Genomic DNA, 57,671 nt, shown 5'->3' on the forward strand with positions numbered 1-57,671 from the left:
CGGGTGCTGATACTGGCGGCCGATCCCGGCGCTGCGGCCACGCCGGCCGCCGCCGCCGTTGCCCGTGGCGTTGAAGGATTTGTGCGCTCGCTGGCAAAGGAAATCGGCGCCAAAGGTATTACGGTCAATCTCGGCTATGTGGTGCGCGACGCGCTCGACCGCCTGGACGGCCCGCTGCGGTTCTTTTGCGGCGCCCGCACCACCTACGTGACAGGGCAGGCGTTCCACCTGGCGGCCAACGTGGCTGCGCCCGCCAGCATGTCGTCGACGCAGGCCTTGTCCGGCAAGATCGCGCTGGTGACCGGCGCCGCCAGGGGCATCGGCCTGGCCGTGGTCGAGCGGCTGGCGCAAGAGGGCGCCACCGTCGTCGCGCTCGATGTGCCGGGCGCGGCGGATGCGTTGCACCAGGCCTGCGAGCGCTTCGCCGCCGTGCCCTTCCTCGCCGATATCGCCGCGCCGGACAGCGCCGGGCGTCTTGCCGACTTTTTGCTCGAGCGCTTCGGCGGCGTCGACGTCGTGGTCCACAACGCCGGCATCACGCGCGACCGCACGCTGGCCAATATGCAGGAGCATTTCTGGGATCTGGTGGTGCAGGTCAACCTGGCCGCCGTGATCGCGATCGACCAGCGCTTGCTGGAGCGGCGCGTGCTGCGCGACGATGGCCGGATTGTCTGCCTGTCGTCGGTCAGCGGCGTGGCGGGCAATTTCGGGCAGACCAACTACGCCGCGTCCAAGGCCGCGCTGATCGGCTATGTCGCCGCCCAGGCGCCGCTGCTGGCGCCGCGCGGCATCTGCATCAACGCCGTGGCGCCCGGCTTCATCGATACGCCGATGACCGACGCCATGCCCATGGTCGTGCGGGAGATCGGCCGGCGCCTCAATGCCGTCAAGCAGAGCGGGCAGCCGCGCGACGTCGCCGAACTGATCGCGTTCCTCAGCACCCCGGCCGCGTTCGGCATCAGCGGCGCGACCCTGCGCGTGTGCGGTCAAGGCCTGATCGGGGCGTGAGGGGCGGGAGGGACGGGTCGGGGTCGCCGCAGCGTGGCTTACAGGTTTTTTTCGGCCAGCAGCGCTGCCGTGTCCTTCGCGCCCATCGTCTGCGCCAGCGAGATCGCCGTCATGCCCCGGCTGTCGACCGCATCGACGGCCGCGCCGCGCTCGATCAACAGCTTGAGGATATCGGTGCGGTTGAACATGGCCGCCATCATCAGCGGCGTCTTGCCGTCCGGGCTGGCGCCTTCGATGTCGGCGCCATGGGCCAGCAGCAGCTCGGCGATGTCCAGATAGCCTTTGTAGGCCACGCCCGCCAGCGGCGTCTGGCCCTGGTCGTTCGGCACGTTCGGGTCGGCGCCGGCTTCGAGCAGCACGCGCGCCGTGTCCAGGTGGCCGTGATAGCAGGCCAGCATGATCAGGCTGTCGCCTTTCTCATTGCGGAAACTGACGGGCAAGCCCTTGGCCACCATGCCGGCCAGACGTTCCGCGTCGCCGCCGCGCACCAGCGTGAACACGCCGCGTATGAACTCCAGGGTTTCCGCATCCATCACCGGGGCGGGCGACGCCGCCTTTTCATTCTCTGCCATGTCTCGCTTTCATCAAGTTATTTCGGGGTAACGATAAGTATGCCTAAGTTCGATTTTAAGCGATGTACGCTGTCGCACGCGCAGGGCAGGCGCGGGGCATGGCGGATCGCGGCGGGCACAACCCGGCGTGCCGATTGCCGGTGCCGTGCCGGGTCAAGCTGATGGCGGGTTGGGGCCGGGGAGGCGGACGAAGTCGATCAGTGCCCGCAGCGCTGCCGGCGTTTGCCGGCGTGACGAGAAGTACAAGTGGAATCCGGGGAAGGGCGCGCACCACTCCTCCAGCATGCGTACCAGCCGCCCGGCGGCCAGATGTTCGGCGACCGTTGTATCGATCGCGCTGGCGACACCCACGCCGGCCAGGGCGGCGTCCACCATCAGTTCCGGCGTACCGAGGATCATCGAGCCCGACGCCTGGACCGTCAGCGGCCGGCCGTCCTTTTCAAATTCCCACCGGCATATGTTACCGCTGGCGACCTCGCGGTAGCCGATGCAATTATGCGCGGTCAAATGGTGCGGCGTGAGTGGCGCCGCGTGGCGCGCCAGGTAGGCCGGCGAGGCGACGATGGCCAAGCGCAGATCCTGCGTGACGCGCACCGCGCTCATGTCCTGTTCCACGCTTTCGCCCAGGCGGATGCCGGCGTCGTAGCCGTCGCGCGCGATATCGACGAAGCCGTCGTTGATCGCCACCTCCAGCGTGATGTCGGGGTAGGCCGCCGCGAAGCCGCCCAGATGTGGCGCCAGCGCCATCTTCGCGCCCAGCAGCGAGGAATTGATGCGCACCGTGCCCTGCGGCCGGTCGCGGAAGCTGTTGACGTCCTCGATGGCGCTGGTGATGCGCGAAAACGCCGGCGCCACCTGGTCCAGCAAGGCTTGGCCGGCCTCGGTCACCGAGACGGAGCGGGTGGTGCGGTTCAGCAGGCGCACGCCCAGGCGTTGCTCCAGCGCGCGCAGCGAGTGGCTCAAGGTCGACGGTGTCAGGTTCAGGGCGGCGGCGGCCTTGCGGAAGCTGCGCGCTTCGGCAACCGCGACAAAGTTGCTCAGTTCGGCGAAATCATTGGCGCGCATATTGGTGGCCGTGGTTCATCAGATTAATGAATATAACACGGCTTATCAACAACAATGCGGCTGCCTATACTGGTTCGCATCTTCTCAACCTAAGGATGGACATGACAACAGCTCAACGATTCGCGGGACGCGCCGTGCTGGTGACCGGTGGCGGCAGCGGCATCGGCCGCGCCGCCGCGCTGGCTTACGCAGGCGAGGGCGCGATGGTGGCCGTCGCCGGCCGCAGGGTGGCCGAGCTGGACGAGACCGTGCGCATGATCGGCGCGGCAGGGGGCCGGGCGCTGGCGATCCGCTGCGATGTCGCAGTCGCCGAAGAAGTGGCGGCGATGGTGGCGCGTGTAATCGCCGAGTTCGGAAGGCTGGACGCGGCGTTCAACAATGCCGGCGTCGAAGGCAAATTCGCGCCGATCGGCGAGCTGTCGGAGAAGGATTTCGACCATGTCGTCGGCATCAACCTCAAAGGCGTCTGGCTGTCGATCAAGCACCAGGCGGCGGCGATGAAGGAGCGGGGCGGCGCCATCGTCAACACCGCGTCGTGGTTGGCCGACCGTTCGGTGGGCGGCTCGTCCGCCTATGCGGCCAGCAAGGGCGCCCTGCTGGCGATGACGCGGGCGCTGGCTGTCGAGCTGGGACCGCAAGGGATCCGCATCAATACGGTCCTGCCGGGCATCATCGCCACGCCGATGTTCGACCGGCTGGGCGGCAACGACGATCTGAGCGCGAGCTTCGCCGCCGCAACGCCGTTGCGCCGCGTCGGCGAACCGGCCGAGGTGGGCGATGTCGCGGTGTGGCTGGCGAGCGACGAGGCGCGCTTCGTCACCGGCCAGAATGTGCTGGTCGACGGCGGCTATACGATCACCGCGATGCCGTAAACGGCTGCTGCTCCGGGGCTAGGGCGTGGCCTGGGGCGGCGGCGCGGCGCCGGCGGCCGGGCGTTCGGCGCAGACGCCGTACAAGGCCGCAATTTTTCAGGTAAGCTATGCCCGTTGTGGCCAAAAGCCACCGCCGTATCGGGAGAGACTGTTCCAGCATCGTGCTGACGGACAGCGCCGAAGGAGCAACCGCCCCGGAAACTCTCAGGCAAAAGGACCGATACAGCACTTTAAACTCTGAAGAGCGGCAGGACTCGGACGTCGTCCACCCGCACCGAAGGAGCAAGCGCTGCCGCCATCGCGGCCCGGCGTGAATCTCTCAGGTCCAGAACAGAGGGGGTGTCTTTGCGCATGTGCGCCGAGACCATCCCCTTTGACGGTCTGGATTCTCCATGAAAACCATCGCAATCATCGGCGGCGGCATCACCGGCGTCACCACCGCCTACGCCCTCGCCAAACGCGGCTTCGCCGTCACCCTGCTCGAACGCCACCGCTACGCGGCGATGGAAACCTCGTTCGCCAACGGCGGCCAGCTGTCCGCCTCCAACGCGGAAGTGTGGAATCACCGGTCCACCATCGCCAAGGGCCTGAAGTGGATGCTGAGGAACGACGCGCCGCTGCTGGTCAATCCCAAGCCGGGCTGGCACAAGCTGTCGTGGTTCGCCGAATTCATCGCCGCCATCCCGCACTACCGCGACAACACGATCGCCACCGCGCAGCTGGCGCTGGCGACGCGCGAACACCTGTTCCAGTGGGCCAGGGACGAAGACATCGCCTTCGACCTCAAGCGCGAAGGCATCCTGCACATCTACCGCGACCGCGCCGGATTCGAGCACGCGGCGGGCGTGTCGAAGCTGTTGATGCAGGGCGGGCTGGCGCGCCGCGCCGTCACGCCGGAGGAGATGCGCGCCATCGAGCCGACCCTTCGCGGCGACTACTACGGCGGCCATTACACCGTCAGCGACAGCACCGGCGATATCCACAAATTCACCACCGGGCTGGCGCGGGCGGCGCAACGGCTGGGCGCCGAACTGCGCTTCGGCCAGCAGGTGACGGCCATGCGCGCTGGCGCCGACGGCGTCGACATCACCGTCGAGGAGGACGGTTTCAGCACCACCCGCCGCTACGACGCGGTGGTCGTTTGCGCCGGCACCGCCAGCCGCGCGATGGCGGCGATGCTGGGCGACCGCGTCAACGTCTATCCGGTCAAGGGCTATTCGATCACGGTGCACCTGAACGACGCCGCCAGCCAGGCCGCCGCGCCGACCGTCAGCCTGCTCGACGACGAGACCAAGCTGGTGACCAGCCGGCTGGGCGACGACCGCTTCCGCGTGGCCGGCACGGCGGAGTTCAATGGGTTCAACCGCGATATCCGGGCCGACCGCATCGCCCCGCTGGTGAAGTGGGTGCAGCAATGCTTCCCGGGGGTGAGCACGCGCAGCGTGACGCCATGGGCCGGGCTGCGGCCGATGATGCCCAATCTGATGCCGCGCGTGGGGCGCGGCAAGGCGCCGACGGTCTTCTACAACACCGGCCATGGGCACCTGGGCTGGACGCTGTCGGCGGCGACGGCGGACATCATCGCCGAGACCATCTTCGCCGCGTCGGGGCGGGAGGGCGGCCGGCAGGCGCCCGCGCGGGTCGCGCAAGTAGCCTGACGGCCTTTACATGCGCTCGCCGGGCAACCGGCTGGCTTGCCGCACCCACTCGGCGAATTGCGCTTCGTCGAGCGGGTCGTCCTCGCGCAGGTCGAGATGTCGCACGCCGGCGGTTTTGGACGCCCCCGGCGGCAGCGGATCGAGAAAACCGCCGTTGAAGAAGGTGACTTTGACATACTTGGTGAAACAATGAAAACCCAGGAACCAGCCTTGGTCGGCGATCCCGTATAGCGGCGTGTTCCATTTCACCGCCTTGTTCACGCCGGGCACGGTGTGGACGATGATTTCGTCCAGGCGGCGTCCGAGATCGCTTTTCCAGCCCGGCATCGCGGCGATGTAGGCCTGCACCGGCGCGTCGCCATAGGCCTTGGGGATTTGCGGATTGCCGCCCGATAGCAGGACCGTTTCGGCTTTGGTAACTGGTTTTGTCGCCATGGCGTGCGCTCTGCGGTAGATGTGTGAACAGTCTAGGATACGCGATTTTCGTGAGCTTCCGTGCGGCGCTGATCCGCGCTGGCCGCCTCCGGGGCCAGCGCCCGGACGACGCGGTTTCTGCCGTCACGCTTGGCCTGGTACAGCGCCTTGTCGGCCGCCTGGAACAGTGCCGCCGGCTCGGCGCCGTGTTCCGGGTATCCGGCCACGCCCAGCGACGCCGTCGTGCGCACCGTGTGGCCGCCATGCGCGACCTGGAGCGCCTCGATCAACCCGCGAAAGAGCTGCGCGCGCTCGGCCGCCAGGTCGATGTCGCAATCTGGCAGCAGAACCACCATCTCCTCGCCGCCGAAGCGGCACGCCACGTCGCACGCGCGAATATTCGTCAATAGCACCTGCGCCACCCGCTTCAGGATGGCGTCGCCGCCGTCATGGCCGTAGGTGTCGTTGGTGCGCTTGAAGTGGTCCAGATCGAGCATGATGATCGCCAGCGGCTTTGCGTTCCGCTGCGAGCGTATCAGCTCACGCCGCAGCGTCTCGTCCATGTAGCGGCGGTTGTACAACTCGGTCAGCGGATCGATGATCGATTGCAGGCGCAAGGTCTCGCGCAATTTGATGTTACTCATCGACATGGATATCTCTTCGCTCAGCGTTGCCAGCAACTCGCGCTGGCGTTCGAAGATGTCGTGCTGCTCGGGCGCCGCGTACAGGGTCAGGCATCCCAGCACGGCGTCCTGCGTCACCAGCGGCATGCAGACGCGCGGACCGGCGCCGGTGTCGCCCGCGCTGCCATGCCGGCACTGCAAATCGCCGTCACCGGCGCAGACGTGGACGGTGCCGCGCCGCACCGCCCAGCACTGTTCCGGCTCGATGCCATCGGCGTCGTCGGCAATGTCGCCCCACCTGGCCTTGCGCTCCAGCGTGTCGCGCGAGTTGCGATACAGGTAAAGGCTGCCGGATACGCCGGGCACCAGCTTTTTGCAGAACGTGGAGACGATCAGCGAGGCCTCTTCGACGGTGGATACGCATTCGAGCGCGTGCAGCATGTCGGCGCTGACCGCCAGCTGCTGGTTGCGCAGCTCCGACGCCGCAGCGGCGCGGCGCAGCGCCTCGGTGTTTTCCGCCGCCAGCCTTTCGGCGTTGGCGCGCGCGCGCAGCGAGCGCAGACCGACCAGCAACGCCACCGCCAGCAGTATCATCTCGGCGATGTTGACCGCCGCGCTGATGTACATGGCCTTGCGGGCGCCGTGCGTCAGCTGCTCGCGCAACTCGTCGCGGTGGATCGACAGCGAGGACAGCTCGCCGCCGATCAGATTGCGCAGGATGTCCATGTGCGCGCGGCCGGCGCCGGCGGCGACGACCTTTTCGGCGGCTGCGAATCCCTGCTCGCGCCGCATCGCGATCGTCTCGGCCATCAAGCCTAGCTTGAGGTCCATGGAGACCTTGACGTCGGCCAGCGCTTTGCGCTCGCGCGGGTCGGCGCTTTCCTGCCACAGCGTCGCCCGCAGCGGCTCGATCATGTTGACCGCCGCATGGTAGGGCTGCAAAAACTCCTCCTTGCCGGTCAGGATGAAGCCGCGCTGGCCGGTTTCGGCGTCCACCAGCAACCCCAGGATCGACTGGTAGTGGCGTTCCCTGGCCGAAGTGGCTTTCAACTGCGCCATGGTGTGCTGGACGCTGCGGTTGGTCAGGAAGGGCAGCGTGCCGACGCCACCCATGAAGACGAGCAGTATGAAAGCCACCCACTTCAGGCGTGTTTCGTTGGAGATCATTGTGGTTCGCAGGGTCAGTCGGTAACCGAGAATATCATGCCATAAAGAAACTATAGCTTATCCCGGACGGCGAGTCTTCGTTTCGTCGTGTGGTTGCCACAATTCGCGGTGCCGGTCGGCTGTTTTCGATAGAAAAGGGGCGCCCACCCGCCGCGATAAGTCCGCTAAGATATTGGCACTTGACCAACCTGAGGAGTTTGAATGCATCGCCACACCGTCCCCGCAGCCGCCTTGCTGCTCGTTTTTACCGCGTTCGGTTGCAGCGCCAGCGAATCGGCCAATGGCAGTTTCACCGCCACCCAAAGCTGCGAGGCTTACACATCCTTCGCCAAACAGAACAACCCGGGTGCGCAGAAAATCGTGCCGGGGACCGAGTACACGGTCCGCGAAATCAACAAGGTCGATTACGACTGGATCAGGGTCGAGGTGCCGGGCGCCCAGCCGGCATTGCGCTGGGTGCGCAAGGAATGCGGCACGCCGGAGTTGAGCGATAAGCCGACCAAGGCGCAGCGCGGGCGCGAGATCGCTGCCGCCGGAGGGGTGTGCAACATCGCCAACAAGCAGGATAGCTATCTGCTGGCGATCACTTGGCAGCCGGGTTTTTGCGAGCATGTGAAATACAACGGCAAAAAGCCGGAATGCGACGCCATGAACGGCGGCAAACTGGAGGCGAAGAACCTGAACCTGCACGGCCTGTGGCCGAACAAGAAGGAGTGCGGCACCAATTATGGCAGCTGCAAGGGCGAGCAGTTCTCACTGAAGCAGGAAACCATCGACAAGATCGCGCCATGGATGCCCAACTTCTTCTACGAGCGCACCTTCGGCGCCTACGAGTGGAACAAGCATGGCAAATGCCAATCGCTGTCGCCGGACGACTACTTCATCAAGGCCGTGTCGGCGGTGCGGGTGGTGAATGATTCGGAGGTGGGCAAGATCGTGTTGGGCAGCGTGGGCAAGTCGTTCCGCGTCAACGAGTTCTTCGAGCGGGTCAAGACCAGCTACGGCGCCCAGGTGGCCGACAGCATCACCCTGATTTGCACGCAGCGTAAGTACCTGCAGGAGATCCGCCTGTCGCTGCCGCTCGAATTCAGCACCGACGGTGAGTTGAAGCAGATGGTGGGCAACGCCGCCCCGGTACGCGTGCGCGCGGTGGGCTGCGGCGACGAGGTGTATGTGGAAGGCGCCGGCCGCGATTGACCGGCCCCTGGCCGACTTGGCCGACTTGGCCGACGCTAGTCGATCGTGAGGGCGCGCGCTTTTTTGCGCTCCGCCTTGCACTTGTACATGGCATCGTCGGCGCACGCGATCAAGTCGTCGGCGGTGCTGGCCGACTGCGGATAGATGGCCACCCCGATGCTGGCGCCGGCCAGCAGTTCGTGGCCGTCTATCTCGTAGGGCATGGCCAGACGGCGCGAAAGCTTCTCGACGACGCCGGCCGCGTCGTCGTCGCCGCTGGCGACCAGCACCACCGCGAACTCGTCGCCCCCCAGCCTTGCGGCCATGTCGGATTTCCGCAGTTCCGAGCGCAGGCGGTCGGCCGCATCTTTCAACAACACGTCGCCGGCGCCATGGCCGTAGGTGTCGTTGATGAATTTGAAGTTGTCCAGATCCAGGTACAGCACCGCCATCGGTTGCTGATTGCGCTCGCTCAGATTCAGCTGGCGGGCCAGGAACTCGGTGAACATGGCGCGGTTGGCCAGGCCGGTCAGCGGATCGTGCGTGGCCTGGTGCTTGGCCAGAGCGTGCATTCTCGACGCCTTGACCAGCGCCTGTCCCACTTCGTTCGCCTCGCGCAGGCCGTAGGTTGCCGGCTCGATGCTGTCGCCGGCGCCAAGGGCGAGCGCCGGCGCCACCAGGTCGCGGATCGAACGGCTGATGCGGTTGCCGATGTGCCAGGCGAACAGCAGCCCGCCGCCCAGCAGCAGGATGGTCGACAGCACCAGCGTCCACAGTTTGGCAAGCAGCTCTGAGTTCAACACTTCGATGGGAATGCCGATGGCCACCGTCCACTGCGAATTGGGGGCTTTGGCCAGCACGGCCAGGATGGGCTTGCCGTCGAGCGTTTTGGTGTCGAAAACGCCTTCCGGCAGTTCCTTCAGGCGTTCCAGCACCTCGGGAATCGCGTGCTGCCCGACGTAGCGCTGCATGTCGCTGGTGCGCGCGACCACCGTGCCCTTGTTATCGAGGATGGTGGCGATCCAGTGTTCGGGATATTGCTGCTGTTTGAGGATGGTGCCGAAGCGCTCCACCGTCACCACCGCGCTCAGCGCGTTGAAGCCGTTCGACTTCCTGGTGACCGGAACGGCGACGGCGACGATGTAGCGCTTCGACAGGGGACCCATGGATACCTGTGAAATGGCGGTGGTGTCGTTGTCCCGCATGTAGGTCAACAGGTGGTCGATGCTCGTGCTGGGCAGCGCGGCGCCGTAGGGCTTGAAGGTGTTGATCAGCTGCTGGCCGGCGCCGTCTTCGAGCACGATGTTGAAAATATCCTGGCTGGCGCAGATGGCGCGCGCCTGATCGTAGAACGGCTTGAGGTCCTCGCCCAGCAGGCTGGGGGAGGTGGCGAGCACCTTGAGCGTCGATTCGATGACGGCGAATTCCTTGTCGATCGCCATGGCGTTGGCGTGGGCGGTCGTCATGGCGCTGCGGATGAAAGCGGCGCGCGCGAACTCGTAGTCGGAGGCGATCATCTTCACCACCATCAGCGACGCGGGGACGACGCAAACCACCACCAGCCAGATCAGCCGGGTCCGAATAGACGGCGCATGCGCTAATTTCATGATTGATGCTACCTCGCTCTATTATTATTGGTGAGGCGCGATACCCATTTTTCGTGATATTACAACATGGAAAGTACTTTCGTCAGCCAGTCTATTCCTTTGTCCTAATTTTCTGTACGAAAATGTCTCGATGACAGGGATGGCCGTTGGAAGGCTTGAGATTTATCGTCTATCATGTTGAGCAGTCTCAATCCAAGCCTTTATTTCGGAGCCTCAATGCAACTCGTCAGCTGTACGGAAGAGCGTCACGCGCCAGCCATCCTCGCCATCTTCAACGACGCCATCGCCAACTCGACCGCGCTCTACGAATACCATCCGCGCACGATGGAAACGATGAAGAACTGGTTCGCGGCCAAGCGCGCCGGCGGCTATCCCGTCATCGGGCTGGAGGACGGCGCGGGCGAGTTGCTGGGATTCGCCAGTTACGGCGCGTTTCGGGGCTTTCCGGCCAATAAATACTCGGTCGAGCACTCGGTCTATGTGCGCGGCGACCAGCGCGGCAAAGGCTTGGGGCGCACTTTGCTAAGCGCCATCATCGACGCCGCGCGGCAGGCCGACCTGCACATCCTGGTCGGCGGCATCGACGCCGCCAACGCCGCCAGCATCGCCCTGCATGAACAGGCGGGATTCGTGCATGCAGGCACTATTCGCCATGCCGCCTTCAAGTTCGGCCGCTGGCTGGACCTGGCGTTCTATCAGCTGATGCTGGATACGCCGGCGCATCCGGTGGACGGCTGACGCCCAGGCCATTCTTCACCGGCGCGCACACGATGGCATGATCGTCTTGCAATTCCGCAGTCGCAGACCTATACTGCGCCGGTAGTCAGCTTCTGGTATCTGCAAATGATCGTTTGCAGATTTAAATGGGAAGCCGGTGCGCCGTTCCGCTGGAACGGCAATGCCGGCGCTGCCCCCGCAACGGTAAGCGAGGTTAAGGATTTGTACGATGCCACTGTGCGACAGCATGGGAAGGCGCAAATCCAGGTGTATCCACACGGATGCCCACTCGCCAGCCCGGAAACCAGCCAGTAGCGGTAAACACGTTTGTATTGCGGAGGGCGATACGGGTGGAGAACTGTCATGGTTTGATCCGCGCACCTTCGTTCCGGTTCTTCCTGGCGCCGCATTCCTCTCTCCCCTGGTCCATCTTCCGATACGAGCTTTCCGACCCCGTGGTCGCCGCTGCTTTTCGGAGAAACCGATATGTCCATCAACACCATCCACGCCGGCCAGGCCCAGGCCCCTCTGCATGCCCGTCCCGTCGCACTGAAAGACAAGCTGATTGCCGCCACGATGGCCGCCGGGCTTGGCGCGGTACTGCTGTTCGGCGCGGGATTCGCGTCGATGGAAGCGCTGCATAACGCCGCCCACGACAGCCGCCACTCGGCGGGCTTCCCGTGTCATTGAGCCGTACCGGGGCCGGTGCGGGCACCGGCATGTTCAATCGGATGGTGCGCACCGCCGCGGCGGCGGGCCTGCTGGCAGGCTTGATGCTGACCGGCGTGCAGCACTTGCAGGTGACGCGCATCATCGCGCAGGCCGAGGTGCTGGAATCGGCGGGCGAGGTGGCGCCGGTGGTGCATACGCACGCCGACGGCGCGCAGCATGCGCACGAAGCGGCGCATGAGCATGGCGGCTGGCAGCCGGAGGACGGCGTCGAGCGCACGCTGTACACCGCGCTGGCAGACGTCAGCATGGCGGTCGGTTATGGATTGCTGCTGGCGGCTGCCATCGGGCTGCGCGGACGGCCGGTCGACTGGCGATCCGGCCTGCTCTGGGGCGTCGCCGGTTACGCGGTGTTCTTCCTGGCGCCGTCGATCGGTTTGCCACCGGAGCTGCCCGGCACCGCCGCCGCGCCGGTGGCCGCGCGCCAGGGCTGGTGGATCGCAACCGCAATGTCGACCGCCACCGCGCTGGCGCTGCTGGCCTTTGGACGCCATTGGGCGCTAAAGCTGGCGGCCGTCGCGCTGCTGATGGTGCCGCATCTTGTCGGCGCGCCGCAGCCGTTGGTTCATGCCAGCGTCGCGCCGGAGCATTTGCAGCGTTCCTTCGTCTATGCCACCGCGCTCGCCAACGGCGTGTTCTGGCTGGCGCTGGGCGCGCTGACATGCTTCTTCCACAAGCGTTTCGCCGATCGATGAGAACCCACCACCGTCACATCTTCATGTGCGTCGGTCCGCGTTGCGCTCCCGCCGAGGGGCGCGCGCAGGCCGTGTTCGAGCGCATGGGCGAAATGATCGACGCCCATCCGGAACTTGCCGTCAAGCGCACGCGCACCCATTGCATGGTCGCCTGCCGCTACGAGGGGCCGGTGATGGTGGTCTATCCGGAAGGCGTGTGGTACCAGCGGGTGAACGAGGCCAATGCGGAACGCATCGTCAACGAACACCTGATCGGCGGACGCGAAGTCGGCGACCTGATATTCCATCGCCTTGGTGAAGGCGATACCTGCGCACCGGACCCCAAAGATGCTTGACACAACAACCGGCCCGGCGCACATCGCGCTGCTGACCCATGCCTCCAACGATTTGACGGTGCTGCATCAGGCGCGGGCGCAGCTGCCTTCGGGCTTCGGCGCGGTGGCGGGCGTGAATCTGCAATCGCTCGATGCGGATACCTCGATGGCCGGGCTGCTGGAGGGGGATTTGCGCGCGGCGCGTGTGATCATCGTGCGCGTGTTGGGCCGGCTTGGCGGCGTTCCCGGATTTTCGGAACTGGTGGACCACGCGCGCCGCCGTGGCCGGCATTTGATCGTCGTCAGCGGCACCGGCGAGCCGGATCCTGAACTGGCCGCGGTGTCGGCGGCGTCGGCGGACGTGCTGCAGATGACGTTGAAGTACTTCCAGGCCGGCGGCAGCGCCAATCTGGCGCAACTGCTGCGCTATCTTTCCGACCACCTGCTATTGACCGGCTTCGGTTTCGAGCCGGCCCACCCGCTGCCGGAACACGGCATCTATCATCCGGATCTGGCGCCCGGCGCCGGCCTGGCCGATTGGCTGGCGCTGCGCGATCCGGCGCGTCCCAGCGTGGGCATCGTGTTTTACCGCGCCCACTGGATGAGCGGGAATACGCGTTTCATCGACGCCATGCTGGCCGCGCTGGAAGCGCGCGGCATGAACGTGCTGCCGGTGTTTACGTCGTCGCTGCGCGCCGGTGCCGGCGATGGCGGCAGCTTGCCCAGCGCGTTGCGCCATGTCGCCGATGCCTCGGGAGCGCATGTCGATGTACTGATCAACACCACCTCGTTCGCGATGGGCGAGATCACGCCGGGCGGCCCGACGCCGGCCGGATGGTCGGTCGGCGTGCTGGAGGCGCTCGACGTGCCGGTGCTGCAAGCCATCACCAGCGGCATGACGCTTGACCAGTGGGGCCAGTCGGCGCGCGGCCTCAATCCGCTCGATACGGCGATGAACGTGGTGCTGCCGGAATTCGATGGCCGCATTATCACGGTGCCGCTGTCGTTCAAGGCGCGCGCCGCCGGTTTGCCGAACGAGGCGGTCGAGTACGACCCGTTGCCGGACCGTGTGGCGCGCATCGCCGGCATCGCCGCACGTTTCGCGCGGCTGAAGCGGCTGCCGAACGCGGAGAAGCGCGTCGCCTTCATGTTCACCAATTCCAGCAGCAAGGCTTCGCAGATCGGCAACGCGGTCGGGCTGGATGCGCCGGCGTCGCTGATGCGCATCCTGGAAGCCATGCGGGCCGACGGCTACGATGCGGGCCAACCCGGTGGTGACGGCACCGCGTTGATCCATGACCTGATAGCGCGCTGCTCATACGACAATATTTACGTGACCGCCGAGCAGTTGCGGAACGCCGCCGGCCGCGTGCCGGCGGAGCGCTACGCGCAATGGTTTGCGGAGTTGCCGGCGTCGCTGCGGGACAAGATGACCAAGCAGTGGGGCGAGGCCCCGGGCGAGGCCTATGTCCACGACGGCCATGTGTCGCTGGCCGGAATCGAGATGGGCAACGTGTTCGTGGCGTTGCAGCCGCCGCGGGGCTATGGCATGGATCCGGATGCGATCTACCATCAGCCGGACCTGCCGCCGACGCATCACTACTACGCGCTGTATCGCTGGCTGCGGGACGAGTGGCACGCCGACGCTATCGTCCATGTCGGCAAGCATGGCACGATGGAGTGGCTGCCGGGGAAGGGTGTCGGCTTGTCCGAGGAGTGCTTTCCGGATGCGCTGCTGGGCGATTTGCCGCTGTTTTACCCGTTCATCATCAACGATCCGGGCGAAGGCTCGCAGGCAAAACGGCGCGGTCACGCGGTCGTCGTCGATCACCTGACGCCGCCGATGACCACCGCAGATACCTATGGCGCGCTGGCGCAGTTGACACAGCTGGTCGACGAGTACTATCAGGTTGAGGTGCTGGATCCGGCCAAGCTGCCGCTGTTGCAGCAGCAGATTTGGGAGCTGGTCAAACAAACCAATCTGAATGCGGATTTGCAGATGCGGCTACTGCATCACGACCATGATCACGATCACGGCCATGCGCACCATCACCATGACCATGACCATGACCACCATCACGGCCATGATCATGATCATGACCATGACCATGGCGGCGGCCTGCCGGCGGCATTGGCGGCGATGGGCGGCTCCGATGTGGCCCACCTGATCGAGGACCTGGACGGCTACCTGTGCGAACTGGGTTCGGCCCAGATACGCGACGGGCTGCACATCCTGGGCCGCTGCCCGGACGACGAACAAATGTCGGACATGCTGGTATCGCTTACGCGCTTGCCCAACCTCGACATCCCCGGTCTGCAATCGGAAGTGGCGCGGCTGTTCGGCCTGACGATGGACATGCTGCTGGACCAGCAGACGCGCCGTTTGAATGTGGTGCCGGCGCTGGCGCGGCTGGCCGATCGGGCCGTCGTCTCGCGCGCCAATGCATTGGACGCGGTGGACATACTGTGCCTGCGTCTTTACCAGGAACTGGCCGCCTGCCGGTACGATCCGGCACGCATCGATGCGGCGATCGACCGCGTCCTCGGTACGCTCGAAATCGCGGAAGCCGCCGCGCCTTTGCTGCAACCGGCCCTGCGTGCGAAAGCCAACGTCCTGTCTCGGATGGGGAAACCGCGCGCCAAACCGGCGGAGGCACGTCCACAATCGCCAGTTGCCGCCGTCGCAAGCGGCCCCGCGCGCTTCGACGCCATCCGCCGCATCCTCGGTTTCGCCTGCCGCGAGCTTGTGCCGAACCTGGTCCGCGCGACCGACGAAATCGACAATTTATTGAATGGCCTGTCGGGCCGCTACGTTCCGGCCGGCCCAAGCGGATCGCCGACGCGCGGCATGGCGCAGATTCTGCCGACCGGCCGCAATTTTTATTCGGTCGATCCGCGCAGTGTGCCTTCGCAGTCGGCTTGGCGGGTCGGCCAGCAGCTCGCGCGCGAGGTGCTTGAGCGGTATCAGCGCGAGAGCGGAGACTACCCGGAGAGTGTCGCCATCAGCATCTGGGGCACCAGCGCGATGCGCACCCACGGCGACGATGTGGCGCAGATCCTCGCGCTGCTGGGTGTGCGGCCGGTATGGCGGGCGGAGAGCCGTCAGGTCAGCGGGGTGGAGATCATTCCGCTGGACGAACTGAAACGTCCGCGTATCGACGTCACGACCCGCATCAGCGGATTTTTCCGCGACGCCTTCCCGCAACTGATCGATTTGATCGACGACGCCGTCAACCAGGTCATCGCGCTGGACGAACCGCCCACGCTTAATTTCGTGCGCAAGCACTATCTGGCCGAACTGGCGGACTGGCTGGGCCAGGGCATCGAGAAGGAAGAAGCCACGCTACGCGCGAGCTATCGCATCTTCGGCGCCAAGCCGGGCGCCTATGGAGCGGGTGTGCTGCCGCTGATCCAGCACCGCAACTGGGAGGCGGACGCCGATTTCGCAGAAGCCTACGTCAACTGGGGCGGCTACGCCTATGCGCGCGGCATGCAGGGCGCCGACCAGCGCGACGCGTTCCGCATGCGTCTGGGCGGCGTGCAGATCGCGCTGCACAACCAGGACAACCGCGAGCACGATATTTTCGACAGCGACGATTACCTGCAATTCCATGGCGGGATGATCGCCACCATCCGTGCGTTGAGCGGCCAACAGCCACGCCACTATTTCGGCGATAGCCACGATCCGTCGCGCGCACAGGTGCGCGACCTGAAGGAAGAGACGCTGCGCGTGTTCCGATCGCGCGTGGTCAATCCAAAATGGCTTGCCAGCATACAGCGGCACGGCTACAAGGGAGGCCTGGAGCTGACGGCGACCGTCGATTATTTGTTCGGCTACGACGCCACTGCCCAGGTCATGGACGACTGGATGTACGAGGATGTGGCGCAGTCCTATGCTTTCGATCCGGCGATGCGGCAGTTCCTGCAGGACGCCAATCCATGGGCGCAGAACGCGATCGCCGAGCGTTTGCTGGAGGCGGCCAGCCGGGGCATGTGGGCCGAGCCGCGCCCGGAGACGCTTGACCAGTTGCGTGAACTATATCTGCGCAGCGAAGAACTACTTGAGGAGCGCGGCGAGACGCCGCGCCATGGATAGGATGCGTCATATGAATTTCCCTTTCACCGCCATCGTCGGTCAATCGACTTTGCGTACGGCCCTGATGTTGTGCGCGGTCGATCCAAGCATAGGCGGCGTGTTGATAAGGGGCGACAAAGGCACCGCCAAGAGCACCGCCGCGCGCGCGCTGGCGGACGTCCTGCCGCGCATCGAGCGGGTAGCCGGATGCGCGTTCAATTGCGCCGCCGGTGCGCCTTGCGAGCATTGCGACGTGTGTGACGGGCGGGCGCCGGAATTGTCCACCGTGCCCTTCGTGACGTTGCCATTGGGCGCGACCGAGGACAGGGTGCTGGGCAGCCTCGATATATCGCGTGCGCTGCAAGGCGGGCAAAAGGAATTTCAACCGGGCTTGCTGGCGTCCGCGCATCGCGGCCTGCTGTATATCGACGAGGTCAACCTGCTGGCCGACCACCTGGTCGATGTGCTGCTGGACGTCGCCGCCATGGGGGTCAATAGCGTGCAAAGGGACGGGCTGTCGATCCTGCACGCGGCGCGCTTCACCCTGGTCGGAACGATGAATCTGGAAGAGGGCGACTTGCGCCCGCAACTGCTCGACCGTTTCGGTCTGATGGTCGAGGTGACGGCGCCGCGCGAGAAGGCGGAAAGGTCGGAAGTCGTAAGGCGCCGCATCGCCTTCGAGGCCGATCCGGCCGGCTACGTCGAGCAATGGCGCGAACAGCAGGACGCGCTGCAAGCCAGGCTCGCGACGGCGCAGGCACTGCTGCCGACGGTCGTCCTGGACGACACCATGCTGGATTTGATCAGCCACTTGTGCTGCGAGTTCGAGGTCGCCAGCTTGCGCGCCGATATCGTCATGCACAAGGCCGCGCGCGCGCTCGCCGCGCTGGAGGGCCGCGCGGTGGTGGATCTGCGCGACATACGCGGCGCCTCGGAGCTGGTGCTGCCGCATCGGCGCCGGCGCAAGCCTTTCGAGCAGCCAGGGTTGGACCAGCAGCGCCTCGATGATTTGATGCCGCAGGCGGCCAACGAGCCGCAATCGCCGGAGCAAACGTCCGGCGAGCATGGCGACGGTGCGCCGAACGACGCGCAGCCGGGCCAGTCCGACGATGAGCAGGTCTTCGCCGCCTCCGCCGGTGGCGCCGCGCCGCGCATTACGGTGGAAGCGACGACCGACTTTGCGCAAACACAGGGGCGCCGCAGCGCGGCCACCAACACGGCGCGGGGGCAGATGCTGCGCGCGGTGCCGAATGAGCAGCCGACCAGCCTCGCCATCGGCGCGACGTTGCGCAGCGCGGCGCTACGCGACCCGGCAAACATGCGCGTGGTCCGCGCCGACCTGCATCAGCAGGTCAGGGCCGGCACCAGCGGCAATTTGATTTTGTTCGTGGTGGACGCCTCAGGTTCGATGGCGGCGCAGCGCCGCATGGAGGCGCTCAAAGGCGCGGTGCTGAATCTTCTCACCGACGCCTACCAGCAACGCGATGAGGTGGCGGTGGTCGCCTTCCGTGGCCAGGACGCGCAAGTGCTGCTGGCGCCGACCCGCAGCGTCGACCTGGCCGAGCGGAATTTGCGGGAACTGCCGACCGGCGGCCGTACGCCGCTGCCGCATGCGCTACAACTGGCGCTGGAGGTGGTGGAGAGTGCGAAGAACGGTGCCCAAAGCGGTCCGCCGTTGCTGGTGCTGATGACCGATGGTAAAGCGAACGTGCCGCTGGCCGACGCCGGCGACCCATGGCGCGAGTCGCTGGCGCTGGCGGAATTGCTGTCCGAGCGCCGCATTCCATCGCTGGTGATCGACACCGAGAGCGGGTATACGCGGTTCGGCCGCGCCGCGCGCCTGGCTGAGGCGCTGAAGGCGGAGTGCCTGACATTGGAAGAGCTTTCCGCCGACAATCTGGCGCTGACCGTGCGCGCCCGGCTGGCCGGCGCATAAAGAGATAACTTAGGAGTGGTTGCATGATTATTTGTATAGGTGCCGGGCCGGGCGACATCGGCTATCTGACGCAGCGCGGCGCGCAGCTGATACGCGAGGCCGACGTCGTCGCCGGCTTCGAGGCCGTGCTCAATGTCGTGCGCAGCCTGATACCGCAGACGGCGAAAGTGGTCAGCATGGGTTACCGGGACCAGGTCGAACAGTTGGACAAGGTGGCGCTGGAACACCATGCCGGCAAGCGCTGTGTGGTTGTTTTCATGGGCGACATCCATTTCAGCGGCTTCCAGTACCTGGAGCGGGTCGAACGCGCCTGCGGCCATCCGGTCGAATCGCTGCCCGGCATATCGTCGGCGCAGATCCTCGCGTCGCGCGCCAAGGTCTGCTTCGACGAAACCACCTTCATCACATTCCACCGCCGTGGCGATCTGGAACCGTTCAAGCGCCATCTGGTGCATGTGCTGCAGGATCAGCGCAACGCCATCGTCATTCCATGTCCATGGGACGCGGCCCGCTCTTTCATGCCTTGGCATATCGCCGCCTACCTGATCGGGCAGGGCATTCCGGCGTCGCATCCCACAGAGGTGTGGGAGAACCTGACCCGGGGCGAGGCCGAGTGGCATGGCACGCTGGCCGAATGCGCGGAGCATCACTGCTCCGACATGAGCATCATGTTGATCCGTACGCTGGCGCCGATGGACAGCCAGATCGAAGCGGCGCCGCTGAAATGACGGCGAGCGAGAAGTTCGGTATCGTGATCGCCGGCCATGGCAGCCGCGATCCGGACGCCGTGCGCGAATTCGAAGCGCTGGTCGAACTGGTGCGCGAACGCGCGCCGCAGGACGCGGTCAGTCACGGCTATCTGGAATTCGCCAGTCCGACCATCGCCCAGGCGGTGGCGGACAATCTGGCGGCCGGAGCCCGGCAGGTGGCGGTGGTGCCGGGCGTGCTGTTGGCCGCACGCCACGCCAAGAACGACATGCCGGCCGAGATGCAGGCGGTCGCGCGCGACCATCCGGAGATCGACTTCCACTTCGGCGCGCCGATGAGCCTTGATCCCAAGCTGCTGCAGCTGGCGCAGGAACGCATCGTCGCCGCCGAGGCGACGTCGCCGCAGACGATCAGGCGTTCCGATACCTGCCTGGTGGTGGTGGGACGCGGCACGACCGACCCGGACGCCAACGGCGAAGTGGCCAAGCTGGCACGCATGCTGGAGGAAGGCATGGGCTTCGGCACCGCCTTCGTCTGCTACTCCGGTACGGCGCAGCCCTTGGTCGCCGATGGACTTCGCAGCGCGGCCAGGCTGGGCTACGCGCGTATCGTCGTGCTGCCGTTCTTCCTGTTCGACGGCGTGCTGGTGAAGCGCATTTATGCGGCGGCGGACGACTTGCGCGAGCGCGAGCCCGGGCTGGAGGTACTGAAGGCGGGCTATTTCGGCGTCCATCCACTGGTCGCCGACGTGATGATCGACCGCGCGCGCGAGGCAGTCGCCGGGCGGGCTGCGATGAACTGCTCGCTGTGCAAATACCGCGTGCAGATCGTCGGCTTCGAGCAGCAGGTCGGCGAGCCGCAACGCGCACACCATCTCGCCGTGCGCGGACTGCTCGCGCAGACGGATGCCGGCGGCGTACCGGCGAGCGCGGAACCGGTCTACAAACCTTACGATCCGCATCCGATCGAGGCGGAGAGCTTTCGCATCATCGCGGCCGGGCGTGACTGGTCGGCTTTCCCGCCGGACCAACTGACGGTGCTACAACGCCTGGTGCACACGAGCGGCGATTTCGACGCCGTCAACGACATCTATTTCTCGCCCGGCGCGGTCGACAGCGGCATCCGCGCGCTGTTGCGCTGCAAGCGCGTACTGACCGACGTGACGATGGTGCAGACCGGCCTGAAACGCGCTTTGCTGGAAGAACTGGGCATCGATACCTGGTGCGGCGTGCACGACCGCGAGACGCATTTGATGTCCGAACAATACGGCATCACGCGGTCGGCGGCCGGCATCCGGCGCGGCTGGGAAAAATTCGGCAACGACGTGGTGGTGGCGATCGGCGACGCGCCCACGGCGATCTTCGAGGCGGTGCGGCTGATCCGCGATCATGGCTGGCGTCCGCAGCTTGTGATCGCGCTGCCGGTCGGATTTGTCGGCACGCGCGAGAGCAAGGATGCGCTGCGGCGCTGCCTGCAGGTGCCGCGCATCACCAACAGCGGCACGCGCGGCGGTTCGCCGTGGGCGGCCAGCGTCGTCAATGGCTTGTTGATCGATGGGCTCAACCAGCTTGCGCGCGTTAGTGCTGGAGTTGGCGCCGGAGACGACGATGGATACGGCGCTGGCTGAACGCCAGGCTTTCGATCTGAGCGTGCCGGCCATGAATGGCCTGCGGCGCGGTCGCACAACGGGAAGTTGCGCCACGGCTGCCGTCAAGTCGGCATTGAAGCTGCTGCTGCACGGCGACCGTGACACGCAGGTCGATATCAGCCTGCCAGATGGCGTGCATTTTTTGACGGTCCCGATACAGCATGTCGATTGGCTGGACGGGCAGGCGGTCAGGTCGGAGGTGCTGAAGGATGGCGGCGACGATCCGGACAACACGCATGGCGCCACCATCTTCGCAGAGGTGCGACGCAACGCCGCCGGAGAGGTGCGCTTCTTCGCCGGGCGCGGCGTCGGCATCGCCACCGCCCCGGGTTTGCGGGTGGCGGTCGGCGAGCCGGCCATCAACCCGGTGCCGCGCCAGATGATGCGCCGCGCGGTGGAGGAGGTGCTGGCCGATGCGATGGCGGAACCGGCCGATGCGGGATTCGATCTGACGATCGGCTGCGAGGGCGGCGAGATCATCGCCAAAAAGACTTTCAATCCGAGGCTGGGCATCGTCGGCGGTATCTCGATCCTCGGCACTTCCGGCATCGTCGAGCCGATGTCGCTGTCGACCTGGATAGCCTCGGTCGAAGTGTATGTGCGGGTGGCGCTGGCGGGCGGCCAGCAATGCGTGGCCTACCTTCCGGGCAAGATAGGCCGGGAGTATGCGCGCGACGTGCTGCGGTTGCCGGAGCAGCGCACCGTGCAGATCGCGAATTTTCTGGGCGATGCGCTCGACTTCACGCAATCGGTGTTGGCCGAGGATGAACGCACGCTGGACGTCCTGTGGCTGGCCGGCCACCCCGGCAAGTTGGCCAAGGTGCTGGACGGCGCCTGGGACACCCATTCCAGCAAGAGCAACATGGCCATGGGTGGCGTGGCGCGGGTGGCCGCCCGGTGGGGCTATGGCCCGGAAGTAGTGAACGATATTGAAACAGCAAATACAGTGGAAGCGGCAATGGAAAGATTAAAGCGGGAACCCGGTGCGCCGGCATTTTGGCGCGAGATTGAGCGCCGCATCGGCGAATTGGCGCATGCGCGCGTCCCGTCGGTCAAACGGCTGGAGGTGCGCCTGTTCGACCTGGCGGGCAATCTGCTCGGAGAGCGCGCATGAGCGGCGTCGGCACGCTTTGGGGCATCGGCGTCGGTCCCGGTCCGGCCGGCTACCTGCCGCTGGCGGCGCTGGAGGCCTTGCGCCAGGCGGATCTGGTGTACGCGCCGCGTGCGCGCGGCGCGGCCGATTCGGTGGCGCTGCAATGCCTTGCCGGCACAGGTTTCGAGCCCGATGCCGGCAAGCTGCGCGAAATCGAATTCAATATGGACCCGGACCGGGCGGTGCTCAGCGAGCATTACGCGCAGCTGGCGGACATGATCGCCGTCGAACTGCGGTCCGGCCGCAATGTCGCCTACCTGACCATCGGCGACACGCTAACCTACTCGACCTACGGCTACGTGCTGGCGGCGCTGCGCGAGCGCATCCCGGGGCTGCCGCACCGCACCTTCCCGGGCGTGACCAGCTACGCGGCGGCGGCATCGGCCTTGTCATGGCCGCTGGGCGAGGGCAAGGAGCGCGTGCTGATACTGCCGTGCCCCGAAACCCCGGAGGAGCTGCGGCGTGACATCGAGAGCCACGATATCGTCGTGCTGATGAAAGTCGGCACCCGTCTGGGCTGGGTGCTCGACCTGCTGCGCGAGATGGGCATCGCCCGGCATTGCGCCTTCGCCCGCCGTATCGGCTTGCCGGGCGAGCTGCTGGCCTCCGGGGTCGGCGACCTGGTGGCCGACGAGGCGATGGGGTATCTCGCCACCTTGCTGGTCCGCCGATCACCGCGAAAGGAACGTTGAGATGAAAGTTTACTTTGTCGGAGCCGGACCCGGTGCGGCCGATCTGATCACCCTGCGCGGCGCGCGCCTGCTGGGCAGCGTCAATATGGTGCTGTACGCCGGCTCGCTGGTGCCGACCGAGATGCTGAACCACTGCGTGCCAGGCACCGAGTTGATCGACACCGCCGAACTGGATCTGGAACAGCAGCAGGCCTGCTACGTGCGTGCGCAGAAGGCCGGTACCGACGTGGTGCGGCTGCATTCCGGCGATCCGGCCATCTACGGCGCCACGGCGGAGCAGATGCGCCGCCTGGAGGCGCTGGGTATCGAGTACGAGATCGTGCCCGGCGTGTCGTCGTTCACGGCGGCCGCCGCCGCGATCCAGTCGGAACTGACCAAGCCTGAAGTGTCGCAGAGCGTGATACTGACGCGGGTCTCCGGCCGGGCGTCGGCGGTGCCGGAACTCGAATCGATCGCGCGGCTGGCGGAACATCGCGCCACCATGTGCATCTTCCTCTCCGGACCGCACCTGAAGAAGATCGTGGCCGACTTGTCGCTTCACTATCCGCAGGATACGCCGGTCAGCCTGGTTTACCGCGCCAGCTGGCCGCAGCAGAAGATCTACCAAGGCACGCTGGCAACGGTGCTGCAAGACACCAAGCGCGGTGCGTGGAACCTGACCACGATGATGCTGGTCGGCGCCGCGCTGGACAAGGGTGTCGCCGCCGAATCGAGCTTGTATTCGAAGGACTTCACCCATCTGTTCCGGGTGGTGAAGAAGAAGGACGCTGCATGACCGCGACCTCGAGCCTGGGCATATGGCTGGTGCGCGCGGAAGGCGAAGCGCTGGCGGCCGCGCTGCAAAGGAGTCTGGGCGGGGAAATACACCGCCCATGGCTGTCCCCGGACACCAGCCAGAAGGCGCAATTCGCCGCCGGCTACCGGCGCCATGCCCAATGGATCATGGTGGCGGCCAGCGGCATCGCGGTGCGCTTTCTCGACGGTCTGCCGGCGGACAAGCACACCGATCCTGCGGTCGTCGTGCTGGACGAGGCGGGACGTTTCGCCATCGCGCTGCTGGCCGGCCACGAGGGTGGCGGCAATGCGCTGGCCTACCGTGTGGCCGGGTTGGTTGGCGCGGTGCCGGTGGTGACGACGGCCACCGAGGCGCTCAAGCCGCTGACGGTGGGCCTAGGCTGCCGCAGGGGCGTCGCGGCCGAGCGCATCGAGGCTGCCGTGATGCAGGCGCTCAAAGCGGGTGGCGACTACGGCATCGGTGATGTGCGCGAAATGGCGACCGTCGACCTGAAGGCGGAGGAACCCGGCCTGCTCGAATTTTGCGCCCGGTACGATTTGCCGTTGCGCGTGTTCGCCCGGGCCGATCTGGCGGCCCGGCCCTGGGTTGGCAAGCCGTCCGACTGGGTGCGACAAAACGTGGGACTGGAAGGCGTGTGCGAGCCATGCGCCCTGGTGGCCAGTGCGCGCGGCGCTCTGCTGGTGCCGAAAACGAGCCTGGACGGCGTCGCCGTCGCAGTGGTACTGGATAAATGGATGGAAATCTGATGAGTGGTGTTTTGAATTTGGTATCGGTGGGACCTGGCTTCGACGACTTGATCGTGCCGCGCGCCATTGCGGCCTTGCGCGACAGCGATGTCATCGTGGCCTATGAATTGTATCTGCGCTGGATCGCGCCCCACATCGAGGGCAAGGAGATCCACACGCCGCCGCTGACGCAGGAGCGCGAACGCGCCATGCTGGCGATCGAACATGCGCGGGCGGGCGCCAAAGTCGCGTTGATTTCCAGCGGCGACATCGGCATTTACGCGATGGCCGCGCTGGCGTTCGAGGAGATGCGCGAGGACGACACCTACGAGGTGAATGTGGTGCCGGGCATCACGTCCGCCAATGCCTGCGCGTCCTTGCTGGGTTCTCCGCTGTCGCACGATTTCGCCACGCTCAGCCTCTCCGACCTGCTTTGCCCGTGGGAGTGGATCGAGCACCGCGCCCGCCATATCGCCCAGGCGGACCTGGCCTGCGTGATGTACAACGTGCAAAGCGCCAGCCGGCAGGAGGGCGTCTACCGCGTGCTGCAGTTGATGCTGGAATCGAAAGCCCCGCACACGCTGTGCGGCGTGGTCAAGAACGCCTATCGTCCCGGCCAGGAAGTGGCGATTTACCGGCTCGACGAGCTGCCATCGCTGAAGTTCGACATGCTGACCACCATCGTGGTCGGCAACCGCTTCACGATGCGCAAGCGTGGCAGCATCTTCACGCCGCGTGGCTACAACGACTGGGCGCAGCCGGAGGCGAACGACACGTCGCTGGAACAGGAATTGCCGGACAACGCGCTGTGGGTGTTCTCCGGCACCAGCGACGGCAACGCCCTGGCCGCGCAACTGGCGCAGGGGCAGGGCAGGAAAGTGGTGGTATCGGCGGCCAGCGACCATGGCGGCGACATGGCGCGCCAGGATTGTCCCGGCGTCAGCGTCTGGTCGGGCCGGCAGGGCGTGGAGGCGCGGCGCCGCGTGCTGACGCAAAAAAACGCCCGCGTGCTGCTCGACGCCACCCATCCCTACGCCAGCGGCATGTCGGAACAGCTGATCGGATTGTCGAAGGAGCTGGGCATCCCTTACCTGCGCTTTGAGCGCCCGAGCGAGTACCAGCCGCATGACGGTGAGCTGTGCGCTTCCATGGAACAGGCGGCCGAGCGCGCCGCCGCCCTGGGACTGCGTATCTTCCTGGCGACGGGATCGAAGGATCTGGCGACGTTCATGCGCACACCCGGCGCCGCCGGCAAGCAGTGGTTCGTGCGCCAGACCGCCGAACCGGAATTGATCGAACGGGCGCTGGCGCTCGGCATTCCGCGCGAACGCATTTGCGCGATGCAGGGACCGTTTTCCGCCGAGTTCAATGCGGCGCTGTGGCGCGATTGGGGCATCGATTGCGTCGTGACCAAGGATTCCGGCGGCGCGGGCGGTTATCAGGCCAAGGTGCGCGCCGCGAAGGCGTTGGGGATTCCATTGCTGGTGGTGGCGCGTCCAACGCTGGTGTATCCGGCGATGGTGGCGGATGCCGCCGACGCGATAAGGGAATGTGCGGCGTTATGAAGCAATTGATCCCCGTGACCATCGTCACCGGCTTTCTCGGCGCCGGCAAGACGACTTTGTTGCGCGGCCTGGTCGAACGGCGGCAAACGCGCCGTCTGGCCTTGCTGATCAACGAGTTCGGCGAGATTACCGTGGACGGCGCGTTGGTGCGCGACGGCGTCGGCGAGGATCCGCAGGTATGCATCCAGGATTTCCCCCATGGGTTGATCGCTTACGGCGACGATGTGCTGTTCGTGCCGGCCATGCGGGCAATCGCCGGGCGGCGCGCGCAGATCGACCATGTGCTGATCGAAACCTCCGGCCTCGCGCTGCCGACGGCGGTGATGGAACTGCTGCAAAGCGCGGAGCTGGCCGACGATTTCATCCTCGACGCGACGCTGGCGGTGGTGGACACGCCGTTGCTGCTGTCCGACCGCTTCGAGCACGGCCCGCAAGCGGGTGAGAACGCCGCCGCGACGATGTTCGACCAGCAGCTGGAATACGCCGACGTGGTCGTGCTGAACAAGATCGATGAGCTGGACGAGGCGGCATTGCTGCTGGCCGAGACGCGCGTGCGCCGGCGCGCGCCCAAAGTGCGCTTCCTGGAGCTGGCGTACCGCGCGCAGCTCGATATCCGCCTGGCGTTGGGCCTGCGGCTGCACCAGCCCACCCGCACCGAACATACCCACGTCTTCACCCCGCTGGCGACGATGCCCGGCGCGCAGGCAACGCCATTGGCGAGCCAGAACCGCCTGAACGGCCACGCGCATTCGGGCCTGGGCGCGCACAGCCACGGACTGGCCACCCACAAGCATTTTCACGAACAGGACCCGGGCTGGTTGTCTTTCGTGCTGCGCAGCGACGCGCCGCAGGACGGGGAACAGCTCACATCCGCGCTGCTCGAAGCTGCCCGCGCCGAACCTATCCTGCGCAGCAAAGGCTACATCCGCCTGCGCGACACGGACAACGCGGTGCTGGTCCAGGGCGTGCGGACGCGCCTGACCTTGCAGGCCGATGCCGCCAGGGTGGCGGCGCCGCGTTCGCAGCTGGTCTTCATCGGCTATCACATCGACCGCGTCAAGGTCGCCGCGCTGCTGACGGAGCGCACCGGCACCGCGTGGCGCTGAACCCAAAATTTTATTTTCTACCTGAAGGAGTACCTATGAAATCCAGATTGATCCCGACGTTGCTGGCGCTGACCTATGGCGGCGCCGCGCTGGCCCATCCCGGCCATTCCGATGGCGCGATGGCTGGCCTGATGCATCCTCTGACGGGTATCGACCACATTCTGGCGATGCTGGCCGTCGGCCTGTGGGGCGCGCAACTGGGCGGCCGCGCGCAATGGCTGCTGCCGGCCAGTTTCGTGGCCTTCCTTGCCGCCGGCGGCGCGCTGGGCATGGGCGGTGCGGCGCTGCCGCTGGTCGAAGCGGGTATCGTCACTTCGGTGCTGCTGCTTGGTTTGCTGATCGGCTTCGCTGTCAAGTTGAAGACCCTGCCGGCGGCGCTGATCGTCGGCGGCTTCGCCATTTTCCACGGTTACGCCCACGGCACCGAGATGCCGGCCATGGGCAACGCCTGGTTGTATGGCGTGGGCTTCGTCGCCGCCAGCGCCGCGCTGCACATCGCGGGGCTCGGACTGGGACGCGCGGTACGCCGTCACAGCGGCTGGTTGCGCACCGGCGGCGGATTGATTGCGCTGGCCGGCATGTGGCTCGGCATGGCCGTTTGACTGCTCGAACCCGGGCCAAGTAGCGTAAAATCTTAGTTATAAATTATTTTTTACGTGCGCTGCATCCAAAAGCAGCGGCCATGGGTAGTGTGTGGGTGCGCTCCTCGTCATCACGGCCTGGCGGCACGCCCACTCACTTTAAAAGAAGAGACCAACCATGCCACTGCCATTCAGCAAACTGTTATTGGTTTCCGCCATCGCCGCCTCGCTGGCGGCCTGCGGGTTCACCGAGGATATCGACAAGGACGACGACAAACCGCCCCAGGCCAGCGAGACGGGCGATGTGTTTGTCTTGACCGTCAGCAATAAGCTGTTGTCCTTCGACCGCGCCACCCCGGCCACCATCCGCACCACCGCCACCGTCACCGGCTTGCAGGCCGGCGAAAACCTGCTCGGTATCGACTATCGTCCCGCCGACGGCCAGCTGTATGGCGTCGGCAGCACCGGCCGGATTTACACGCTGAATGGCGCCACCGGCGCGGCCACGCTCAAATCGACGCTGGCCGCCGACAGCGGCGACACCAGCGCGCCGTTCACGGCGCTCGCCGGCACAGAATTCGGCGTCGATTTCAATCCGGCCGCCGACCGTTTGCGCATCGTCGGCAACACGGGCCAGAGCCTGCGCGTGAATGTGGACACGGGCGCCACCACCACCGACGGCTCGATCAACGGCGGCGCGGCCAACACTGCGGTCAACGCCGCGGCCTACACCAACAGTTTTGCGGGCACCGCCGGCACCACGCTGTTCGTCCTCGACGCCGTCAACGGCACGCTGTACACGCAGAACCCTCCCAACAACGGCACCCTGGCCAACCCGGTGCCGCTGGGCGTGGCCGCCACCAGCGTGGCAGGCTTCGACATCGATGCGCGCACCAACACCGGTTACGCCGTCATGACAGTCGGCGGCGCGCGCAATCTGTACACCATCAATTTGAGCGCGACAGCCAATCCCGCCACGCTGGTCGCCGCCGTTGGCGTCAGCGAGGATTTGCGCGGCGTGGCCGTCCGCACTCCCGCCGCGCCGGTCGCCTACGGCCTGACATCCGACGGCCGTATCGTCTCGTTCAAGACTGCCACGCCGAACACGCTGGACACCAATGTGACGATCACCGGCCTGACCGGCAGCGAACGTCTGCTGGGCTTCGATATTCGTCCCAAGGATGGCCTGCTGTATGGCTTGTCCTCGACCGGGCGTATCGTGACCATCGATCCGGTGACGGGCGCCGTCACCGCCAAGGCGACGCTGGCCGCGGACACCGCCGACAGCTCGTCGCCATTCTCGAATCTGATCGGCACCGGCTTCGCGGTCGACTTCAATCCGGTCGCCGACCGCCTGCGGGTGATCAGCGATTCCGGACAAAACCTGCGCATCAACGTCGACAGCGGCGCCACCACGACCGACGGCCCGGTCAACAGCACCGGCGTGACGGCGGCGGCGTACACCAACAGCTACGCCGGCGCCACGACCACCGTGCTTTACGATATCAACACCAGCGGCGGCAACCTGGTGACGCAGAATCCACCCAACGACGGCATTCTGGTCAACGTGGGATCGCTGGGCGCGAATGCGGTGGGCGACGTGGCGATGGATATCGCCGGCGGCGCCAATGGACTGGCGCTGGCGGCTTTGCGTAGCTCCATCAACGGTGCCAGCGTGCTGTATCGGCTGGATCTGGCCACCGGCGCGGCGGTGCCGGTCAACGGCACCGGGACGATCGCGAATTCCGCGATCGGCAACGGCCAGGTGGGCTTGATCGACCTGGCGATCGCGCTGAAGTAAGGCTAGCTTCTACCCGCGATGTAGAGCAAGGTCTTGACGTCGTTTTCGCTCGCGATGGTCCTTCGCAGGATGTCCTGCCGATAGATCGCCGCGAGCGGATCCTCGCGGTAGTAGGTCATCAGTTCTATTTCTCCGGCTTGCGGATACGGCGGTGCGGCGGAAGCGATCCGTCCGAAGATTGAGGAGGTTCCCCCATGCCCCCAGGACCAGTGGATGCCGAATGCGCTGGTGAGGAAGGCGTGGCCGATTTCGTGCGCCGCCGTCATTGCGAACATGGCGTCGGCGTCGCCCTCGTGACGGGGTTCGTAATACAGATTTCCGCTCAAAAGAGGGTAGGGATTGCTGGAGCGGCTGCTCAATGGCCCCAGCAGCGGGCTGCCGGTGTGTGCCAGGATCAGCGGCAGGCCGTCCCGCGATTGTCGTGGCGAGACGGTCACCGCGTAGCCGACGCCATTCAAGGTGATGGTTCGGCTCCAGTATCTGCCCAAGCCGAGGTCCGCCAGTTGCGCGTAATAGGAGAAGCGGTCTTGCGGGACGCGCCTTGATTGGCCCAGAACCCGCGCCGCCAGCGGCGGCATACGGTAATGCATCGCCACTTCAATGACGATGGTGCGGTGATGATCATCGATGGAGGCGGTCGCGTAGCGGACCGGTCTGGCGCGGCCGGACAACAGCAGCGAGCAATCGAGCGAGGTAATCGGATGAAACGGCATTCGGACATGCAGTGGGGATGAGTTCAGCCCGAGGGCGGGAGTGCCGCCTTCGGGCCGGTGCTACATCATACTACGCCACAACGCGCGACAAGGGTGCCGCGCGGTGGTCGATTAGCGAGCCGGAGGAGTCGACTCCGGCGTGGTCGTTGCCGGTGGAGTGGCGGAGTCCGTTGGGGTCGTGCCGCCGGCGGCTGGTGGCGTGGTCGCGTCCGGTGCCGGGGTCGGCGTCGAAGGCGTTGCGCTAGGGGCCGGGGCCGGGGCGGTCGTGGCTTCTGGTGTCACTGGATCGGCTTCTTGCTTTTTGCAACCGGTAACAGCTGCGGCAGTCAGGATCAACGCAAAGGCGAACTTGGCGGGTACATTCAGATGTTTCATGGTGACCTCCTTGGTGTAGTGTTGAAACGTATCTTAGCTACACCTGAGGTCGCGCGGTATAGGCGTTCTCGCGGCCTGTTTGTAGGACTAGTCTTAAATCGTGTCGTGAAATCAAAACCTGGTTCACAGTGGGGCGCGCCGCTCGCGCCGACTCATGATAGGCTGGAGGAAATCATTTTTTTTCACACCCATGAGCATTCCCTCCAATCAAGTTGAAATTGCCGACACGTTCCTCGCTGCGGAAAGCGGGAGCGAGATGGCGCGCCTGATCGGCTCGCTCGACTGGTCGAGCACACCGCTGGGGCCCATCGCCGAATGGCCGCACAGCCTGCGCACAACAGTGAGTCTGTGTCTTGCATCTAACTTTCCAATCAATATCATCTGGGGGCCCGGGCACGTCCAGATCTACAACGACGGCTATCGAATCGTGTGTGGGGACAAGCATCCGTTCTCGCTCGGCATGGACTACCGCGAGTGCTGGAAGTCGGCGTGGCCGGCGATCGGCCAGCCGTTCGAGCGCGCCGTGGCGGGCGAAACCTCGTTTCTCGAGAATCAACGGATGTTTTTGCAGCGCAACGGCTACCTGGAAGAGACGTTTTTCACGTTCTCGCTGAGCCCGATTCGGGCGGACGGCGAGGTCTGCGGGCTGTTTCATCCGGTGACCGAAACCACGCGCACCATGCTCAGCGAGCGGCGCACGCGGGCGCTGCGCGATCTGACATCCGGCCTGGGGAGCGCCGAATCGGACGACGACGTCGTGCGCATGACCGTCGCCGCGCTGGCGCAGTTCGAGTTCGATATTCCATTCGTGCTGCTGTACGCGTTCGACAAGGCGTTCGGCGGCTATGTGCTGACGGGACACCATGGCGTGGCGCCGGCGAGCGCCATCAGTCCGGCGCTGCTGTCGGCCGGCGCCGAGGCCTGCTGGCAGGTCGACAAGCTGTCGCAGTCGCAGGCGGCGGTGCAGATATCGGGCTTGCGCGCGCTGATGGCCGGAGACCGGTGCGGTCCTTACGACGAAGCGCCCGATTACGCGCTTGCTCGTCCGACGCGCCAACAGCAGGACGGGCATCCGCGCATGCTGATGATGCTGGGCGCCAGCGCCAGGCTGCCGTGGGACGAGACGTACCAGGAATTCCAGCAGTTGCTGTTTGCCGCCATCGACGCCGCGATGGACCGCATCGCGACGCAGGAGCAGGAAAAAGCCAGGATCGAGGCGCTGGCCGCCGCCGACCGCGCCAAGACGCTGTTCTTTTCGAATGTCAGCCACGAGTTCCGCACGCCGCTGACATTGATGCTGGGGCCTTTGAGCGACGCGCTGGCGGAACCCATGCGCGACGGCCAGCGCGAACGCCTGCAGATCGCCGAGCGCAATGCGCACCGCCTGCTACGGCTGGTCAACTCGCTGCTCGATTTCTCGCGCATCGAGGCAGGGCGCACCCAGGCCACCTTCAGCGCCACCGACCTGACGTCGTTGACCGCGGAACTGGCGAGCCACTTCCAGTCGGCCTGCGCGCAAGCGGGGCTTGAGCTGATGGTCGACTGCGAACCGCTACCGGAGCCGGTGTATGTGGACCGGGCGATGTGGGAAAAGATCGTCCTCAACCTGTTGTCGAACGCCTTCAAGTTTACGCTGGAGGGCGGCATCAAGGTCACGCTGAAGGTGCGCGGGGACGGTGTCGAGTTGAAGGTAGCCGACAGCGGCGTCGGTATTCCGCAAGCCGATGCGGCGCTGGTGTTCGACCGCTTCCACCGGGTCGAGGGACAGCGTGGCCGATCGATGGAGGGCAGCGGCATCGGCCTGTCGCTGGTCAAGGAGATGGTCGCGCTGCATGGCGGCGCGGTGCGGGTGCGTAGCGCCGACGGCCGGGGTTCGGTTTTCAGCGTCCGGCTCAAATTCGGCTTCGCTCACCTGCCGCCGGGCCAGATCGTCGAGCAGCCGGCGCAAGCCGGGCGCTGGGCCGGCACCGCCAGCTATCTGGAAGAGGCGGTGGGGTGGCTCGACCGCAAGGGCGCGTCGTCCGAACCTGCGCCGGATCCAGCGCCGGCCGGCGCCATCAGCGCGCGTATTCTGCTGGCGGACGACAACGCCGACATGCGTTCCTATATCCAGCGTATTCTCGAGAAGAACGGCCACCAGGTCACGCTGGTCAAGAACGGCCGGGAGGCGCTCGAGGCCATCGCCGCCGGGCCGCTGCCAGATCTGGTGCTGACCGACGTGATGATGCCCGATACCGACGGCTTTACCTTGCTCAGGACGCTGCGCGCCGGCGAGGCCACGCGCGATATGGTGGTGATCCTGCTGTCGGCGCGCGCCGGTCCGGAAGCGCGGGTCGAGGGCCTGGCCGCCGGCGCCGACGACTACATGGTCAAGCCCTTCGATGCGCGCGAGCTGGTGGCGCGCATCGACGGCGCCATCAACTTGTCGCATCAGCGGCGCACTTCGGCCGCGCGCGAGGCGGCGCTGCAGGCGGAGGTGAAGGCCGAGGAGCGGGTGCGCGAACTCGATATCATCGCCCACAAACAGGCGGAGGAGGAACTGCGCGAGGCGAGCCGGCGCAAGGACGAATTCCTGGCCATGCTGGCGCACGAATTGCGCAATCCATTGGCGCCGATCAGCGCCGCCGCCCAGTTGATCGGCATGACGAAGCTGTCGGACGAGCGGCTGCGCCACACCAGCGGCGTGATCGCGCGCCAGGTCAGCCACATGACGGCGCTGGTCGACGATTTGCTGGACGTGTCGCGCGTGACGCGGGGACTGGTCGATATCGAACGCACGCCGCAGGATGTGCGCAACGTGGTGTTCCACGCGATCGAACAGGTGCGGCCGCTGATCGAGAGCAAGCGCCACCGGCTGGTCACCGACCTGGCGCCGGATGTCGGGTCGGTGTTGGGCGACCAGAAGCGGCTGGTGCAAATCATCAGCAACCTGCTGAACAACTCGGCCAAGTACACGCCCGACGGCGGCCGCATCACCGTGCGCACCGAGCTGGTAGGCGAGGACGTCGAACTGGTGGTGGAGGACAACGGCGCCGGTATCGCGCCGGCCTTGCAGTCGGCCGTGTTCGAGCTGTTCTCGCAGGCCGAGCGCACGCCGGACCGCACGCAGGGCGGGCTCGGTTTGGGCCTGGCGCTGGTGAAAAACCTGGTGGAGCTGCACGGCGGGACGGTGGGTTGTCACAGTGACGGTGTCGGCATGGGCAGCCGCTTCACGGTCACGCTGCCGCGCACCACCGCGCGCGTGGAAGCGGCCGCGCCGCTGCCGTCACGGCCGTCGGACGCGAAGGAGGGCGGCTTGAAGATCATGGTGGTCGACGACAATGTCGATGCGGCGGAGATGCTGGAGATTATGCTCGACGCGGTCGGACACCATGTCATCGCCGTGCACAATGCGGCCAATGCCCTGCTGCGCGCGCACGAGGGCGGAGGACTCGACGTCGCCATCCTCGACATCGGCCTGCCGGATCTGGATGGTTACGAACTGGCCAGGAGGCTGCGCGCCGACAGCCGCAGCGCCGGCATGGTGCTGGTGGCGCTGACCGGGTACGGGCAGGCGTCGGACCGCGACAAGGGCATCGCGGCGGGATTCGACCATTACCTGGTCAAGCCGGTGTCGCCGTCGACATTGATCAATTTGATGAGCGAAATCACGTAGAAGGTGGAACGCGTTAGCGCGCGTTGCGCTTGACGATCCTGGCCGGTGGGCGCATGCGCGGCGCGGCATCCGACTGGCGCCGTATCAGCGCGTAGTCCATCAGCGCATGCTCCGGCGCCTGCGGCGCGCCGCTGTGGCGGGCGCGGACCTGCTGCACCAGCGAGCGCAGCGCCGCTTCCGCCATGCCGGTGATGGGTTGCCGCACGGTGGTGAGCTCGGGCCAGATGGTCGTGGCCAGGGCGGTATCGTCGAAGCCGGCCACGGTCAGGTCGCCCGGCACGTCGAGGCCCAGCCTGTGCGCGATCGCCACCACGGCGGCGGCCATGTCGTCGTTGCTGGCGAAGATGGCGGTCGGACGCGGCTCCTGGGCGAGCAGGATCTCCGCCGCGTCCAATCCCGAACGATAGGTGAACATGCCCGGCACGATCAGCTCCGGGTCGGCCTGCGCGTGATGCTCGGCGATGGCGGCCTTGAAGCCGGCCAGCCGGCGCGCGCTCGCGCTCTGGTTCGGATGGCCGGCGACGAAGCCGATGCGCTGGTGGCCCAGCGCGATCAGATGGCAGGCCATCGCGTGGGCGGCAGCGTAGTCGTCGATGCTCACGCCGCTGACGCGCAGGTCCGGCTGGCCGCAGGCCACGGTCACGGTCGGGGTGCCGGCGTCGGTGATCAAGTCGATCAGCTGTTTGGAGTCGCACAGCGGCGGCGGCAGGATGATGCCGTCGACGCCATTGGCGATCAGGCGGCGCGCCTGCTCGACGCCGTGTTCATCGGCCTCGCATTTTTCCACCACCAGCTGGACGTTGTTCGGGCCGGCCTGGTTGAGCAGGCCGACCAGGAACTCGCTCAGGTAGCCGGCGCTCGGATTACTGTACAAGAAGCCGATGCGGATCGAGCGCGAACCGGCTAGGCGGCGCGCGGCCTGGTTGGGCACATAGCTCAGGGCGGCGACGGCGTCGGCCACGCGGTTGCGGGTCTTCTCGCTCACTTTGGCGTCGCCGTTCATCACGCGCGACACCGTCATCGGCGACACGCCGGCCAGCTTGGCGACATCGGTCATCGTCGGTGCTTGCGCCGGCGGATCCAGGGGGGCTTGCTCTCTACTTCTCATCTTCACTCCAGGGTCAGGTCCACCAATGCTACACGAGCTGGGCTACAGATGCGATTTTAGCAAAGGATTTACCTGTTATCCCCGGCCCGGCGCGTAAGGGAAGTGGATGGCCTTGTAGTAGTCCAGCGGTTTTGGCGGCGGCTGCACGCCCGGCGGCAGCGGCAAGACGTTCACCGACTGGAAGTAGGCGATGCAGGCATTGCGCCACAACTCGGCGTTGGCGACCTGGCGCTGCAGACGCTGCGCCACTTCCGCGTGGCGCCTTGCGTCGATCAGCGGCCGCAGCGCCATCCAGCGCGATTGCAGCTCGCGCGCGCCGCGCACGCCGGTGTCGTAGTGGTGTATCAGTTCGGCCCACAGCGTGCGGCCCGACGGCATCGCGTAATCCCACGGCAGATGGTGGAACCACAGCAGGAATTGCGGTGGCGTGGTGCGCGGATCGGCGTACTGGCGCGCGATCTCCGGCGCATACTGGGCCAGCGCGTTGGTGCCGCTGGCGGTGCGGTCGAAACCGATGCCGTCGCGGGCGGCGCGATGGTAGTAGACCGGATTCCAGTCCGGGCGTTCCAGATTGTCGATCCACGGCGCCGGGCCGTGGTGGTGCGAGGTGCCCATCATGTGGTGCAGGCCCAGTGGCGTCATGTAATCGACCACGGTTTCGCGCGACATCATCATGATGTCGACCACCGGGGCGGTCACGCGGACGTCGGGACCGAAGGTTTGGGCGGCCCATTCGACGGCGATATCGCGCGCGGACGCCTGCGGATTCCACGCCAGGCGGCCGTACGCGTACCAATTGGCCTGGTCGAAGTGGTGGCCGGTCCAGTTTCGGTCCGTGCCGATATTGGCCACGCCGGCCATGCCCGTAAGGCTTGGGCGCCCGGCCGAAGGCGCCGGCAGCGCCTTGCCCTCGACCACCTGCGCCACCGTCAGGCCTTGCGGTGCACGTTTGGTGTCGGCGTGCAGCGTCTCTTCGAACATCGTGCCCAGGTAGGCCAGGTCGGTGGAAAAGCCGAGATACTCCTTGGTGATCTGGAACTCCATCATCAGCGGCGTCTTCGGCATGCCGCCGAACAGCGGGTGGAACGGCTCGCGCGGCTGGAAGTCGATGGCGCCGTTCTTCACCTGAACGATGACGTTGGATGCGAACTTGCCGTCAAGCGGCGTGAACTCGTCGTAAGCCTGCTTGGCGCGGTCGGTGGCCTTGTCCGCGCCGTGCGCGTAGACGAAGGCGCGCCACATGACGATGCCCTTGTGGGGCGCCAAAGCGGCGGCCAGCATGTTGGCGCCGTCCACGTGGGTGCGGTTGTAGTCCTGCGGGCCTGGCTGGCCCTCCGAATTGGCCTTCACCAGGAAGCCGCCGAAGTCCGGGATCGCGCGATAGATCTCGTCGGCCTTCTTGCGCCACCATGCCTGCACCGCCGGCGAGAGCGGATCGGCGGTGTCGGTTTCCTTCAGTTCCAGCGGCGTGGAGAAGCGTGCCGACAGATATACCTTGATGCCATACGGGCGCAGGATGTCGGCGACGGCTGCGGCCTTGGCGATGAAGGCCGCGGTCAGCACTTCCGGCTTGGAGTTGACGTTGTTAAGCACCGTGCCGTTGATGCCCAGCGAGGCGTTGGCGCGCGCGTAGTCGGTGTAGCGGCGGTCGGCGATGTCCGGCAGCGCCCACCAGTCCCAGATCGAGAAGCCGGAGTAGCCGCGTTCCACCGTGCGGTCCAGGTTATCCCAGTGGTTCAGCAGGCGCAGTTGCAGCTTGGGCGCCGAACTTGCTTCCGGCGCCGCGCCGATTGCGGCGGCGCGCAGCCAGGCGAAAGACCCGTACAGCAGGCCGATGTCGCTGTTGGCGGCGATCAGCGTCACGTTGTGGCCTTGCAGGCGGGTTTTACGCAGCAGGTAGCCTTCCTGGCCCAGCGCCGCCAGCTCGGCGCGCAGCGGGGAGGAGGACGCGGCCAGTTCCGGCAGCCCCGCCGGCGTTGCCAGCACCAGCGAACCATCGCGTATCGCGGTCGATGTCGCCGGCGCGCCTCCCAGCATGCCTTGCAGTCCCTTTTGCAGTTCGCTCAGCGCCGCCTGCGTGGTTGGCGAGGGCTTGCCCGACAGGACCAGGGTGCGGGCCTGCGGCTGCAGTTTGGCCTGCGCCGCGCGCTCAAGTGGTTGGTAGCGCAGCCACAGGTCGTAGCCGTCTTCGTCGGCGGCGCATGCCGGCGCCGCGGCGGCCAACGACAACAGCACGGTCGCCATCAGCCTGATAAATATGTTTGCCATCTTGTCTCCGTTTATATTTTTTTAATCAGCGCGCGCGCGGGCTTTCCGGCGGCCCGAGATAGCTGTCGCGTTGGCCGCCGGTGTCGACCACCAGTTTTTGCAGCACCAGGGCGGGATCGATCACCCAGAATTTCAAGGTATGTTTGCCTTCGGTGTCGATCACGTGCCGGGACGTCATCGCCGTGGCGCCGTCCGAGACGCTGCGCTCCCATGCTTTTTCGGAGCCGTCCGCGTGCAGGTTGACGATCTGCGGCGCCTCGTCGTCGAATGAAATCGCGTAGCGCAGGCCGGGGCCCGGCTGGATCTTCTGGGTCGGCGCCAGGGTCGCGTGAACGTTGACCTTGCCTTTGGTGGTCAGCAGCATCTGGTACTCGAGCCGCATTTGCGGCACGCCGTCCGGTGGCGCGTCGACCGGCAGCGTCGTCATGCCCGACAGCGTGCGGCCATGGTCGGGAATGCGCAGCCACTCGCGTTTTTCGGGCGCCACCGCCCGGGTGTAGTGCTCCGCTTCCATCGACACGACACCGGCGGTTTCGATAAAGTCGCCCTTGGCGGCTTTCGGCAGTCCGGTGGAGCGGCGCAGCGGCACGGCCACCGTCGTCTTGGCGCCGTTTGGACCGGCAATGGTCAATGTCGCGCGATCAACGCCAGCCGGAACATCTTCCCAGCGCACGTCGACCATGACGCGCTGCTCGCGTTCCACCCGGCCCGCAGGTTTATCGAGCAAGACCCACGGCGCGCTGGCGCTTACCTTGTAGTCGAACGGCTGCTGGCCGCGATTGAAGATTTCGATGTGGCGCTGGCGTCCCTCGAACGGATCGAGGACTGGCAGCGCCAGCGTGTCGCCGGCGGGGCCGGGCCATACGTTGGCGCTGCCTTCGACGGCCACGCCCATGTCGCCTTCCTTCGGAACCTGTACCTCGGTCACCGGCGGCATCACGTTGCGGGGCGGCTGGTTCCAGTAGGTGTAGCCCAGGTGGGTCTGCGACATCATGTGGTTCCATTTGCCGCCGCTGATATCCTCATGATAGCGGCGTACCAGCTCCGCATCCTGCTGGAACAGCTGGCGGGTGCGCGCCGCCAGATCGTTGGTGGAGGTGCGGCCCTGCAGTCCGTAAAGGCGGTTCATGCCGGCTGTGACATACAGCTCGTTGACCACGGCGCTGGCCTGCACTGGGTATAGCACCAGCTGGAAGAAAGCGTCGCGCTTTGCTGCCGGCAGCGCGGCCGAAATGCGTTCGGCGCGCGCGGCGATGTCGCGGTACTCCTCGACGATGCGCGCCGCTTCGCCATAGTTGACCAGGCTGTAGGTGGTCGGCTCCAGCTGTTCCGGCTTGCGGCGGCCGTTGTACTTCGCATACCTGGCGACGATGTCGGCGATGTCGTCCGCATGTTCGGGTCCGAATTCGCGCGTGGCCCACAGCTTCAGGTAGTCCGGCAGGCGCTGCGCCGGCCATGCGGCAGGGTTCCACGCATAGGTCAGGAAGAATTCGATCGGCACTTCCATCGGTTTGAGGTCGCCCACGTTGACGATCCACATGCGGTTGGCCTGGTACTGCCATGCCAGATGCATCTGTTCCCATATTTTGGGCAGCGGTGTGACGTTGATCCACTTATAGGAGCGCGGCCCGCCGACATAGTCGAAATGGTAGTAGACACCGGCGCCGCCGGCGCGCTTGCGCTCCTCCTGCGTCGGAAGGCGGCGGATATTACCCCAGTTATCGTCACACCAAAGCAGCATCACGTCGTCGGGAACGCGCATGCCCCGCTCGTAGTATTCCTGGACCTCCTTGTACAGCGCCCAGGTTTGCGGCACCTTGGTCACGTCCGGGTTGATCTGCCTGGCGATGGCCTCGCGCTGGCGGCTGACGATGCGCTCCAGCAGCGAGACGTTGGATTCCTCCGACATCGGTTCGTCGCCGTCGCCGCGCATGCCGATGGTGATCATCTTTTCGTAGTCGCGCGTGTTGCGCAGGCCTTTGCTCCAGAAGTCGTCCAGCACGCCCTGGTTCTTGTTGTAGTCCCACGGGCCTTTGCCCTGGCGCTTCCATTCCTGCTGCGCGCGCATCATCGGCTCGTGGTGGGAGGTGCCCATGACGATGCCGTATTCGTCGGCCAGCTTGCCGTTCAATTTGTCGTCGTCGTAAAAGGCCGAATTCCACATCGCCGGCCACAGGTAGTTGGCGCGCAGGCGCAGCAGCAGCTCGAACACCTTGGTGTAGAACTCGTGGTTGTAGCCGCCGTAGCGCTGCTTCACCCAGCCGGTCAGCGCCGGTTGTTCATCGTTGAGGAAGATGCCGCGATATTGCACCACCGGGGCGTCGTTGACTGCGACGGGGGCGGAGGCGTAGATGCTGGCATGGCTTTGCGCCGGCACGTCGGCCCACCACTGCCACGGCGATACGCCGATCTGCTCGGAGATCTCGTAGATGCCGTAGATGGCGCCGCGCTTGTCGCTGCCGGCGATGACCAGGGCGCGCTCGACGCCGGGCAGCGGGTTGCGCAGCGTTTGCACTTGCCAGCCTTCCCATTTGCCTTTGATGGCGGTGACGTCCAGTTTGCCGGCCTTTACCAACTGGTCGATCAATGGGCTTTTGCCGATGGTGCCGATGATGACGACATCTGCGCCGGCGGGCTTGCCGCTTTGCTCCAGGGCGGGCCGCGCGGTGCTCACGCGGGCGATGTCTTCCTGCAGGTCGCGCGCGGCACGCAGCACGCCGGGGTGGTCGGCTTTGTCGACGTAGATGGTGGCGGCGCGGCCGGCGTTGGCCAGCGTGACGGCATCGGCGGCCGGTGTGTCGAATGTCGCCAGGCGTTTTTGGCCCAGCGCTTGGGCGGGGAGGGCGCAGGTTAGCAGCGCCAGGAGGGCCGCGCCTGCGAGGTAGAGTTGTCTCATTTTTTAATGGTTTTTGTGTTTATGGGTGTTGCGGGATGGTTATCTGCCGGGTGCGCATCTTTTTCGCAGCAGGTCGAGCGGGACCGCATCGGCCAGGGCGCGGTAGCCTGCCAGTGACGGGTGCAGGTGGTCGCCGGAGTCCAGCGGTTTGCTGATTTTTTTCGGGTCGGCGGGGTCGCGCAGGGCGGCGTCGAAGTCGACCACCGCGTCGAATACACCGGATTTGCGTATCCAGTCGTTCATTTCCTGGCGGTCGGCTTCGTTCTCCGGCTCCGGATGATAGTAGTCGCTGCCTGCGTACGGGGTGATGGTTGCGCCGATCATACAGATGCCGCGCGCCTTCGCCCGCTCGGCCAGTTGTCGATGCGCGAGGCGCAGATCGGCCAGCAGTTTTTTGCGGTCGGCCGGCAGGTCGGGCGTGTTGCGGTGCTGGCCGCCCAGGTCATTGACGCCGATGAACACCAGCGCGTGCGTGACGCCGGCGCGCGACAACACGTCGCGGTCGAAGCGGGACGCCAGATTTGGCCCCAGTCCGTCGCGAAGCATGCGGCCACCGCCGATGCCGGCGTTGACGATGCCCACTTGCTGGCTATCCTGGCGCAGACGCGCCGCCAGCAGGTCGGTCCAGCGGTTATTGCCGTCGGTGGTGACGCCGTAGCCGTCGGTGATCGAATCGCCGATGGCGACCAAGGCGCCGGCGCCGCGCGGGGCCTGCACGTCGACATCGCTCACCAGGAACCAGCGCCCGATGGTGCCGGCGCCGCTCCAGTCGGCGTCCATGATGCGGTTACCCTTGGTGAAAAAGCTGGTGGCGCGCGAGCCGGAATGGCTGGTCTGGCGCGGCGGCGCTTCCTTGAAATACAGCGAAACGGAGAGGTCGGCGGCCGGTTTGACTTCCAGCGCCACGGGGTCGCTATAATATTCGGCGCCGGCGGGAATCATCACCGAGGGGCTGCCGTCAAAAGTGAGCGCGCGCGTGGTGGCGCCGTCGACCTGCACTTTGCCCGGGGCCAGGGCAAGGGCGACACTGGCCGCCTCCACCGTCAATGGCGCGGTGCCGTGCACATTACTAAGCCGAACCCTCAGGCGGCTGCCACCGAGCGACAGACGCACCGTCTGGCGCAGGCTGCCGTCGCGCCAGTGAGCGGCGGGCAGCTCGTTCGCCGTGTCGGGAATCTGCTGCGCCGTGCCCCAGGAGGCGACCCAGCGGCTATCCGGCGCCGGGACTTCGCCGCCTGTGGCGGGACCGGTCAGCGATGCGCAGGCGGTAAGCGCCAGGGCGGGTACGATCGCCGCCAGGGCGGTGACTAACAAGCCGCCGAAGCGGACGTATGACGCGTGTTGACTTGGTCGCATAAATCCTTCACACTGGTTAAATGTTAGCGCTTATCATTTTAGGGTAAAGGCATGGTACAGGCAACAAATTTAGACAAGGCGGCCGCACCGGTGATCATCGAAATGCGCGTCATCCCGGTGGCTGGCCGCGACAGCATGCTGCTTAATTTGTGCGGCGCGCATGCGCCATACTTCACCCGCAATCTGGTGCTGTTGAAGGATAGCGCCGGACATACCGGCATCGGCGAGGTTCCCGGCGGCGCAGGCATATTGCGCGCGCTGGAAAACGCCGTCCCGCTGGTGGTCGGCACGCAGATCGGCCGCTACAACCGCACCCTCAACGGCATCCGCGATGCCATCGCCAACAAGCATGTCAGCGGCCAGCAGTACCAGGTGACGTCCGAGGCCGAGGCGCAGGTGCTGAAGCAGCCGCACGAGATCAACCTGCGGCTGGAGAACGTCGTCACCGCCGTCGAGGCGGCGCTGCTCGACCTGCTGGGACAACACCTTGGGGTGCCGGTTTGCGAGCTGCTGGGCGCGGGCCAGCAGCGCGACAGCGTGCCAATGCTGGCCTACCTGTTCTACATCGGCGACCGCAATCGTACCGACCTCGATTATCTGGCCGGGCATGGCGCAGCAAGCGACTGGTACCACATGCGCCACCAGGAAGCCATGACGCCCGCCGCCATCGCCAAACTGGCCGAGGCGACGGTTGAAAAATATGGCTTCCGCGATTTCAAGCTCAAAGGTGGCGTGATGCACGGCGCCGAGGAGATGGAAGCGGTGGCGGCGATCAAGGCGCGCTTCCCCGAGTCCCGCGTGACGCTGGACCCGAACGGCGCCTGGTCGCTGCGCGAGGCGATCGATATCTGTCGCGGCAAGGGCCACCTTTTGGCGTACGCCGAAGATCCCTGCGGCCCCGAGAACGGTTATTCCGGCCGCGAAATCATGGCGGAGTTCCGCCGCGCGACCGGCATCCCGACGGCTACCAACATGGTCGCCACCGACTGGCGCCAGATGGCCCATTCGCATTTACTCGGCGCGGTCGATATTCCGCTGGCCGATCCACACTTCTGGACCATGCAGGGCTCCGTGCGACTGGCGCAGCTTTGCCACGAATGGGGACTGACCTGGGGTTCGCATTCGAATAACCATTTCGACGTCTCGCTGGCGATGTTCACCCATGCTGCGGCCGCCGCACCGGGTAAAATCACCGCCATCGATACGCACTGGATCTGGCAGGAAGGACAGGAACGCCTGACGCGCGAGCCCCTGCAAATCGTCGGCGGCGAGGTCAAGGTGCCGCAGGCGCCGGGCCTGGGCATCGAGCCGGATATGGATCGTATCGAGGCGGCGCACGAACTGTATAAAAAGGTGGCGTCCACCGCGCGCGACGACGCGCTGGCGATGCGCTATCTGGTGCCCGGTTGGACGTATTACCCTAACAAACCGAGTCTGGGACGAACATGAAAAATCAATTGAAGCACGCGCCGACGGCGGTGCATTTACCTGCCGATCTGCCGCAGGCGCTGCTGGTCGGCCGCGTGTGGCGCGACGACGTCAATGGTCCGTGTGTGGTGGTGGTGCGCGATGGTGAAGTGTTCGACATCACCGCTGGCAGTGCCACGGTGGCGGATCTGCTGGACATGGACGATCCCGCCGGCTTCGCGCGCGCCGCGCAGGGCGAATCGCTGGGCCGCGTGGAGGCACTCATCGAGGGTGCGCTCAGCGCAGATGCCGCCTCGCGCAGTACGCGCCTGCTGGCGCCTTGCGATGTGCAGGCGGTCAAGGCGTGCGGTGTGACCTTCGCGGTCAGCCTGCTCGAACGCGTGATCGAAGAGCAGGCCGGTGGCGACGCGGCGCGCGCCGATGCGCTGCGCAGCACCCTGCTCAAGGACATCGGCGCCGACCTCTCGGCCATCAAACCCGGCTCGCCGGAAGCGGAAAAGCTCAAGCAGCAGTTCATCGAGCGCGGCGCCTGGTCGCAGTACATGGAAGTGGGCATCGGGCCGTATGCGGAAGTGTTCTCCAAGGCCCAGCCCATGTCGGCGGTCGGCTTTGGCGCCGATGTCGGCCTGCACCCGGATTCGAAGTGGAACAATCCGGAACCGGAGATCGTGCTGGCGGTGAACAGCCGCGCGCAGGCGGTCGGCGCCACGCTCGGCAACGACGTCAACCTGCGCGACATCGAAGGACGCAGCGCGCTTTTGCTGGGCAAGGCCAAGGATAACAATGGCTCGTGCGGCATGGGACCATTCATCCGGTTGTTCGACGCTTCCTTCACCATCGATACCGTGCGCAACGCCGAACTGCGGCTGCTGATCGAAGGCGCCGACGACGGCTTCCGCCTCGACGGCGAAAGCCGCATGCGCGAAATCAGCCGCGATCCGCTGGACCTGGTGGCGCAGACCGCCGGCGCGCACCACCAATATCCCGATGGATTCATGCTCTTCCTCGGCACTATGTTCTCGCCGATCAAAGACCGTGGCGCGCCTGGCGCCGGTTTCACCCACAAGCTGGGCGACCGGGTCAGCATCGCCAGCCCTGCGCTTGGCACGCTGGTCAACCACGTGCAGCGCAGCGACGCCATCGCGCCATGGACCTTCGGCGTGCGCGCGCTGTACCGCAATCTCGCGCAGCGCGGCTTGCTGGGGGATATGGCTTAAACGTCACAGCGGGATCAGGATCAAACCAATTACAATAAAGTGGAGATGAACAAGATGGTCCAAGCAACTTTCGGCCGCGATTACCTGGTCGATGCAGGGTGGTACGTCGCATGAGTACATTCCAGATTCAACCAGAGTGCATTTGGGCCCTGGGTGCGACCTTGGGCGAAGGTCCGGTGTGGCACGCCGAGAACAACGCCCTGTATTTTGTCGATATCAAGCAGCACAACGTGCACCGCTGCGGCGAGGACGGCGGCTTGCGCCAGAGCTGGAGCCTGCCCGATGAAGTGGGCTTTGCGCTGCCGATGCGCGGCGGCGACTTCGTTTGCGGCCTGCCGGGCCAGTTGATGCGGTTTTCGTTCGACAGCGGCGCCCTGGACCTGCTGCACGAAGTGGAAACGGATTTGCCGGGCAACCGTTTGAACGACGGGTACATCGACCGTCACGGCGCCTTGTGGTTCGGCTCCATGGACAACGCCGAGGTGCAAGCCAGCGGTTCGTTGTACCGGGTGCAGCGCAAGGGACAACCGCGCCGCAAGGACAAGGGCTACGTCATCACCAACGGGCCGGCCTGCAGCCCGGATGGCCGCACCTTCTATCACACCGATACGCTCGAGAAGACCATCTATGCCTTCGATATCGACGATGCCGGCCACCTGACCAACAAGCGCGTGTTCGTGCGCATCGCGGGTGAGGGCTACCCGGATGGTACGACCGTCGATTCCGACGGCGCTGTGTGGATCGCCTTGTTCGCCGGCGCGCGCATCGAGCGCTATTCGCCGCAGGGTGAATTGATTGCCACGGTGCCGATGCCTTGTTCGAACATCACCAAGATCGCTTTCGGCGGCCATGACCTGCGCACGGTGTTCGTCACCACGGCGCGCAAGGGTTTGTCGGAGGAGCAGTTGGCCACCCAACCGCTGGCCGGCGGCTTGTTCCGTTTCCGCGTGCCGACGCCCGGCCAGATCCAGCACCAGTTCTGAAAACGGGCTTTTCATACCCCTGAAATCGTTTTCATATTATAGTAACGCGAAATAGAAATGCAAGGCATCAGTAAAAGTAGCACCGGAACACCAACTAAAAACAATTGGAGACGTAGCACATGAAAAGTAACCGCAGGCAGTTCCTGTCCTCGATGACCGGCGTCGCCGGCTTGTCCGTGATGTCGGCGCCGATGGCGCTGGCGGCGGCCGCCCAGGCGCCTTACAAGAATCCTTCGCTGCCGCTGGAAAAGCGCGTGGACGATCTGCTGGGCCGCATGACGCTGGACGAGAAGATCGCCCAGCTGCAGTGCATCTGGCAGAAAAAGACCGAGATGCAGGATGCCGCCGGCGAGTTCTCCGCCGAAAAAGCCAAGAAGAACTACCCGAACGGCATGGGCATGTTGGGCCGTCCTTCCGACCGTCAGCTTGGCCAGGCGGCCGGCGCCGGCGACACCGGCGAAAAGGCCAACCGCAACGCGTTGGAGACCGCGAACTACGTCAATGCTGCGCAAAAATGGGCGGTCGAGCAGACCCGCCTTGGCATTCCGATGCTGACCCACGAGGAGGCGCTGCACGGCTACGTGGCGCGCGACGCCACCAGCTTCCCGCAGGCGATCGGCCTGGCGTCGTCGTTCGACCCGGAGATGGTTGAAAAAGTCTTCAGCGTGGCGGCGCGCGAGATGCGCGCGCGCGGCGCCAACCTGGCGCTGGCGCCGGTGGTCGACGTGGCGCGCGAGCCGCGCTGGGGCCGCATCGAAGAGACCTACGGCGAAGACCCGTATCTGAGCGGCGAAATCGGCAAGGCGGCGGTGATCGGCTTCGCCGGCAAAGACAAGGTGCTTGCCAAGGACAAGGTCTTCGTCACGCTCAAGCACATGACGGGCCACGGCCAGCCGGAGAGCGGCACCAACATCGGCCCGGCCGAAATCAGCGAGCGCACCTTGCGCGAGGATTTCTTCCCGCCGTTCGAAAAACTGATCAAGGAAACCAACGTCGGCGCGGTCATGCCCTCGTATAACGAGATCGGCGGCCTTCCGTCGCACGCCAATCACTGGCTGCTGCACAAGGTGCTGCGCGAGGAGTGGGGCTTCAAAGGCCTGACCGTATCCGATTATTTCGGCATCAAGGAACTGGTCACGCGCCACAAGCTGGCCGCCGATTCGAAAGAGGCGGGCTTGCTGGCGTTTAAAGCCGGCGTCGATGTCGAGACCCCGGACGGCGAGGGCTATCTGACGCTGGCGGCGCTGGTGAAGGAAAAGCGCATCAGCGAAAAAGAGATCGATGTCGTGGTGCGCCGCGTGCTGACCTTGAAGTTCCAGGCCGGCCTGTTCGAGCAGCCCTACGTTGATGCCAAGGCGGCCGACAGCCTGACCGCCACGCCCGACGCGATCGCGCTGGCGCGCCTGTCGGCGACGCGCACGCCGGTGCTGCTGAAGAACGACAAGGGTCTGCTGCCGCTGAACGCCAAGAAGGTCGGCAAGGTGCTGCTGCTGGGGACCCACGCCAAGGATACGCCGATCGGCGGTTATTCCGACATACCGCGCCATGTGGTCTCGATCTACGACGGCCTGCTCGCGGAGAGCAAGGCGCAAGGTTTCGAGCTGGCGTATTCGGAAGGCGTGCGCATCACCGAGGAGCGCATTTGGGGCAAGGACGAGATCAAGTTCGTCAAACCGGAAGTCAATGCGAAGCTGATCGCCGAGGCGGTGCAGGCTGCGAAATCGGCGGACACCATCATCATGGTCCTGGGCGACAACGAGCAGACCAGCCGCGAGGCGTGGGCCGACGAGCATTTGGGCGACCGCGCGAGCCTGGATTTGATGGGCCAGCAGAACGATCTGGCGGCGGCGATTTTCGCGCTGGGCAAGCCGACCGTGGTGTTCCTGCTGAACGGGCGTCCGTTGTCGGTCAACCTGCTGGCGGAGAAGGCCGATGCGCTGATCGAGGGCTGGTACATGGGGCAGGAGACCGGCCACGCCGCCGCCGATCTGCTGTTCGGCCGCGCCAACCCCGGTGGCAAGCTGCCGGTGTCCATCGCGCGCAATGTCGGTCAACTGCCGGTGTTTTATAACCATAAGCCGTCGGCTCGCCGCGGCTATATCGATGGCAGCACCAAGCCTTTGTATCCGTTCGGTTTTGGACTGAGCTACACGACGTTCGACATCTCGGCGCCGCGTTTAACCAAGGAGTCGATCGGCATTGCCGGTTCGACGTCGGTGCAGGTCGATGTGACCAATACCGGCAAGCTGGCGGGTGACGAGGTTGTGCAGATCTATATTCGGGACGACGTCAGTTCGGCGACGCGGGCGGTGCTGGAATTGAAGGCGTTCAAGCGCGTGACGTTGCAGCCGGGTGAGAAGCGTACGCTGACCTTCGAGATCAAGCCGTCGGATTTGTGGTTCTTTAATGCGCAGATGAAGCGGGTGGTGGAGCCGGGAAGCTTTACCATCCACGCCGGTCCGGATAGCGTGAAATTGAAGTCCGTGAAGTTGATGGTGGGGTAGTGGAGACAGGCCGCGTGCGGGCGTCGTTTTAACCCGCACGTCGGCAAACAAGGGTCGGACCCCGTATGGGGTCCGACCCTGCGGCTTAGGGTTGGCGGTCCGCTCAATCGACCGCCTCCAATCTTACCGATAACGGTACAATTTCACCTTCTGCATCGTAAAGTCGCCGGTCACCAGCATGATCTGCCGGCCCTGGTGGATCTCGTCGCCATTGAGCCAGCGGCCGTCTTTCCATTTGCCGTTCTCGTACGTCCCTTCGGTCACCTTCTCCAGCCCGACCAGGTCTCCGGCGCCGGTGGCGTCGGTGAACTTCACCGTTAGCCCTCTACCCGCCAGCAGGAACTCGTCGTCCGACAGTTTGATGATCAAACCGCCGCATCCTTCCAGGTCCTTGCTGTCGGTCTTGGCCCACGGGTTGCTGAAGCTGACCTGCAAGTTAAAGCCGCCCATCGTCACCTGCTGCGGCGATGCGTCCACCACACCGTCATACGACACCTTGGCCTTGAAACCGCGCATGTTGCCGCTGCCTTGCACCTGGTTGATCAAAGGCGTCAACTGGCGCAGCAGCCGATAAGCCTTCGGTAGCGGATCGGTGGGCTCGCTGTCCTCGACGCCGAACGGCGAAAAGCCGAACGCATCGAACTCGCCGATCGCATAGAACGCCTTGGCCGCCGCGTCATGCCGGCCGGCGTTGTCGGCCTCGGGGATGAACAGCGGATTGTCGGCCCGCTTGAACTGCGGCGCCCATTCGGTGAAGTTGGGGAAGTAGGTGTCGATCGCGAGCACGTCGAGCGACGGCGCGCCGGCCTTCCATATATCGAACAAATGCGGCAGCGGCCCGGCACTCGGATATTCGCCCGGCCGCTTGCCGGGCCGGTTCAGCGCGGCGTTGACGTACATCGGCAGCGGATAGGCCGCCTTGCCGGCGGCGGTCATGGTTTCCACAAAGGTGGCGTAACCCCAGGCCTGGAACACCTCTTCGGCGGCGGTGGACGTGCCGAATACCTCGGCCCAGGTGCCGCTGGTGCGGTGGCCGTTGGCGGCCCACAGCGCCTGCACCGACGTATGCAGCCTGGCGCGGTTGGCGCCCAGGTAGTCGGTCAAGGCCTTGGGCACCTGGCCGGCGATAGCGGCGTTGGCCAGCGGGCTGTAATCGCGCACGTCCGGCAGCATGCCGATCTCGTTCTCCACCTGCACCATGACGACGGTGCGCTCGGTGTCGGCCTGTTTCAGGTGCGCCAGCAGCGCGCGGTAGGCGGCGGTATCGGCGGCCAGCGTCTTGGGACTGAACGGCGTCAGCACCTCTTGCGGTGCGCCGTTGCGGGCGAGGGAGCGCGGGAAACGCTGTGCATCCCGCTTGACCCACGGCGGGACATAGGTCGACATCGAATTCTTCCAGGCGCCAAACCACAGCAGGATCAGTTTCTTGTCGTTGGCGCGCGCCTGTTTCAGCATCCCGTCGAGCACGGTGAAATCGAAGCGGCCCTCGACCGGCTCGATCTGGTCCCACTGCACCGGCGCCAGCACGGTGTTCAGTTCCGCGCCCTTGAGCGCCGGCCAAAGTTTGTTCAGGTAGGGCAGGTGCGATGCCGACGAATTATGCAGTTCGCCGCCGAGGACGAGGAAGGGCTGGTCGTTGACCATCAACTGCGTGGCCGTGCCTTGCTTGCGCAGGTAAGGGACGGAATTGGCGGCGAGCGCGGCGCCGCCTTCCAGCAGAAACAGCGCGAATGCGCAGGTTAGCGCTGCGCGTCGTGTCGGTGCTCGCATGGTGCTCCTGAAAATCCAGTTAAAAAAACACCGTCGCGGTAAAGCGACGGTGTACAAACTGCCCCGGGGGATGGGGCAGGAGAGCTAGAACCCGTTACAGAAAAATGCCACAAAATCGGTTGAATGATTGCGCGACCATTTCAGTGTAGGTTCGCCCTCCGGGCTTGTCAACATAAAGTTGTCAAAAAATGTTGACCGCAAACATTTGGTGTTGGAGGGGTGCTTATTTGACGAAATTGTCCTTGATCATGTCGACCACATCGCTACCCCGACCACTGAGCACCGCCTTGACCGAGTACAGCGCCGTGCCCAGGACCTGGGAAGCCTGTATGTTCGGCGGCATGACCAGTTCGAAGCGGTCGGTCGTCACGTCAAGCAAGGCCGGACCCGGGTGCGCCAGCCAGGCCTGCACCTCCGATTCGAGTTCGGCCGCCGATTCGACGCGGCGGCCGTAGATGCCGATCGCCTCCGCCACCGCCGCGAAGTTCGGATTTTTCAGCTCGGTGTAGGCGTCGAGCAGGCCCTCGACCTTTTGTTCCAGTTCGACGAAGCCCAGCGAGCCGTTGTTGTAGACGGCGACCTTGATGGCGATGTTCTCCTGTACCGCCGTGATCAAGTCGCCCATCATCATCGTCAGTCCACCGTCGCCGGACAGCGAGATCACCTGGCGCTGCGGGAACGCCTTCTTCGCGCCCAGCGCCTGCGGCATGGCGTTGGCCATGGTGCCGTGGGTCAGGCTGACCAGGGTGCGGCGCTTGCCGGTGGCACGGGTATGGCGCAGCACCCACACCATCGGCGAGCCGCCGTCGGCGGTGAAGATGCAGTCGTCGTCGGCGTGCTTGTCGATCATCGCGGTCAGGTACTGCGGGCGGATCGTGCCGCCGTCGCCCGGCGTGGCGCGCTCGTTCAGGTGTTCGACCGCCTTGTGGTGCCGTTCGACGCAGTGGTCGAGGAATTCGCGGTCGCCGCGCACCTGCACGCGCGGCAGCAGCGCCGCCAGGGTGGTGGCGATGTCGCCGACGGCGCCCACTTCCACCGGGTGGCGCCGTCCCAGGTGGGTGGGGTCGATGTCGATCTGGATGATGCGCGCGTGCGCGGGGTAGTACTGGCGCCAGGCGAAGTCGCATCCAAGCAGCAGCAGGGTGTCGCACTCGGTCACCGCGTGGTAGCCGGAGTCGATGCCGAAGATGCCGGTCATGCCGACGTTATAGGGATTGTTGTACTCGACGAAATCCTTGGCGCGCGAGGTGTGCGCGATCGGCGCCTTGATACGCTCGGCCAGCGCCATCAGCGGCCCGTGCGCGCCTTCGCAACCGGAACCCGCGTAGATCGCCACCTTTTTGCCGTCGTTGATGATTTCGGCGATGCGGTTCATTTCCGTGTCCGAGGGCCGGCTTTGCGGCTGCGGCAGGTGGACCGAGAAGTGCGGCTCGTCGACCGCCGATTCCTTGGACAGGTCGACCGGCAGGATGATCACCGCCACGCCGCCCTTGGTCATGGCCGCCTGCGCCGCCATGGTGGTGATGCGCCTGGCGTGGGCCGGCGTGCGGATCTCTTGGCAAAACACGCTGCATTGGTCGTAGATCGGCTTGTAGTCGACCTCCTGCGGGAAGTCGGTCCCCAGCTCGTCGCGGGTGATCTGGCTGGCGATCAGCACCACCGGCGAGCGGTTGCGGTGCGCCTCGAACAAGCCGTTGATGAAATGCAGGCTGCCCGGCCCGCAGGAGCCGGCGCACAAGGTCAGGCGGTTGGCGACGATGGCCTCGGCGCCGGCGGCGAAACCGCCTGCCTCCTCGTGCCGCACATGCACCCATTCGATCTCGCTGACGCGAATGGCGTCGGTGATGTAGTTCAGCGAATCGCCGGGAATGCCCCAGCAATGTTTGGCCCCGGCTTGCTGCAAGGTTTCGATAACGACTTCGGCGACTGTTTTGGCCATGATTGAATTCCTGTTTCAATGATTGGATCAGTGCAGTTTATCGCTGGTAACGGGGACGGAGCGCACGCGTCTTCCTAAGTCTTGTAGATTGGCAACGATGGCTCCAGTTGGCCATCCGGTACGTTGCCGTACATACTAATTTCCCGGAATCGATGATGCTGGGATAAATTACTATAGGAACGTTTTATGGCCAAGCACCGCCCTTCAAGCCCCGGCGAACAGACCCGCTCAGCCATCGAGACCGCCGACGCGGGCTACGTCCGCGTGCGCGGCGCGCGCGAGCACAATCTGCAGAACGTCGATGTCGATATTCCGCGCAACGCGCTGGTGGTGTTCACCGGCGTCTCCGGCTCCGGCAAATCGTCGCTGGCGTTCGGCACCTTGTATGCGGAAGCGCAGCGGCGCTATCTCGAATCGGTGTCGCCTTATGCGCGGCGCCTGTTCCATCAGATGGCGGTGCCGGAGGTCGACGCCATCGACGGCCTGCCGCCGGCGGTGGCGTTGCAGCAGCAGCGCGGCGCGCCGACGACCCGTTCATCGGTCGGCAGTGTCAGCACCTTGTCCAATTCGCTGCGCATGTTGTACTCGCGCGCCGGCGACTATCCGCCCGGCCAGGAGCTGCTGTACGCCGAATCGTTCTCGCCCAACACGCCGCAGGGAGCGTGTCCGCAGTGTCATGGACTGGGCCGGGTGTACGAGGCGACCGAGCGCTCGATGGTGCCGGACGATAGCCTGACGATACGCGAACGGGCGGTGGCTGCATGGCCCACCGCCTGGCACGGACAGAATCTGCGCGATATCCTGGTGACGCTCGGCTACGACGTCGACACCCCGTGGCGCGAGCTGCCCAAAAAGCAGCGTGACTGGATTTTGTTCACCGACGAGCAGCCCACCGTGCCGGTGTACGCGGGACTGACCCCGGCCGAGGCGCGGCGCGCGCACAAGCGCAAGGAGACGCCGAGCTACCAGGGCACCTTCACCGGTGCGCGCAAGTACGTGCTGCAGACGTTCGCCGGCACCGAGAGCGCGATCATGAAGAAGCGCGTGTCGCAGTACCTGGTGGGCATGGATTGCCCGACCTGCGACGGCAAGCGGCTGCGCACGGAATCGCTGTCGGTGACGTTCTGCGGCCACGATATCACCGAGATCGGGCGCCTGCCCTTGCAGCGGTTGGCGCAGTTGCTGGCGCCTTACGCGGAGGGCAAGCCGCCGGCCGCGAGGACCAAGGCCAAGGCGAAGGACGCCGAGCGCCATCCGGAAAAAGCGATCGTCACGCAGCGCATCGCCCAGGATCTGGTGGCGCGGCTCGCCGTGCTGCTGGACCTTGGATTGGGTTATTTGAGCCTCGAACGCGGCACGCCGACGTTGTCGCCCGGCGAGCTGCAAAGGCTGCGCCTGGCGACACAGGTGAGGTCCAGCTTATTCGGCGTGGTCTATGTGCTGGACGAGCCGTCGGCCGGCCTGCATCCGGTCGATACCGAGGCGCTGCTGCGGGCATTGGACCGGCTCAAGGCGGCCGGCAATTCGTTGTTCGTCGTCGAGCACGCGCTGGATGTGATACGGCACGCCGACTGGATTGTCGATGTCGGGCCAAAGGCGGGCCAACAGGGAGGCCGCATACTGTACAGCGGCGCGCCGGACGGACTGGCCGGCGTGGAAGAGTCGCGTACCGCGCGGTATCTGTTCGAGCGTGTCGAGCGCTCGCCGCGCACGGTGCGCGCCCCGGCCGACTGGTTGCGGTTGCGCGGTGTCGAGCGCAATAATCTGCATGGCGTCGACGCCGATTTTCCGCTGGGCGTGCTGACCAGCGTGAGCGGCGTTTCCGGCTCCGGAAAGTCAAGCCTCGTGAGTCAGGCGCTGGTTCAACTGGTGCTGGAACAGTTGGGGCAAAACGCGCCCGCCAGCGACGCCGACACCGATTTGGTCGAGGCGGCGCTGGACGATACGGCCGGCGGCGATGTGCGCGGCCGCATCGTCGCCGGCATGGAGGGTGTTCGAAGGCTGGTGCAGGTCGACCAGCGGCCCATCGGACGCACGCCGCGTTCCAACCTGGCCACGTATACCGGTTTGTTCGATCATGTGCGCAAGCTGTTTGCGGCCACCAAGTCGGCCCGCGCCCGGCATTACGACGCGGGGCGCTTCTCGTTCAATGTCGCCAAAGGCCGTTGTCCGAACTGCGCGGGCGAGGGGTTTGTCATGGTCGAATTGCTGTTCCTGCCGAGTGTCTATGCGCCGTGTCCGGAATGCGAGGGCGCGCGCTATAACCCGGATACGCTGGCGGTGCGCTACCGCGACCGCAATATCGCCGAGGTGTTACAGATGACGGTGGACGCGGCGTGGGAGTTCTTCGCCGAAGAGGCGCCGCTGCGACATGCGCTGGATGTGCTGCGCGCGGTGGGACTGGGCTATCTGCGTCTCGGGCAGCCGGCCACGGAGCTGTCCGGCGGCGAGGCGCAGCGCATCAAGCTGGCCACCGAACTACAGCGCGCCAGCCGTGGCGACACCTTGTACGTGCTGGATGAACCGACCACGGGTTTGCATCCGTCCGACATCGAGTTGCTGATGACGCAGTTGCATGGGCTGGTTGATGCCGGCAACACCGTGGTGGTGGTCGAGCACAATATGCAGGTGCTGGCCGACAGCGACTGGGTGATCGACGTCGGCCCGGGCGCGGGCGAGGAGGGCGGTGCGATCGTCGCCGCCGGCCCGCCGGACCAGTTGGCGAAGGACAAGCGTAGTCGCACGGCGCCGTACTTGTCACGGGCACTCAAGGCATCTACGAAGAACCGTGGGGCGGATTAGCGCGCAGCGCGTAATCCGCCGTACGTCACTTCTGATGGGGCGAAGCTCCCGAGCCGCGCCCCTTCCAAAGTATCACTCGCAGCTGAAGCTGGCGGCATCCTCGATGTTGCCGCTGCCTTTGTACTTGGCGGCCTTCGGATACGGGCACAGCGGACGGGTGCGGTTTGGCGACCAGTTGGCCGGCACGTCGGCATTGGCGCCTCCCGCATTGCCGGCGCCGCGCACGCTGGCGATGACGTTGTCCGGCGCCTGGCCGCGTTCGACCCACGCGACCAGCGGCGTCAGCATGTCGAACTGCTCCGCCGACGGGCCGCCGCTGCAGTGGTTCATGCCCGGCACGCGGAAGAAACGGGCGAAGTTCGAGGCGTCGCCGCCATTGGCCGCGCGCAAGCCGTCATACCAGGCGGTGGTGTCGTCGCTGGAAAAGATCGGATCGGCGGTGCCGTGGTACACCATCATCTTGCCGCCACGGCTTTTCAAGATGCCGAGGTTGGTCGGGTTGGGCGGCAGCATGAACGACAGCGCGCTTTCCGTGTACACGGAGGTAGTGGCGCCGACCCTGGCCAGCATGTTGTCGACGTTGCCGGTCAGCGCGAACTGCGGACCGTTGAAGGTCGCCAGGCTTTCCGGCGGCGCCTGCCAGATCAGTCCGACGGCGCCTGAGTCGCGGGTCAGCGGGCTGTTGAACTTCCAGTCGGCCCAGCCGCCCGTCGAGAGGCCGGCGTCGTACGGCCAGCTCGAATAGAACTTCGTCCCGGCACTGGTGGTCGCGCCCGAGAACAAGCCGCCGATGGTGGTTTTTTGCGCAGCGCTCAGGCAGCTGCCGTTGCGCGCGCCCGTGCAGGTCGGCACGTCGCGATCAAGGTTGAAGGCCGCCTGGCACGCCTGCGTGTTCTGGATCAAGCCGTCGGCGGCGCCGTCGAGCGCGTCGCATTTCGCCAGCACGGCGTTCTCGACTGTGGTGCGTTCGGCCTTGGTGAAACCGGTCGACAGGTCGCCCGGCGTGGTGGCGAGCGCATTGTAGGCCTGTGCGCCGGCAATGTTGGCGATCGCCGCCAGCGGCAGGCGGAAGCCCGGATTGCCGACCAGGAAGCCGTCGTATTGATCGGCGAAGCGGGCTGCGGCCACCATCGCATGTCGCCCGCCATTGGAGCAGCCGCCGTAGTAGGACCGCTCCGGCGCCTTGCCGTAAGCGATCTGGATCAGGTTCTTGGCCATCGGCGTCAGCTTGCCGGCCGCCTGGTAGCCGTAGTCGAGGCGCGCTTGCGGATCGATGCCGAAGGCGGGATTAGGCGCGCCGTGGCCGGCGTCGGAACTGATGACGGCAAAGCCCATGTTAAGCGCGCTGTCCAGCGGACCGCCGCCGCCGACCTGTCCGGTGGCGGGGACGATCGAGCCGTCCAGGCCGCCGTTGCCTTGATAGAAGAAGCGGCCGTTCCAGTTCAGCGGCAGGCGCATCTCGAAGCCGATCGCGTAGCGGGCGCCGTCGACGGTGCTGACGCGGTCGAACATGCGGCCGGTCACCTGGCAATGGGCCGGGACTGGTTTGCCGGCCACCCGCAGGGTGCCGGCGGCGATGCTGTTGGCGCCGGTGATGGTGGTGTTGGCGAGCTGGACCTTGGTGACCAGATCGGTGCAGGAGGGCAGCGCTGCGCCGGTGGCGGCCGCCAGACGCGGCAGGCCGGTACTGTCGAGGCTGTCGCCGCCGCCGGCGCATGCGCTTAGCAGCAATGCCGCCGCGATGGCGGTGGCGAGCGGCGGTATCGGGGCTGTGGTTGGGTTGGTGTCGCGGCTTTTCATGCGAGTTGTCTCCTCTGTTCTTGCAAAGCGATGGACGTGCGGGTCCCGCGCAGCGTTCTGATGGCTGCGTCGGGACCTGCCTGGGGGTGAAGCGGGGTGGTGCTGGGTGGAGCGGGTTGGAACGAAACCTAATTCGGCATCACGTCTTTGAGCGTGCTGATCGGCTGGTTGACCAGCTTGCCGTTGACCTTCTTGACCTCACGGACGTACATGTTCTGCACGATATCGCGCGAGGCCGGGTCGATGCTGATCGGGCCGCGCGGGCTGTCCAGCTTCATGCCCGACAATACCTTCATGGCGGTGTCGCCGGTGACCTTGCCGTTCAGCTTGCGGATGGTTTCGTACAGCATGGCCATCGTGTCGTACGCGGCCACGGTGACGAAGGTCGGCGGACGCGCGTTCGGCAGGGCGGCTGCGTAGGCGGTCAGGAAGGATTTGTTGGTGGCGTTGTCCAGCGCCGTCGAGTAGTTCAGCACCGTGATGGCGCCCAGCGCGCGGTCGCCCAGCGCTTCCAGCGTCGGATGGTCGCTGGTCATGTCGCCCACGCCCAGGAATTTGATGCCGGCCTTGTCCAGACCCTTGTCGCTGAAGGCCTTGAGCAGGGCGGTGCCGTCTTCGGCGCCGGGAGCGAAGAAGAACAGCGCGTCCGGCTTCTCGTCCTTGATGCGCTGTATGAACGGCGAGTAGTCCGGATTGGCCAACGGCACGCGCGACGCGCCAACCAGCTTGCCGCCGCCGGCGGTGAAACCCTTGCCGAAGCGGGCCTCGGCGTCGATGCCGGTGCTGTAGTCGCTCACCAGCGTGTAAACCTTGCCGACCTTGTTCTGGGCGGTCCAGGTGCCGAAAGGCTCGGTCATCTGCTGCATCGTCATACTGGTGCGCAGCATGTACGGCGACTTGGCGGTGATGCCGGTGGTGACGGCGTTCATGACGATCATCGGAATCTTGGCCTGGGTGGCGATCGGCGCCACCGCCAGCGCGCTAGGCGTCAGCGAGAAGCCGATCAGGAAGCTGACCTTGTCCCGAGAGATCAGCTCCTGGGCGGCGCGCTTGGACATGTCGGCGTTGGTGCCGCCGTCGTCGCGGTAGATGATCTCGATCTTCTTGCCCGCCACGGTGGCGCCGTACTGCTGCATATAGGTCTTGATGCCATCCTCGAACGGCTTGCCGGTGTTGGCGAAAGGCCCGGTCAGCGCGGCGATGACGCCGACCTTGATGGTGTCCTGAGCCTGCGCTACACCGGTGCCGATCAAGGCCACGCTGACGACGATGCCGATGTTGGCCAGTTTTTTAAGTTTCATTGCTTGTCTCCGTCTTTTTTGGTTTATGCCGCGATGATTACTTGTGGATCGGTGCCTTCATACAGCGCCTCGACGACCGCCGCGCGCCGTGTCAGCACCGCCGACTGGTTGATCGAACCCTTGTCGGTCATCTCGCGATGATCGACGGACGGC

Annotated in this window: 41 protein-coding genes and 2 riboswitches (2 of these 43 cut by a window edge); of the genes, 26 read left to right on the top strand and 15 right to left on the bottom strand. The window is 65.5% G+C overall.

The features are described from left to right. Nucleotides 1-1,008, top strand: the 3' portion of a protein-coding gene (locus tag NHH73_15435; GenBank protein ID USX24022.1) for a 3-oxoacyl-ACP reductase. The gene continues 348 nt to the left of window position 1, outside the view; only the last 1,008 of its 1,356 coding nucleotides appear in the window; its start codon lies off the left edge, out of view; the stop codon is at nucleotides 1,006-1,008. A gap of 38 nt (nucleotides 1,009-1,046) precedes the next feature. Here NHH73_15435 and NHH73_15440 read toward each other — a convergent pair whose 3' ends face one another. Further along, on the bottom strand, nucleotides 1,047-1,580 hold the full coding sequence (locus NHH73_15440; GenBank protein ID USX24023.1) for an ankyrin repeat domain-containing protein: 534 nt from the start codon (nucleotides 1,578-1,580) through the stop codon (nucleotides 1,047-1,049). 153 nt (nucleotides 1,581-1,733) lie between these two features. Beyond that, a complete protein-coding gene (locus NHH73_15445) occupies nucleotides 1,734-2,645 on the bottom strand; it encodes a LysR family transcriptional regulator (GenBank protein USX24024.1) in 912 nt (303 codons plus the stop codon). Between the two features lie 101 nt (nucleotides 2,646-2,746). Between NHH73_15445 and NHH73_15450 the strand changes: the two genes are divergently transcribed. Both NHH73_15450 and NHH73_15455 read left to right on the top strand, forming a co-directional pair. After that, on the top strand, nucleotides 2,747-3,517 hold the full coding sequence (locus tag NHH73_15450) for a glucose 1-dehydrogenase (protein ID USX24025.1): 771 nt from the start codon (nucleotides 2,747-2,749) through the stop codon (nucleotides 3,515-3,517). Between the two features lie 129 nt (nucleotides 3,518-3,646). Next, nucleotides 3,647-3,747, top strand: a riboswitch (glycine riboswitch). Between the two features lie 162 nt (nucleotides 3,748-3,909). Then, entirely contained in the window at nucleotides 3,910-5,175 is a 1,266-nt protein-coding gene (locus tag NHH73_15455) for a D-amino acid dehydrogenase (protein ID USX24026.1), read from the top strand. 6 nt (nucleotides 5,176-5,181) lie between these two features. Here the strand turns inward: NHH73_15455 and NHH73_15460 are convergent, their stop codons facing one another. Further along, the gene (locus NHH73_15460; protein ID USX24027.1) at nucleotides 5,182-5,610 is read right to left on the bottom strand and encodes a DUF1801 domain-containing protein; all 429 of its coding nucleotides are present in this window, start codon (nucleotides 5,608-5,610) and stop codon (nucleotides 5,182-5,184) included. A 32-nt stretch (nucleotides 5,611-5,642) separates the two neighbouring features. Beyond that, nucleotides 5,643-7,379 carry a diguanylate cyclase gene (locus tag NHH73_15465; GenBank protein ID USX24028.1) on the bottom strand — a complete coding sequence of 579 codons (1,737 nt, stop codon included), beginning with the start codon at nucleotides 7,377-7,379 and terminating at the stop codon, nucleotides 5,643-5,645. A gap of 201 nt (nucleotides 7,380-7,580) precedes the next feature. On the opposite strand from NHH73_15465, the gene NHH73_15470 reads away from it, so the two are divergent. Beyond that, nucleotides 7,581-8,576 (top strand): ribonuclease I, encoded by a 996-nt coding sequence (locus NHH73_15470; protein USX24029.1) that lies wholly within the window; start codon nucleotides 7,581-7,583, stop codon nucleotides 8,574-8,576. A gap of 35 nt (nucleotides 8,577-8,611) precedes the next feature. Here the strand turns inward: NHH73_15470 and NHH73_15475 are convergent, their stop codons facing one another. Beyond that, on the bottom strand, nucleotides 8,612-10,162 hold the full coding sequence (locus NHH73_15475) for a sensor domain-containing diguanylate cyclase (protein ID USX24030.1): 1,551 nt from the start codon (nucleotides 10,160-10,162) through the stop codon (nucleotides 8,612-8,614). Nucleotides 10,163-10,378: 216 nt separating this feature from the next. On the opposite strand from NHH73_15475, the gene NHH73_15480 reads away from it, so the two are divergent. From NHH73_15480 to NHH73_15555, 16 genes are all read left to right on the top strand, one after another. Continuing rightward, entirely contained in the window at nucleotides 10,379-10,900 is a 522-nt protein-coding gene (locus NHH73_15480; GenBank protein ID USX24031.1) for a GNAT family N-acetyltransferase, read from the top strand. Between the two features lie 76 nt (nucleotides 10,901-10,976). Continuing rightward, nucleotides 10,977-11,207: riboswitch (cobalamin riboswitch) on the top strand. A gap of 158 nt (nucleotides 11,208-11,365) precedes the next feature. Further along, the gene (locus NHH73_15485; protein USX24032.1) at nucleotides 11,366-11,569 is read left to right on the top strand and encodes a CbtB-domain containing protein; all 204 of its coding nucleotides are present in this window, start codon (nucleotides 11,366-11,368) and stop codon (nucleotides 11,567-11,569) included. A gap of 29 nt (nucleotides 11,570-11,598) precedes the next feature. After that, the gene (locus NHH73_15490; protein ID USX29633.1) at nucleotides 11,599-12,303 is read left to right on the top strand and encodes a CbtA family protein; all 705 of its coding nucleotides are present in this window, start codon (nucleotides 11,599-11,601) and stop codon (nucleotides 12,301-12,303) included. After that, nucleotides 12,300-12,638: a ferredoxin gene (locus NHH73_15495; protein USX24033.1), complete on the top strand. Its 339-nt coding sequence runs from the start codon at nucleotides 12,300-12,302 to the stop codon at nucleotides 12,636-12,638. The genes NHH73_15490 and NHH73_15495 overlap by 4 nt, the downstream gene beginning before the upstream one ends. Further along, complete coding sequence (locus tag NHH73_15500; GenBank protein USX24034.1) at nucleotides 12,631-16,713, top strand: cobaltochelatase subunit CobN; 4,083 nt, start codon at nucleotides 12,631-12,633, stop codon at nucleotides 16,711-16,713. The genes NHH73_15495 and NHH73_15500 overlap by 8 nt, the downstream gene beginning before the upstream one ends. A 1-nt stretch (nucleotide 16,714) precedes the next feature. Then, nucleotides 16,715-18,628 carry a putative cobaltochelatase gene (locus NHH73_15505; protein USX24035.1) on the top strand — a complete coding sequence of 638 codons (1,914 nt, stop codon included), beginning with the start codon at nucleotides 16,715-16,717 and terminating at the stop codon, nucleotides 18,626-18,628. Between the two features lie 23 nt (nucleotides 18,629-18,651). Further along, nucleotides 18,652-19,356: a cobalt-precorrin-7 (C(5))-methyltransferase gene (locus NHH73_15510; GenBank protein ID USX24036.1), complete on the top strand. Its 705-nt coding sequence runs from the start codon at nucleotides 18,652-18,654 to the stop codon at nucleotides 19,354-19,356. Next, nucleotides 19,353-20,963 (top strand): precorrin-8X methylmutase, encoded by a 1,611-nt coding sequence (locus tag NHH73_15515; protein USX24037.1) that lies wholly within the window; start codon nucleotides 19,353-19,355, stop codon nucleotides 20,961-20,963. Before NHH73_15510 ends, NHH73_15515 begins: the two co-directional genes overlap by 4 nt. Then, entirely contained in the window at nucleotides 20,944-22,098 is a 1,155-nt protein-coding gene (gene cbiD, locus NHH73_15520) for a cobalt-precorrin-5B (C(1))-methyltransferase CbiD (protein USX24038.1), read from the top strand. The genes NHH73_15515 and cbiD overlap by 20 nt, the downstream gene beginning before the upstream one ends. Then, nucleotides 22,095-22,829: a precorrin-2 C(20)-methyltransferase gene (gene cobI / locus NHH73_15525; GenBank protein ID USX24039.1), complete on the top strand. Its 735-nt coding sequence runs from the start codon at nucleotides 22,095-22,097 to the stop codon at nucleotides 22,827-22,829. The genes cbiD and cobI overlap by 4 nt, the downstream gene beginning before the upstream one ends. Nucleotide 22,830: 1 nt before the next feature. After that, nucleotides 22,831-23,604, top strand: coding sequence for a precorrin-4 C(11)-methyltransferase (gene cobM, locus NHH73_15530; protein USX24040.1), 774 nt, complete (start codon nucleotides 22,831-22,833; stop codon nucleotides 23,602-23,604). Beyond that, on the top strand, nucleotides 23,601-24,371 hold the full coding sequence (locus tag NHH73_15535) for a cobalamin biosynthesis protein (GenBank protein ID USX24041.1): 771 nt from the start codon (nucleotides 23,601-23,603) through the stop codon (nucleotides 24,369-24,371). The genes cobM and NHH73_15535 overlap by 4 nt, the downstream gene beginning before the upstream one ends. Continuing rightward, entirely contained in the window at nucleotides 24,371-25,915 is a 1,545-nt protein-coding gene (gene cobJ, locus NHH73_15540) for a precorrin-3B C(17)-methyltransferase (protein ID USX24042.1), read from the top strand. Before NHH73_15535 ends, cobJ begins: the two co-directional genes overlap by 1 nt. After that, complete coding sequence (locus NHH73_15545) at nucleotides 25,912-27,021, top strand: GTP-binding protein (GenBank protein USX24043.1); 1,110 nt, start codon at nucleotides 25,912-25,914, stop codon at nucleotides 27,019-27,021. The genes cobJ and NHH73_15545 overlap by 4 nt, the downstream gene beginning before the upstream one ends. Before the next feature lie 35 nt (nucleotides 27,022-27,056). Then, on the top strand, nucleotides 27,057-27,623 hold the full coding sequence (locus tag NHH73_15550; GenBank protein ID USX24044.1) for a HupE/UreJ family protein: 567 nt from the start codon (nucleotides 27,057-27,059) through the stop codon (nucleotides 27,621-27,623). Nucleotides 27,624-27,780: 157 nt separating this feature from the next. Then, the gene (locus tag NHH73_15555; protein USX24045.1) at nucleotides 27,781-29,403 is read left to right on the top strand and encodes a DUF4394 domain-containing protein; all 1,623 of its coding nucleotides are present in this window, start codon (nucleotides 27,781-27,783) and stop codon (nucleotides 29,401-29,403) included. A gap of 2 nt (nucleotides 29,404-29,405) precedes the next feature. On the opposite strand, the gene NHH73_15560 is transcribed toward NHH73_15555, so the two are convergent. Beyond that, the gene (locus NHH73_15560; protein USX24046.1) at nucleotides 29,406-30,116 is read right to left on the bottom strand and encodes a hypothetical protein; all 711 of its coding nucleotides are present in this window, start codon (nucleotides 30,114-30,116) and stop codon (nucleotides 29,406-29,408) included. Nucleotides 30,117-30,681: 565 nt separating this feature from the next. Here NHH73_15560 and NHH73_15565 point away from each other — a divergent pair. Continuing rightward, nucleotides 30,682-34,146, top strand: coding sequence for an ATP-binding protein (locus NHH73_15565; GenBank protein ID USX24047.1), 3,465 nt, complete (start codon nucleotides 30,682-30,684; stop codon nucleotides 34,144-34,146). Nucleotides 34,147-34,159: 13 nt separating this feature from the next. Here the strand turns inward: NHH73_15565 and NHH73_15570 are convergent, their stop codons facing one another. The 4 genes from NHH73_15570 to NHH73_15585 all read right to left on the bottom strand — a co-directional run bounded on the left by NHH73_15570 (nucleotide 34,160) and on the right by NHH73_15585 (nucleotide 41,774). Continuing rightward, on the bottom strand, nucleotides 34,160-35,254 hold the full coding sequence (locus NHH73_15570; protein ID USX24048.1) for a LacI family DNA-binding transcriptional regulator: 1,095 nt from the start codon (nucleotides 35,252-35,254) through the stop codon (nucleotides 34,160-34,162). Nucleotides 35,255-35,329: 75 nt separating this feature from the next. Further along, nucleotides 35,330-37,522, bottom strand: a complete 2,193-nt coding sequence (locus tag NHH73_15575) for an alpha-glucuronidase (GenBank protein USX24049.1) — start codon at nucleotides 37,520-37,522, stop codon at nucleotides 35,330-35,332. Nucleotides 37,523-37,547: 25 nt separating this feature from the next. Continuing rightward, nucleotides 37,548-40,418 carry a glycosyl hydrolase 115 family protein gene (locus NHH73_15580; protein USX24050.1) on the bottom strand — a complete coding sequence of 957 codons (2,871 nt, stop codon included), beginning with the start codon at nucleotides 40,416-40,418 and terminating at the stop codon, nucleotides 37,548-37,550. Between the two features lie 39 nt (nucleotides 40,419-40,457). After that, nucleotides 40,458-41,774 (bottom strand): SGNH/GDSL hydrolase family protein, encoded by a 1,317-nt coding sequence (locus tag NHH73_15585; GenBank protein USX24051.1) that lies wholly within the window; start codon nucleotides 41,772-41,774, stop codon nucleotides 40,458-40,460. Between the two features lie 51 nt (nucleotides 41,775-41,825). On the opposite strand from NHH73_15585, the gene NHH73_15590 reads away from it, so the two are divergent. The 4 genes from NHH73_15590 to NHH73_15605 all read left to right on the top strand — a co-directional run bounded on the left by NHH73_15590 (nucleotide 41,826) and on the right by NHH73_15605 (nucleotide 47,906). Continuing rightward, on the top strand, nucleotides 41,826-43,223 hold the full coding sequence (locus NHH73_15590; GenBank protein USX24052.1) for a glucarate dehydratase: 1,398 nt from the start codon (nucleotides 41,826-41,828) through the stop codon (nucleotides 43,221-43,223). Continuing rightward, nucleotides 43,220-44,419 carry a fumarylacetoacetate hydrolase family protein gene (locus tag NHH73_15595; GenBank protein ID USX24053.1) on the top strand — a complete coding sequence of 400 codons (1,200 nt, stop codon included), beginning with the start codon at nucleotides 43,220-43,222 and terminating at the stop codon, nucleotides 44,417-44,419. The genes NHH73_15590 and NHH73_15595 overlap by 4 nt, the downstream gene beginning before the upstream one ends. A 110-nt stretch (nucleotides 44,420-44,529) precedes the next feature. After that, nucleotides 44,530-45,402 carry an SMP-30/gluconolactonase/LRE family protein gene (locus NHH73_15600; protein ID USX24054.1) on the top strand — a complete coding sequence of 291 codons (873 nt, stop codon included), beginning with the start codon at nucleotides 44,530-44,532 and terminating at the stop codon, nucleotides 45,400-45,402. A 119-nt stretch (nucleotides 45,403-45,521) separates the two neighbouring features. Further along, nucleotides 45,522-47,906, top strand: coding sequence for a glycoside hydrolase family 3 C-terminal domain-containing protein (locus NHH73_15605; protein ID USX24055.1), 2,385 nt, complete (start codon nucleotides 45,522-45,524; stop codon nucleotides 47,904-47,906). A 123-nt stretch (nucleotides 47,907-48,029) separates the two neighbouring features. On the opposite strand, the gene NHH73_15610 is transcribed toward NHH73_15605, so the two are convergent. Then, nucleotides 48,030-49,676, bottom strand: coding sequence for a DUF5597 domain-containing protein (locus NHH73_15610; GenBank protein USX24056.1), 1,647 nt, complete (start codon nucleotides 49,674-49,676; stop codon nucleotides 48,030-48,032). Between the two features lie 223 nt (nucleotides 49,677-49,899). Next, nucleotides 49,900-51,615 (bottom strand): thiamine pyrophosphate-binding protein, encoded by a 1,716-nt coding sequence (locus NHH73_15615; GenBank protein USX24057.1) that lies wholly within the window; start codon nucleotides 51,613-51,615, stop codon nucleotides 49,900-49,902. A gap of 186 nt (nucleotides 51,616-51,801) precedes the next feature. Between NHH73_15615 and NHH73_15620 the strand changes: the two genes are divergently transcribed. Further along, on the top strand, nucleotides 51,802-54,417 hold the full coding sequence (locus NHH73_15620) for an excinuclease ABC subunit UvrA (protein ID USX24058.1): 2,616 nt from the start codon (nucleotides 51,802-51,804) through the stop codon (nucleotides 54,415-54,417). Between the two features lie 72 nt (nucleotides 54,418-54,489). On the opposite strand, the gene NHH73_15625 is transcribed toward NHH73_15620, so the two are convergent. From NHH73_15625 to NHH73_15635, 3 genes are all read right to left on the bottom strand, one after another. Then, complete coding sequence (locus NHH73_15625; protein USX24059.1) at nucleotides 54,490-56,217, bottom strand: tannase/feruloyl esterase family alpha/beta hydrolase; 1,728 nt, start codon at nucleotides 56,215-56,217, stop codon at nucleotides 54,490-54,492. A 128-nt stretch (nucleotides 56,218-56,345) separates the two neighbouring features. After that, nucleotides 56,346-57,518 carry an ABC transporter substrate-binding protein gene (locus NHH73_15630; protein ID USX24060.1) on the bottom strand — a complete coding sequence of 391 codons (1,173 nt, stop codon included), beginning with the start codon at nucleotides 57,516-57,518 and terminating at the stop codon, nucleotides 56,346-56,348. Nucleotides 57,519-57,541: 23 nt separating this feature from the next. After that, nucleotides 57,542-57,671 carry the 3' portion of a feruloyl-CoA synthase gene (locus tag NHH73_15635; GenBank protein USX24061.1) on the bottom strand. 1,748 nt of this gene lie beyond the right edge of the window, so the window shows 130 of its 1,878 coding nt (coding positions 1,749-1,878); its start codon lies beyond the right edge, outside the window; its stop codon occupies nucleotides 57,542-57,544.

This window comes from Oxalobacteraceae bacterium OTU3CINTB1, assembly GCA_024123955.1.
Lineage (GTDB): Bacteria > Pseudomonadota > Gammaproteobacteria > Burkholderiales > Burkholderiaceae_D > Rugamonas.

Excerpts from the sequence above, each read along its gene's own strand:
- NHH73_15440 (USX24023.1), bottom strand. The coding sequence starts at position 1,580 with ATGGCAGAGAATGAAAAGGCGGCGTCGCCCGCCCCGGTGATGGATGCG.
- NHH73_15445 (USX24024.1), bottom strand. The coding sequence starts at position 2,645 with ATGCGCGCCAATGATTTCGCCGAACTGAGCAACTTTGTCGCGGTTGCC.
- NHH73_15450 (USX24025.1), top strand. The coding sequence starts at position 2,747 with ATGACAACAGCTCAACGATTCGCGGGACGCGCCGTGCTGGTGACCGGT.
- NHH73_15455 (USX24026.1), top strand. The coding sequence starts at position 3,910 with ATGAAAACCATCGCAATCATCGGCGGCGGCATCACCGGCGTCACCACC.
- NHH73_15460 (USX24027.1), bottom strand. The coding sequence starts at position 5,610 with ATGGCGACAAAACCAGTTACCAAAGCCGAAACGGTCCTGCTATCGGGC.
- NHH73_15465 (USX24028.1), bottom strand. The coding sequence starts at position 7,379 with ATGATCTCCAACGAAACACGCCTGAAGTGGGTGGCTTTCATACTGCTC.
- NHH73_15470 (USX24029.1), top strand. The coding sequence starts at position 7,581 with ATGCATCGCCACACCGTCCCCGCAGCCGCCTTGCTGCTCGTTTTTACC.
- NHH73_15475 (USX24030.1), bottom strand. The coding sequence starts at position 10,162 with ATGAAATTAGCGCATGCGCCGTCTATTCGGACCCGGCTGATCTGGCTG.
- NHH73_15480 (USX24031.1), top strand. The coding sequence starts at position 10,379 with ATGCAACTCGTCAGCTGTACGGAAGAGCGTCACGCGCCAGCCATCCTC.
- NHH73_15485 (USX24032.1), top strand. The coding sequence starts at position 11,366 with ATGTCCATCAACACCATCCACGCCGGCCAGGCCCAGGCCCCTCTGCAT.
- NHH73_15490 (USX29633.1), top strand. The coding sequence starts at position 11,599 with ATGTTCAATCGGATGGTGCGCACCGCCGCGGCGGCGGGCCTGCTGGCA.
- NHH73_15495 (USX24033.1), top strand. The coding sequence starts at position 12,300 with ATGAGAACCCACCACCGTCACATCTTCATGTGCGTCGGTCCGCGTTGC.
- NHH73_15500 (USX24034.1), top strand. The coding sequence starts at position 12,631 with ATGCTTGACACAACAACCGGCCCGGCGCACATCGCGCTGCTGACCCAT.
- NHH73_15505 (USX24035.1), top strand. The coding sequence starts at position 16,715 with ATGCGTCATATGAATTTCCCTTTCACCGCCATCGTCGGTCAATCGACT.
- NHH73_15510 (USX24036.1), top strand. The coding sequence starts at position 18,652 with ATGATTATTTGTATAGGTGCCGGGCCGGGCGACATCGGCTATCTGACG.
- NHH73_15515 (USX24037.1), top strand. The coding sequence starts at position 19,353 with ATGACGGCGAGCGAGAAGTTCGGTATCGTGATCGCCGGCCATGGCAGC.
- cbiD (USX24038.1), top strand. The coding sequence starts at position 20,944 with ATGGATACGGCGCTGGCTGAACGCCAGGCTTTCGATCTGAGCGTGCCG.
- cobI (USX24039.1), top strand. The coding sequence starts at position 22,095 with ATGAGCGGCGTCGGCACGCTTTGGGGCATCGGCGTCGGTCCCGGTCCG.
- cobM (USX24040.1), top strand. The coding sequence starts at position 22,831 with ATGAAAGTTTACTTTGTCGGAGCCGGACCCGGTGCGGCCGATCTGATC.
- NHH73_15535 (USX24041.1), top strand. The coding sequence starts at position 23,601 with ATGACCGCGACCTCGAGCCTGGGCATATGGCTGGTGCGCGCGGAAGGC.
- cobJ (USX24042.1), top strand. The coding sequence starts at position 24,371 with ATGAGTGGTGTTTTGAATTTGGTATCGGTGGGACCTGGCTTCGACGAC.
- NHH73_15545 (USX24043.1), top strand. The coding sequence starts at position 25,912 with ATGAAGCAATTGATCCCCGTGACCATCGTCACCGGCTTTCTCGGCGCC.
- NHH73_15550 (USX24044.1), top strand. The coding sequence starts at position 27,057 with ATGAAATCCAGATTGATCCCGACGTTGCTGGCGCTGACCTATGGCGGC.
- NHH73_15555 (USX24045.1), top strand. The coding sequence starts at position 27,781 with ATGCCACTGCCATTCAGCAAACTGTTATTGGTTTCCGCCATCGCCGCC.
- NHH73_15560 (USX24046.1), bottom strand. The coding sequence starts at position 30,116 with ATGCCGTTTCATCCGATTACCTCGCTCGATTGCTCGCTGCTGTTGTCC.
- NHH73_15565 (USX24047.1), top strand. The coding sequence starts at position 30,682 with ATGAGCATTCCCTCCAATCAAGTTGAAATTGCCGACACGTTCCTCGCT.
- NHH73_15570 (USX24048.1), bottom strand. The coding sequence starts at position 35,254 with ATGAGAAGTAGAGAGCAAGCCCCCCTGGATCCGCCGGCGCAAGCACCG.
- NHH73_15575 (USX24049.1), bottom strand. The coding sequence starts at position 37,522 with ATGGCAAACATATTTATCAGGCTGATGGCGACCGTGCTGTTGTCGTTG.
- NHH73_15580 (USX24050.1), bottom strand. The coding sequence starts at position 40,418 with ATGAGACAACTCTACCTCGCAGGCGCGGCCCTCCTGGCGCTGCTAACC.
- NHH73_15585 (USX24051.1), bottom strand. The coding sequence starts at position 41,774 with ATGCGACCAAGTCAACACGCGTCATACGTCCGCTTCGGCGGCTTGTTA.
- NHH73_15590 (USX24052.1), top strand. The coding sequence starts at position 41,826 with ATGGTACAGGCAACAAATTTAGACAAGGCGGCCGCACCGGTGATCATC.
- NHH73_15595 (USX24053.1), top strand. The coding sequence starts at position 43,220 with ATGAAAAATCAATTGAAGCACGCGCCGACGGCGGTGCATTTACCTGCC.
- NHH73_15600 (USX24054.1), top strand. The coding sequence starts at position 44,530 with ATGAGTACATTCCAGATTCAACCAGAGTGCATTTGGGCCCTGGGTGCG.
- NHH73_15605 (USX24055.1), top strand. The coding sequence starts at position 45,522 with ATGAAAAGTAACCGCAGGCAGTTCCTGTCCTCGATGACCGGCGTCGCC.
- NHH73_15610 (USX24056.1), bottom strand. The coding sequence starts at position 49,676 with ATGCGAGCACCGACACGACGCGCAGCGCTAACCTGCGCATTCGCGCTG.
- NHH73_15615 (USX24057.1), bottom strand. The coding sequence starts at position 51,615 with ATGGCCAAAACAGTCGCCGAAGTCGTTATCGAAACCTTGCAGCAAGCC.
- NHH73_15620 (USX24058.1), top strand. The coding sequence starts at position 51,802 with ATGGCCAAGCACCGCCCTTCAAGCCCCGGCGAACAGACCCGCTCAGCC.
- NHH73_15625 (USX24059.1), bottom strand. The coding sequence starts at position 56,217 with ATGAAAAGCCGCGACACCAACCCAACCACAGCCCCGATACCGCCGCTC.
- NHH73_15630 (USX24060.1), bottom strand. The coding sequence starts at position 57,518 with ATGAAACTTAAAAAACTGGCCAACATCGGCATCGTCGTCAGCGTGGCC.